At 74.2% G+C, this 40,791-nt stretch carries 30 protein-coding genes and 1 pseudogene; 20 read left to right on the forward strand and 11 right to left on the reverse strand.

Annotation, left to right across the window (positions count from 1 at the left end; all coding sequences use genetic code 11):
• Nucleotides 1-837, reverse strand: an 837-nt coding sequence (locus tag CCN39_RS05790) for an ATP-binding cassette domain-containing protein (RefSeq protein ID WP_086839087.1), incomplete at its 3' end; no start/stop codon positions are given.
• 140 nt (nucleotides 838-977) lie between these two features.
• Here CCN39_RS05790 and CCN39_RS05795 point away from each other — a divergent pair.
• From CCN39_RS05795 to CCN39_RS05835, 9 genes and pseudogenes are all read left to right on the forward strand, one after another.
• A complete protein-coding gene (locus CCN39_RS05795) occupies nucleotides 978-2,225 on the forward strand; it encodes a condensation domain-containing protein (RefSeq protein ID WP_086839089.1) in 1,248 nt (415 codons plus the stop codon).
• A 26-nt stretch (nucleotides 2,226-2,251) separates the two neighbouring features.
• Nucleotides 2,252-12,169: pseudogene (locus CCN39_RS05800) on the forward strand (non-ribosomal peptide synthetase); the annotation flags it as partial.
• Nucleotides 12,166-12,375, forward strand: a complete 210-nt coding sequence (locus CCN39_RS05805) for an MbtH family protein (RefSeq protein WP_086839093.1) — start codon at nucleotides 12,166-12,168, stop codon at nucleotides 12,373-12,375. The pseudogene CCN39_RS05800 and the gene CCN39_RS05805, both read left to right, overlap by 4 nt.
• 10 nt (nucleotides 12,376-12,385) lie before the next feature.
• Entirely contained in the window at nucleotides 12,386-12,637 is a 252-nt protein-coding gene (locus tag CCN39_RS05810) for an acyl carrier protein (RefSeq protein WP_086839095.1), read from the forward strand.
• A complete protein-coding gene (locus CCN39_RS05815) occupies nucleotides 12,637-13,860 on the forward strand; it encodes a beta-ketoacyl-[acyl-carrier-protein] synthase family protein (protein ID WP_086839097.1) in 1,224 nt (407 codons plus the stop codon). The genes CCN39_RS05810 and CCN39_RS05815 overlap by 1 nt, the downstream gene beginning before the upstream one ends.
• The gene (locus CCN39_RS05820) at nucleotides 13,857-14,816 is read left to right on the forward strand and encodes a beta-ketoacyl synthase N-terminal-like domain-containing protein (RefSeq protein ID WP_086839099.1); all 960 of its coding nucleotides are present in this window, start codon (nucleotides 13,857-13,859) and stop codon (nucleotides 14,814-14,816) included. The genes CCN39_RS05815 and CCN39_RS05820 overlap by 4 nt, the downstream gene beginning before the upstream one ends.
• On the forward strand, nucleotides 14,813-15,547 hold the full coding sequence (gene fabG, locus CCN39_RS05825; RefSeq protein WP_086839101.1) for a 3-oxoacyl-[acyl-carrier-protein] reductase: 735 nt from the start codon (nucleotides 14,813-14,815) through the stop codon (nucleotides 15,545-15,547). The genes CCN39_RS05820 and fabG overlap by 4 nt, the downstream gene beginning before the upstream one ends.
• Before the next feature lie 146 nt (nucleotides 15,548-15,693).
• Nucleotides 15,694-16,290: a PAS domain-containing protein gene (locus CCN39_RS51020; RefSeq protein ID WP_208630154.1), complete on the forward strand. Its 597-nt coding sequence runs from the start codon at nucleotides 15,694-15,696 to the stop codon at nucleotides 16,288-16,290.
• 101 nt (nucleotides 16,291-16,391) lie between these two features.
• Entirely contained in the window at nucleotides 16,392-16,991 is a 600-nt protein-coding gene (locus CCN39_RS05835) for a LuxR C-terminal-related transcriptional regulator (protein WP_086839105.1), read from the forward strand.
• Nucleotides 16,992-17,049: 58 nt separating this feature from the next.
• Here CCN39_RS05835 and CCN39_RS05840 read toward each other — a convergent pair whose 3' ends face one another.
• Both CCN39_RS05840 and CCN39_RS05845 read right to left on the reverse strand, forming a co-directional pair.
• Entirely contained in the window at nucleotides 17,050-18,693 is a 1,644-nt protein-coding gene (locus CCN39_RS05840) for a glycoside hydrolase family 13 protein (RefSeq protein ID WP_086839108.1), read from the reverse strand.
• Nucleotides 18,694-18,843: 150 nt separating this feature from the next.
• Nucleotides 18,844-19,131: a hypothetical protein gene (locus CCN39_RS05845; protein WP_086839110.1), complete on the reverse strand. Its 288-nt coding sequence runs from the start codon at nucleotides 19,129-19,131 to the stop codon at nucleotides 18,844-18,846.
• Nucleotides 19,132-19,407: 276 nt separating this feature from the next.
• Between CCN39_RS05845 and CCN39_RS05850 the strand changes: the two genes are divergently transcribed.
• Nucleotides 19,408-19,683 carry a hypothetical protein gene (locus CCN39_RS05850; protein WP_086839112.1) on the forward strand — a complete coding sequence of 92 codons (276 nt, stop codon included), beginning with the start codon at nucleotides 19,408-19,410 and terminating at the stop codon, nucleotides 19,681-19,683.
• 37 nt (nucleotides 19,684-19,720) lie between these two features.
• Nucleotides 19,721-19,996 (forward strand): hypothetical protein, encoded by a 276-nt coding sequence (locus CCN39_RS05855; RefSeq protein ID WP_086839114.1) that lies wholly within the window; start codon nucleotides 19,721-19,723, stop codon nucleotides 19,994-19,996.
• A gap of 70 nt (nucleotides 19,997-20,066) precedes the next feature.
• Here CCN39_RS05855 and CCN39_RS05860 read toward each other — a convergent pair whose 3' ends face one another.
• From CCN39_RS05860 to CCN39_RS05870, 3 genes are all read right to left on the reverse strand, one after another.
• Nucleotides 20,067-20,345 carry a hypothetical protein gene (locus CCN39_RS05860; RefSeq protein WP_244210633.1) on the reverse strand — a complete coding sequence of 93 codons (279 nt, stop codon included), beginning with the start codon at nucleotides 20,343-20,345 and terminating at the stop codon, nucleotides 20,067-20,069.
• A gap of 190 nt (nucleotides 20,346-20,535) precedes the next feature.
• Nucleotides 20,536-20,883, reverse strand: a complete 348-nt coding sequence (locus CCN39_RS05865) for a hypothetical protein (protein ID WP_143263959.1) — start codon at nucleotides 20,881-20,883, stop codon at nucleotides 20,536-20,538.
• A 134-nt stretch (nucleotides 20,884-21,017) separates the two neighbouring features.
• Nucleotides 21,018-21,296, reverse strand: a complete 279-nt coding sequence (locus CCN39_RS05870; protein ID WP_158104484.1) for a winged helix-turn-helix domain-containing protein — start codon at nucleotides 21,294-21,296, stop codon at nucleotides 21,018-21,020.
• A gap of 465 nt (nucleotides 21,297-21,761) precedes the next feature.
• On the opposite strand from CCN39_RS05870, the gene CCN39_RS05875 reads away from it, so the two are divergent.
• Nucleotides 21,762-22,841 carry a PucR family transcriptional regulator gene (locus CCN39_RS05875; RefSeq protein WP_143263960.1) on the forward strand — a complete coding sequence of 360 codons (1,080 nt, stop codon included), beginning with the start codon at nucleotides 21,762-21,764 and terminating at the stop codon, nucleotides 22,839-22,841.
• Nucleotides 22,842-22,848: 7 nt separating this feature from the next.
• On the opposite strand, the gene sbnB is transcribed toward CCN39_RS05875, so the two are convergent.
• Both sbnB and CCN39_RS05885 read right to left on the reverse strand, forming a co-directional pair.
• A complete protein-coding gene (gene sbnB / locus CCN39_RS05880; RefSeq protein WP_086839121.1) occupies nucleotides 22,849-23,883 on the reverse strand; it encodes a 2,3-diaminopropionate biosynthesis protein SbnB in 1,035 nt (344 codons plus the stop codon).
• Between the two features lie 25 nt (nucleotides 23,884-23,908).
• A complete protein-coding gene (locus tag CCN39_RS05885) occupies nucleotides 23,909-24,958 on the reverse strand; it encodes a helix-turn-helix domain-containing protein (protein WP_086839123.1) in 1,050 nt (349 codons plus the stop codon).
• 216 nt (nucleotides 24,959-25,174) lie between these two features.
• Here CCN39_RS05885 and CCN39_RS05890 point away from each other — a divergent pair, with 216 nt between their 5' ends.
• Nucleotides 25,175-26,056 (forward strand): aldo/keto reductase, encoded by an 882-nt coding sequence (locus CCN39_RS05890; RefSeq protein ID WP_208630155.1) that lies wholly within the window; start codon nucleotides 25,175-25,177, stop codon nucleotides 26,054-26,056.
• Between the two features lie 17 nt (nucleotides 26,057-26,073).
• A complete protein-coding gene (locus CCN39_RS05895) occupies nucleotides 26,074-27,555 on the forward strand; it encodes a gluconokinase (RefSeq protein ID WP_143263961.1) in 1,482 nt (493 codons plus the stop codon).
• 28 nt (nucleotides 27,556-27,583) lie between these two features.
• Here the strand turns inward: CCN39_RS05895 and CCN39_RS05900 are convergent, their stop codons facing one another.
• Entirely contained in the window at nucleotides 27,584-29,053 is a 1,470-nt protein-coding gene (locus CCN39_RS05900) for a sensor histidine kinase (RefSeq protein ID WP_086839127.1), read from the reverse strand.
• A 283-nt stretch (nucleotides 29,054-29,336) separates the two neighbouring features.
• Between CCN39_RS05900 and CCN39_RS05905 the strand changes: the two genes are divergently transcribed.
• Nucleotides 29,337-29,603, forward strand: a complete 267-nt coding sequence (locus tag CCN39_RS05905) for a hypothetical protein (protein WP_086839129.1) — start codon at nucleotides 29,337-29,339, stop codon at nucleotides 29,601-29,603.
• A gap of 67 nt (nucleotides 29,604-29,670) precedes the next feature.
• Nucleotides 29,671-29,937, forward strand: a complete 267-nt coding sequence (locus CCN39_RS05910) for a hypothetical protein (protein ID WP_086839131.1) — start codon at nucleotides 29,671-29,673, stop codon at nucleotides 29,935-29,937.
• Nucleotides 29,938-30,000: 63 nt separating this feature from the next.
• On the opposite strand, the gene CCN39_RS05915 is transcribed toward CCN39_RS05910, so the two are convergent.
• Together CCN39_RS05915 and CCN39_RS05920 are read right to left on the reverse strand one after the other, a co-directional pair.
• Entirely contained in the window at nucleotides 30,001-30,708 is a 708-nt protein-coding gene (locus tag CCN39_RS05915; protein WP_244210634.1) for a response regulator transcription factor, read from the reverse strand.
• Nucleotides 30,709-30,781: 73 nt separating this feature from the next.
• Entirely contained in the window at nucleotides 30,782-31,936 is a 1,155-nt protein-coding gene (locus CCN39_RS05920) for a PucR family transcriptional regulator (RefSeq protein ID WP_086839134.1), read from the reverse strand.
• A 461-nt stretch (nucleotides 31,937-32,397) separates the two neighbouring features.
• Between CCN39_RS05920 and CCN39_RS05925 the strand changes: the two genes are divergently transcribed.
• From CCN39_RS05925 to CCN39_RS05940, 4 genes are all read left to right on the forward strand, one after another.
• On the forward strand, nucleotides 32,398-33,528 hold the full coding sequence (locus CCN39_RS05925) for a PucR family transcriptional regulator (protein ID WP_086839136.1): 1,131 nt from the start codon (nucleotides 32,398-32,400) through the stop codon (nucleotides 33,526-33,528).
• 10 nt (nucleotides 33,529-33,538) lie between these two features.
• On the forward strand, nucleotides 33,539-34,957 hold the full coding sequence (locus tag CCN39_RS05930) for a HAMP domain-containing sensor histidine kinase (RefSeq protein ID WP_086839138.1): 1,419 nt from the start codon (nucleotides 33,539-33,541) through the stop codon (nucleotides 34,955-34,957).
• Nucleotides 34,958-34,988: 31 nt separating this feature from the next.
• Nucleotides 34,989-36,095, forward strand: coding sequence for a class I SAM-dependent methyltransferase (locus CCN39_RS05935; RefSeq protein WP_086839140.1), 1,107 nt, complete (start codon nucleotides 34,989-34,991; stop codon nucleotides 36,093-36,095).
• Between the two features lie 31 nt (nucleotides 36,096-36,126).
• Nucleotides 36,127-40,791: type I polyketide synthase (locus CCN39_RS05940; RefSeq protein WP_086839142.1), on the forward strand; the 4,665-nt coding region annotated here is incomplete at its 3' end.

A 40,791-nucleotide genomic window follows, 5' to 3' on the forward strand; every position in this document is an offset into this window, starting at 1 on the left:
GGCGGCCGCCGCGGCGGCGACGGTCGCCATGCCGTCGTCCACCGGCAGGGAGAGCCGGCCCGCCGCGCGGTCGACGTCCGACACGGCCGGGCCGAGCGCGGCCGCCGCGGCCGGGACGTCGGCCGGGTCCGCCAGCACGACGCCCAGCCATTCGCCGCCCACCTTCCGCTTCAGCTCCTCCGGACTGCCTTCCGCGACGACCGAACCGGCGCCGAGCACCACGATCCGGTCGGCGAGCTGGTCGGCTTCTTCGAGGTACTGCGTGGTGAGCACCACGGTGATGCCGCCGCGGACCTGCTCGCGGATCTCGGCCCACAGCAGCCGGCGGCTGGCCGGGTCCAGCCCGGCGCTCGGCTCGTCGAGGAACAGCACCGCGGGCCGGGTGACCAGGCAGCAGGCCAGGTCGAGCCGGCGGCGCATCCCGCCCGAGTAGGTGCCCGCCTGCCGGTCCGCGGCGGCGGTGAGGTCGAACCGCTCCAGCAGCTCGCCCGCCCGCGCGCGGGCGCCCCGGCTGCCCAGCCGCAGCAATCGGCCCAGCAGCACCAGGTTTTCCCGGCCGGTGAGCTGGGCGTCGACGGCCGCGTACTGGCCGGCGAGCGCGATCCGGCGCCGGACTTCCCGGGGCTCGCGGGCGACGTCGAACCCGGCGACGCGGGCGGACCCGCCACCGGGCGCGAGCAGCGTCGCGAGGATGCGGATGGTGGTGGTCTTGCCGGCCCCGTTGTGGCCGAGCAGGCCCAGCACGGTCCCGGACGGCACCTGCAGATCGACGCCGCGCAGCGCTTCGTGGCCGGGATAACGCTTGCGCAGCCGGTAGGTCTCGACGACCGCGTCCACTTCGGACCCCTTTCCTGGCGGTTGCCCGCCGATCCTGGCCCCGGCCGAACTGGCATGGCGCCAACTCGCGCTTTTGCGGTTTGCCAGTCCCGGGCTGCTGATACTGGCGGCCCCGCCATCCCCCGGAGAGGAGCGCCCCGATGCCCGAAACCGCGCTACCGTTGACCGCGGCCCAGTCGGAGCTGTGGCAGCGCTGCGTCCGCGAGCCGGGCAACGCCGTGTACAACCTCGGCGGCGTCTACGACATCCACGGCCCGCTCGACGCCGGCCGGTGGGCGGACGCGGTGCGGGCCGCCGTCCGCGAAGCCGAGACCCTGCGCGTGCAGTTCGTGGCCGAAGACGGTGAGGTGCGGCAGGCCGTCGTGGCCGGGGAACCCGAGATCGCGCTGCTCGAGCTGAGCTGTGACGCGGCCGAAGCGTGGATGCGGGCGGACGTCCGCAAGCCCTTCGACCTGACCGCGCCGATGGTGCCCCGGTTCGCGCTGATCCGCGTCGCCCCCGAGCACCACCTCGGCTACGTGGCCGTCCACCACGTCGTGTCCGACGGTTTCAGCCAGCTCCTGTTGTTCCGGCGCATCCTCGAGATCTACGACGCCGGACCGGCGGCGGGGGAGGGCGCGCCGCCGCCCCTGCGGCTCCTGGTCGAAGACGACGTGGCGTACCACGCCGATCCCGCCCGGCACGGGAGCGACCGGGCGATGTGGGCGAGCAGGTTCTCCGGGAAGCCCGAGCCCACGACGCTGTCGAGCCGTCCGTTCGTGCCCGCGGCCGACTTCGTCCGCGAGGCCGCGCTGGTGCCCGGCGAAGTCGCGCGGGAACTCAGGGCGGCCGCGTGGGACGTCCGGGCGGCCCTGCCCAGCCTGCTGATCGCCGCGACGGCGGCGTACGTGCAGCGGATGACCGGCACGACTGACGTCCTGCTGAACCTGCTGACCACCGCCCGCACGGACCCGCGGCTGCGGTCGGTGCCCGGCATGGTGGCGAACGCGGTGCCGGTGCCGGTGCCGATCCGGCCGGGGATGACCCGCGGCGAGCTCGTCGCGGAGGCGGCCGTGGAGATCAAGCGGACGGTGCGGCACCAGCGCTACCGCGGGCGGAAGGTGCGCGGCCACATGGGACTGCCCGGTGATCCGCGCCCGTTCGGCCCCACCGTGAACATCCTGCGCGTCGGCCAGGAACGGTTCTTCGGCGACTGCCGCGCGACCGTGCACGACGTGTCCACCGGCCAGGTCGACGACATCGAGTTCGTCATCGGCGAAACCCCCGAGGGCGGCCTTCCCCTCACCGTCATCGCCAACCCCGCGCTGTACCGCCCGGACGAGGTGGCCGCGCACGCCGCGCGGTTCGTGGCGTTCCTCGCGGACTTCGCCCGGGAGGGAGTGCTGTGACGACCCAGGGACTGCAGGACGTCCTGCCGCCGACGCCGTTGCAGGAAGGGCTGCTCTACCACGCCGCACTGGGCGGGACCGACGTCTACAGCGTCCAGCTCGTCGTCGACCTCGAAGGCGACCTCGACGCCGAAGCGCTGCGGGCGGCCGGGCAGGCGCTGCTGGACCGGCACCCGGCCCTGCGTGCCTGCTTCCGGCGCCGCCGCTCCGGCGAACCGGTGCAGGTCGTCCCGGCCCGGGCCCGCCTGCCGTGGCACGAGGTCGACCTCCGCGGCCGCCCGGACGGCGAAGCGGACGCGCTCGTCGACGCCGAGCGCGTCCGCCCGTTCGACGTCGAAAACCCGCCACTGCTGCGGTTCCTGCTGATCCGGCTGGACGGGAAGCGGTACCGGTTCGTCTCGACCAACCACCACGTCCTCACCGACGGCTGGTCGATGCCGCTGATCCTGCGCGACCTCTTCGCGCTCTACGCCGGCCGGCCGGTCCCGCCGGTGCCGGATTACCGCGACTACCTGAAGTGGCTGCGCGGCCAGGACCGCGCCGCGGCCGAACAGGCCTGGCGCGACGCTCTCGACGGTCTCGCCGAGCCGACGCTGATCGCCGCGCCCGGGCAGCTGCGCGAGCCGAAATTGCCCGAGGCGCTGGTCGTGGCCGTGCCCGACCGGCTGACCGCGGACGTCACCGCGTGGGCGCGGGCCGGCGGGATGACGCTCAACACCGTCCTGCAGGGCTGCTGGGCGATCGTGCTCGGCGGGCTCACCGGCCGCTCCGACGTCGTGTTCGGTGCGGTCACCGCGGGCCGGCCGCCGGAGGTCGCGGGCATCGAGGACATGGTCGGGCTGTTCATCAACACCTTGCCCGTCCGGGTCCGGCTCGACCCGGCCGCCACGCTCGCCGGCACGCTGGAACGCCTGCAGCGCGACCAGTTCGGCCTGCTGCCGCACCAGCACCTCGCGCTCTGGGAGGTCCAGCAGCAGGCCGGGCTCGGCGAGCTGTTCGACGCGGCGTTCGTCTTCGAGAGCTACCCGCTCGCGTCCGAAGGGTTCGACGGCGAGCTCGCCGGGCTGCGCGCGAGCGCCGCCGAAGCCCGGGACGCCACCCACTACGCGCTGAGCCTGACCGCGGCGCCGGGCCGGCAGCTGAGCCTGCGCCTGGAGTACCGCGACGACGTCCTCGACGCCGTGACCGCCCGCCGCACCCTCGACCGGGTCCTGGACCTCCTGCGGACCGTGGTCGCCGAGCCGGACCGGCCCCTGGGCCGGGTTCCCCTGCTCGCCGAGGCCGAGCTGGCCGGCGTGCTGGCCGTCGGCCGCGGGCCGCGGCACGAGCCGGGCCCGCCGGTCGCGGACCTGGTCGAGGCGCAGGCGGCGCGCACCCCGGACGCCGTCGCCGTCGAACACGACGGCGCCGGACTGACCTACCGGGAGCTGAACGCGCGGGCCAACCGGCTGGCGCACCGGCTGATCGCCGCGGGCGCCGGGCCGGAGCAGGTGGTGGCCGTCGTGCTGCCGCGCTCGGCGGACCTGGTCGTCGCGGCCCTCGCGGTCGCCAAGTCCGGCGCGGCCTACTTCCCGGTCGACCCCGGGTACCCGGCCGAGCGGATCGCCGGGCTGATCGCCGACACCGCACCGGTCGTCGTGCTGCGCGACGCCGGGTTCGAGCAAACCGCTGCCGGCGACCGGCCGGACACCGACCCGCCGCGCGACGTGCGGCCGGACCACCCCGCGTACGTGATCAGCACGTCCGGTTCGACCGGCCGCCCCAAGGGGGTCGTGGTGCCGGTGCGGGCGCTGGCCAACGCGATCGCCGACGTCGTCCGCACCTGCGGGCACGCGCCGGGGGACCGGGTGCTGGCCGTCGCCGCGCCGACGTTCGACATCTCCCTCGAAGAGCTGTTCGCGCCGCTGACCGCCGGGGCCACCCTCGTCGTCGCCGGCCGTGACACCGTCCGCGACCCGGTCGCGCTGACCCGCCTGATCCGCGAAGCCCGGATCACGCTGATGGACGCCGGGCCCGCGCTGTGGCACTACGTCCTGGAAGAGGACGCCGCCGCGCTCGCCGGGCTGCGGGCGATCGTCGGCGGCGAGGCGGTCGGGGCCGAGCTGGCGAACCGGCTGCGCGCGGCGACCCGCGGGGTCGTCCACTTCTACGGCCCCACCGAAACCACGATCAACGCCACCGGCCGCACGCTCCCGGAGCACGTCGGCGACGCGCCGCCGATCGGGCGGCCGATCGCCAACACCGACGCCTACGTGCTCGACTCCGCGCTGCGGCCGGTGCCGCCCGGCGTCACCGGCGAGCTGTACCTCGCGGGCACCCAGGTCGCACGCGGCTACCTGCGCCGCCCCGGCCTCACCGCCGAGCGGTTCGTCGCCGATCCCTTCGGCCCGGCGGGCACGCGGATGTACCGCACCGGCGACCGCGCCCGCTGGCACCGGGGCGAGCTGGAGTTCCGCGGCCGCGCCGACGAGCAGGTCAAGATCCGCGGCTTCCGCATCGAGCCCGGCGAGGTCGAAGCCGTGCTCGCCGACGGCGACGACGTCACCGGCGTGCTCGTGCTGGCCCGGGACGACGACGGCGACCGCCGCCTGGTCGCCTACGTGACCGGCCCGGCCGAACCGGACGAGCTGCGCGCGCGGGCGGCGGCCCGGCTGCCCGAGCACTGCGTGCCCTCGGCGTTCGTGGTCCTCGGCAGTTTCCCGCTGACCTCCCACGGCAAGGTGGACCGCCGCGCCCTGCCCGCACCGGACTTCTCCGGCGGGCGGGACCGCCGCGCCCGGACCTCCCTGGAGCAGATCCTCTGCATGCTGTTCGCCGAGGTGCTCAAGGTGCCGTCGGTCGGTGCCGGGGACGACTTCTTCCACCTCGGCGGGCACTCGGTCCTCGCCACCCGGCTGGCCGGGCGGATCCGCACGGTCCTGGGCGCCGACCTGGGCGTCCGGACGATCTTCGAGGCACCGACCGTCGCCGAGCTGGCGGGCCGGCTCGCCGGTGCCGCCGCGGTCCGCCCCGCGCTGACCGCCCGGCCGCGGCCGGGTGCGGACCTGCCGCTGTCGTCGGTCCAGGAACGCTTCTGGTTCATCGACGAGCTCGCCGGACCGGCCGGCTCGCTGGAGATGCCGCCGCTGGCGATCCGGCTGCACGGCGAGCTGGACGTCGAGGCGTTCGCCGCCGCGCTGGGCGACGTCGTCGAGCGGCACGAGTCCCTGCGCACGCTGTACCCGGTTGTCGACGGCGAACCGCGGCAGCGCATCCTGAGCGTCGCGGAGGCGCGCGAACTCGCCCGCCTCGACGTCCGCGGGCCCGGCCCGATCGCCTCGGTGCACCGGCGCTTCGACACCACCGCCGAACTGCCGGTGCGGGCGGTGCTCTTCCGCGAGGCCGCCGACGAGCACCTGTTCGTCCTGATCCTGCACCAGATCGCCGTCGACGGCTGGTCGCTGGTCCCGCTCGCCCGCGACTTCGCCGACGCCTACAACGCCCGCGCCGCCGGCCACGCTCCGGAGTGGCCCCCGCTGAAGGTGCAGTACGCGGACTACACGCTGTGGCAGCACGAGATCCTCGGCGAGGAGTCCGATCCGGACAGTGGCTTCGCGCGCCAGCTGGCCCACTGGAAGTCCGCTTTGGACGGTCTGCCGGAGGAACTGCCGCTGCCCGTGGACCGGCCGCGGCCGGCGCTGCCGTCCTACCGGGGCCTCGGTTTCGACTTCGAGATCGACGCGGCGACCCACCGCACGCTCACCGCCGTCTGCCGCCAGACCGGCACCACCGCGTTCATGGTCGTGCAGGCCGCGCTCGCGGTGCTGCTGGGCAAGCTCGGCGCGGGCACGGACATCCCGCTCGGCACCGCCGTGGCCGGGCGCACCGACGAGGCACTGGACGACCTCATCGGCAACTTCGTCAACGTCCTGGTGCTGCGGACCGATCTCGGCGGCGACCCGACGTTCCGCGAGCTGCTGAACCGGGTCCGGCGCACCGACCTGGCCGCGTTCAGCCACCAGGACGTGCCGTTCCAGCGGGTGGTCGACGCGCTCAACCCGGTGCGCTCGCCCGCGCGGCACCCGCTGTTCCAGGTGATGCTCGAGTTCGAGAACCTCGACGAAGCACGCTTCGAGTTCGACGGCCTGGAAGCGGGGTTCGAGCACCAGGCCCTCGAAGCCATGGACTACGACCTCATGTTCATCATGCGGGAGCGCCACGACGAGGACGGCGCGCCCGCGGGCATCCGGGCGTTCCTGGAGGCCGCCGCCGACCTGTTCGATCCGGAGACCGGCCAGGCGATCGCCCGGCGGCTCGTCCGGCTGCTCGGCGAGCTGGCCGCGGCCCCGGACCGGCCGATCAGCGCGTTCACCGTGCTCGACCCGGCCGAGCGCGAACTGGTGCTGACCACGTGGAACGAGACCACGCGCGAGGAGGAGTTCGTCGACGTGCCCACGAGGGTGCGGGAACGCGCGCGGACGACGCCCGACGCGGAGGCGATCGCCGACGACGACGGCGCGTGGACCTACCGCGAGCTGTGGGCGTTCGCCTCGGGCGTGGCCGCGACGCTGCCCGGCCGGGGCGCGGTGGTGGGCATCCTCGGGGAGCCCGGCCGCGAGTTCGCCGGTTCGGTGCTCGGGGTCTGGGCCGCGGGCGGGGCGTACGTGCCGGTGGATCCGGCCGCGCCGGTCGAGCGGATCGCCGGGATGCTCACCGACGCGGGCGCGTCCGTGCTGCTGGACGGCCCGCGAGCGGAGGAGATCGCCGCGGCCGTGCCGGGCCTGCGGATCGTCGGCGGTCGAGGGTCCACTGTGGACTTCGCGCCCGTGTCGCGGCACCCCGGCGATGCGGCGTACGTACTCTTCACCTCCGGCTCGACCGGACGGCCCAAGGGCGTCGTCGTCTGCGACGGCGGCATGGTGAACCACCTGCTCGCCAAGCTCGAGGACCTGGGCCTGACCGCGGCCGACACCGTGCTGCAGAACGCCCCGCTGACGTTCGACATCTCGGTGTGGCAGCTGTTCGCCGCGCTGCTGGCCGGCGGCGCCGTCCGGGTCGTGGGCGCCGACCTGCGGTCCGACCCGCGCCGGCTGTTCGACGTCGTGGACGCGGACGGCGTCACCGTGGTCGAGGTGGTGCCGTCACTGCTGCGCACCGCCCTCGACGACTGGGACCCGCGGGTGGACCTGGCCGCCGTGCGCCGGCTGGTGGTCACCGGCGAGGCGTTCCCGCCGGACCTGCGCGACCGCTGGCTCGCCCGGTTCCCGGACATCGGCCTGGTCAACGCCTACGGCCCCACCGAGTGCTCGGACGACGTCACGCACGCCTCGCTCGGCTCCGGCGGCGTCGTCCCGATCGGACGGCCGGTGCGCAACACGCAGCTCTACGTGCTGGGCCCGGAGCTGCGGCTCGTCCCGCCGGGGGTGGTCGGCGAGCTGTACGTCGGCGGCGTGGGGGTGGCCCGCGGTTACGCCGGCCGCGCCGCCGGCACCGCCGAGCGCTTCCTCGCGAACCCGTTCGGCCCGCCCGGCGCGCGGATGTACCGCACCGGTGACCGCGTCCGCTGGAACCGCGACGGCGAGCTGGAGTACTTCGGCCGCGCCGACGACCAGGTCAAGGTCCGGGGCGTGCGCATCGAGCCGGGCGAGGTCGAAGCGGCGCTGCACGCGCTGGACGGCGTCCGCGCCGCCGCGGCCGCGGTCCGGCCCGACCCTGCGGGACAGCCGTCCCTCGTCGGCTATGTGGTGCCCGCCGGCGACTTCGACGTCACGGCGGCGCGCGCGGCCTTGGCCGGGAAGCTGCCGGCGGCGCTCGTGCCCGCGGTGCTCGTCCCGGTGGACGCCCTGCCGGTCGACGGGAACGGCAAGATCGCCCGGCGGGCGCTGCCCGAGCCCGCGTGGCCGGTGGCCACCCGGGCGGGTGGTGAGCCGAAGACGCCGCGCGAAGAGATCCTCCGCGGACTGTTCGCGGACATCCTCGGGCAGTTCGCGATCGGGACCGGCGACAGCTTCTTCGCCCTCGGCGGGCATTGGCTGCTGGCCACCCGCCTGGTCGGCCGCGTCCGCGCGGTCTTCGGCGTCGAACTGCCGGTCTCGGCCGTGTTCGAGGCGCCGACCGTCGCCGGGCTGGCCCGGGCGATCGACGCCGCGACCGCCCCGGCCCGGCCGGCGCTGCGGGCGGGGGAGCGGCCCGGTCGGATCCCGCTGTCGTTCGCCCAGCAGCGGCTGTGGTTCCTCGACCAGCTCGGCGACGGCGGTCCGGCCTACCACATCCCGACGGTGGTGCGGCTGACCGGCGAGGTCGACGGGGACGCCGTCCGGGCGGCGCTCGCGGACGTCGTCGTCCGCCACGAGAGCCTGCGCACGGTCTTCCCGGAGCACGAGGGGTCCCCGTACCAGCACGTGCTCGACCCGGACGAAGCCGTGGCCCGCCTGCGCTTCGACGTCGCCACGGAAGTCGCGGTGGAGCGGTTCGTCGACGAGGCGTTCGACCTCGCCGCCGACCTGCCGCTGCGGGTCCGCCTGTTCGCCCCGGGCGGCGGCGAGTACGTCCTCGCCCTGGTGCTGCACCACATCGCCGGGGACGCCTGGTCGTTCGGCCCGCTCACCGCCGACTTCGCCGCGGCCTACCGCGCGCGGACGGCGGGGTCGGCCCCGGAGTGGGCGGAGCTGCCCGTGCAGTACGCCGACTTCGCCCTGTGGCAACGGGAAAGCCTCGGCGACGAGTCCGATCCGGACAGTGCGGTCAGCACCCAGCTCGGCTACTGGCGGCAGGCGCTCGAGGGCACGCCGGACGAGCTGGCGCTGCCGTTCGACCGCCCGCGCCCGGCCGCGCTGTCGCTGCGCGGCGACCGGGTTCCCCTGGCCGTGGACGCCGAGACCCACCGCGGCCTGGCCGAGCTGGCCCGGCGCACCGGGACGACGGTGTTCATGGCCGTGCAGGCCGCGCTGGCGGTGACCCTGGCGAAGATCGGCGCGGGCACGGACATCCCGATCGGCACCGCGGTCGCCGGCCGCACCGACCGGGCCCTGGAAGACCTCGTCGGCTTCTTCGTCAACACGCTGGTGCTGCGCACCGACGTCGCGGGCGACCTGTCGTTCGAGGAGCTGCTCGCCCGCGTCCGCGAGACCGACCTGGCCGCGTTCGCGCACCAGGACGTGCCGTTCGAGCTGGTCGTCGACGCGCTCGACCCCGCCCGGTCCCTGGCGCGCAACCCGCTGTTCCAGGTCATGCTGGTGGCCCGGAACGTGCCGGACGCGGCCGACGAGCCCGCGGGGCTGGCCGCGGTGGTCGAGACTCCGGAGACCGGCACCGCGAAGTTCGACCTGCTCTTCGACTACGCCGAACAGCACGACGGCGGCGCGCCGGCCGGGCTGGCGGGTTCGCTGGAGTACAGCACCGACCTGTTCGATCGCGGTACCGCGGAGCGGCTCACCGGCTGGCTCATCCGTGTCCTGCGGGCCGCCGTCGCCGATCCGGCCCGCTCGATCGGAGCGCTGGAGCTGACCGGCGGCGCGGAACGCGACCGGGTGGTGACCGGGTGGAACGCCACCGCGCACCCCACACCGGCGGTCACCGTGCCCGAGCTGGTCCGCGCCCAGACCGTGGCGACGCCCGAGGCGCTCGCCGCCCTCGACGAGCACGAGCAGCTCACCTATCGCGAGCTGAACACCCGCGTCGACCGGCTCGCGCGCGCACTGGCCGGCCGCGGCGCCGGCCCGGAAACCGTGGTGGCGATCGCGCTGCCGCGGTCGGTGGACCTGGTGGTGGCGCTGCTCGCGGTCCTGCGCACCGGCGCGGCGTTCCTGCCGATCGACCCGGACTACCCGGCCGAGCGCGTCGCCCACCTCCTCGGGGACGCCCGGCCCGTGTTCGTCCTCGACGACGTCCGGCTGGACGGCGACGTCGACCACGCCGGCCTCCCCGGCCCGGTCTCGGGAGACAGCGCGGCGTACGTGATCTACACGTCGGGGTCGACCGGCAAGCCCAAGGGCGTCGTCGTCCCGCACGCGGCGCTGGCCAACCGGCTGCTGTGGATGCGGGAGACGTTCGGGCGGCCGGGCCGGGTGCTGCAGAAGACCTCGTGCGGGTTCGACGTGGCGCTGTGGGAGTTCTTCTGGCCGCTGATCTCCGGCGGGACGCTCGTCCTCGCCCGGCCCGGCGGCCACCGCGACCCGCGCTACCTCGCCGACGTCATCCGGCGCCTCGGCGTCACCGACGTCCACTTCGTCCCGTCGATGCTGCGGGAGTTCCTGCCCGAAGCCGCCGGGCTGCCCGGGCTGCGCCGCGTGTTCTGCAGCGGCGAAGCCCTCACCCCGGCCTTGCGCGACCGGCTCCACGCGACCCTGGACGTCGAGCTGCACAACCTCTACGGCCCGACCGAGACGACGATCGAGGTCACCGCGTGGACGTCGCCGCCGGGCCCGGTGGCGACCGTCCCCATCGGACGTCCACTGTGGAACACCCAGCTGTACGTGCTGGACCGGTGGCTGCGGCCGGTGCCGCCCGGCGTGGCCGGCGAGCTGTACCTCGCGGGCACGCAGCTGGCCCGCGGGTACCAGGGGCAGCCGGGGCTGTCCGCCGGACGGTTCGTCGCGAACCCGTTCGGGGCCCCCGGCTCCCGGATGTACCGCAGCGGCGACCGGGCGCGCTGGAACCACGACGGCGAGGTCGAATACCTCGGCCGAGTCGACCACCAGGTCAAGGTGCGCGGCGTCCGCGTGGAACCGGCGGAGATCGAAACCGTGCTGCGGGGCCACGACGGCGTCTCGGACGTGGTCGTGCTGCCGCGCCCGCTCGCCGCGGGCGACCACCAGCTCGTCGCCTACGTCATCGGGACCGCCGGCGCCGACGCGTTGCGGGCGCACGCGGCCGAGCGCCTGCCGCAGTACATGGTGCCCGCGGCCTTCGTCGCGCTCGCCGCGTTCCCGGTGACGGCCAGCGGGAAGCTGGACCGGGCCGCCCTGCCCGCGCCGGAGCTGTCCGGCAGCGGCCGTGCGCCCCGCACCGAGCGGGAACGCGCGCTGTGCGCCGTGTTCGCCGAGGTGCTGGAGGTGCCGTCGGTCGGTGCCGGGGACGACTTCTTCCGCCTCGGCGGGCACTCGCTCACCGCGACCCGGCTGGTCAGCCGGATCCGCGCCACGCTGGGTGCCGAACTGAGCGTCCGTACCCTGTTCGAACGGCCGACGGTCGCCGGGCTGGCCGAACGGCTGGGCCACGCCGAGGTCCGCGAGAACGCGTTCGACCCGGTGCTCCCGCTGCGGACCGGCGGGGACCTGCCGCCGCTGTTCTGCGTGCACCCGATCGGCGCGCTGAGCTGGTCCTACGCCGGGCTGCTGCCGCACCTCGACCCCCGGCGGCCGGTCTACGGCCTGCAGGCCCGCGGACTGGCCCGGGACGAGCCGCTGCCGGCGTCGCTGGAGGAGATGGCGGCGGACTACCTCGGCCGGATCCGGGCGATCCGGCCGTCCGGGCCGTATCACCTGCTGGGCTGGTCGTTCGGCGGGCTCGTCGCCCACCACATCGCGGTGTTGCTGCAGGAGCAGGGCGAAGAAACGGCTCTCCTGGCCAGCCTGGACAGCCACCCCGGGGTGCGCGGCGGCGAACCGGTGAGCGAGCAGGAGATCCACGCGACCATCGTGGACGCGACCGCCGGCTCCGGCCGCTCGCCGGACTTCGGCGAGGGCCGGCTGCGGCGGCTGGTGGCGGTGTGGCGCAACAACGACGAGCTGATGCGGAAGTTCGTGCCCGGCCACTACGCCGGGCGGTTGCTGCACTTCGCCGCCACGGACGCCCAGGACGACCCGGCCGGGTCCTGGGGCCCGCACGTCGATGCCGTCGACGTGCACGCCGTCGACGCCGTGCACGCCGACCTGGGCCAGCCCGGACCGCTGGCGCGGATTGGCGAAATCCTCGACACCGCACTGGTCGAATGTAGGCACGATTCCGGAGAGGAACAGCGATGAGCAACCCGTTCGACGACCCCGACGGCACGTTCCACGTGCTGGTCAACGACGAGAACCAGCACTCACTGTGGCCGGCCTTCGCCGAAGTGCCCGCGGGCTGGACCGTGGTCCTGCGCGACGCGACCCGCGAAGCCGCGCTGGCCCACGTCGAAGAGCACTGGACCGACATGCGGCCGGCGAGCCTCGTCCGCGCCATGGGTGAATAGGAGTCCCGCCATGACCGAAGTGCAGACCGAGCTCTACGACGAGCTCCGCGACCTGGTGGCCGACGTGCTCGAACTCGAACCCGGCGAGGTCACCGGCACGAGCTCGTTCGTCGAGGACCACGGCGTCGACTCGCTCTCGCTCATCGAGCTGGTGTCCCAGTGCGAGAAGCGCTACCGCATCCAGATCGCCGAATCGCAGCTGAAGACCATGCTCACGCTCGACGGCGTCTACCGCGTCGTCACCGAGGCGGAAGCGATCTGATGAGCCGCCGGGTGGTCGTCACCGGGCTCGGAGTCGTGTCGAGCATCGGCATCGGCCGGGCCGAGTTCGCGGCCGCGCTGCGGGCCGGCCGCAGCGGCGCCCGGCCGATCAGCGTCTTCGACACCGCGGGGTTCGAGCACACGCTGGGCTGCGAGGTCGCGGGCTTCGACCCGCGGCCCTGGATCCGCCGGATCGACCCGGACGAGCTCGGCCGGGCGAGCCGGTTCGCCGTCGCGGCGTCCCGGATGGCCGTGGAGGACGCCGGGATCACCGAGGAGGAGCTGCGGGCCCGGCGGGGCATGGTCTGCGTCGGCACCACCGACGGCGAGGCCCACGACCTCGACCGGCTGGCGGAGCTGGAGCTCGCCGACGGCCCGGCGGCGATGGACCCGGTCCTGGCCCGGCGCTCGCCGGCCACCCGGCTGTCCGCCGCCGTCGCGCGGGACCTCGCCCTGTCCGATGTGGAAGCGGTCACGGTGGCCACCGCCTGTTCGGCCGGCAACTACGCGATCGGCACCGGGTTCGACGCCGTCCGCACGGGCGAAGCCGACTTCGCCCTGTGCGGCGGTGCGGACGCCATGTGCCGCAAGACGTTCGCCGGCTTCTACCGGCTCGGAACGGTGGCGCCGGACTGCTGCCGCCCGTTCGACAAGGACCGGAAGGGCATTCTCACCGGCGAAGGCGCCGGGATGATCGTGCTGGAAACCGCGGAGTCCGCGCTGCGCCGCGGCGCCCCGATCTACGCCGAGGTGCTCGGGTACGCGCTCAACTGCGATGCCCTGCACCCCGTCGCGCCCGACCGGGCGAGCATCAAGGAGTGCATCGAGCTGGCACTGGCCGACGCCGGGGCCGAGCCGGGCGAGGTGGACCTGATTTCGGCGCACGGCACCGGCACCCCCGCGAACGACGTCACCGAAACGGGCGCGATCCGGGACGTGTACGGGGAGAAGCCGCCGCCGACCGTGTCGTTCAAGGCGATGCTCGGCCACGCGATGGGCGCCGCGAGCGCGCTGGCCGCGATCGCGTGCGGGCTGGGCATCACCCACCGGTTCATCCCGCCGACCATCAACCACCGCGAGACCGACCCGGAGTGCGCCATCGACTGCGTGCCCAACCAGGCGGTCGAGGCCGACCTGCGGATCGTGCAGAACAACGGCCTGGCCTTCGGCGGCAACAACGCCGTCGTCGTCCTCGGCCGGTTCGACGAGGAGGTGCCCCGGTGAACCCGGTCATCACGGCGTGGACGGCGGTTTCGCCGTACGGCATCGATCGCGAGTCCTTCGTGGACGGTCTGCGGGCCGGCCGCGCGGCCGCCGTGTCCGACGGCGCGGCCCACCCGGCGGCGCTGGTCCCCGGCTTCGACGTCCGCGAGCTGCTGGGCCGCAAGGGCACCCGGTCGATGGACCGGCTCATCGGGCTGGCGGTGTGGGCGGTCGGCGGCCTGACCGCCGGACGGCCCGCCGAACGCGGCGACCGCTCGGGGCTCGTGATCGGCACCATGGGCAGCCTGCAGAGCACGATGGATTTCACCCGTTCCTCGCTGACGGAGGCCAAGCCGTACTTCGTCGATCCGGGCCGGATGCCGAACTCGATCATGAACTCCGCCGCGGGGCAGTGCGCGATCCGGCACAGCCTGACCGGGCCGAACGTGACACTGGCCGGCGGGCGGGTGGCCGGTCTGTCGGCGCTGGCCTGCGCGCTGCGCCTGCTGCGGGCGGGCCGGGCGTCGAACGTGCTGGTCGGCGCCGTCGAGGAGTACTCCGACACGCGGTCCTGGATCGAAGCCCACAGCGGCGTCGGCGGCGTGCTCGGCGAGGGCTGCGTGATGCTGCGCGTCGAGCCCGCGGGGGAGCACCCGGCGCTGGCCGAGGTGCTCGCCGTGCGGTCGCGGGTCGCGCCGCCGGGTGACGTCGAGGGCGTGCTGTCGTCCTGTGTGGACGATGCACTGGCCGCGGCGGGCGTGTCCGCGGGTGAGGTCGCGATCGAGTTCTGGTCCGGCGTGCCGGGCCGCCCCGACCCGGTGGCGGAGCTGATCGGCGACACCGGCGCGGCGACGGCGATGTTCCAGGTCGCCGCGGTGCTGGCGACCGGCGAGCCGGGCGAGGTCGCCCTGGTCGGCTCGGCCGACCGCGACGGTGCGGTGGTGGCCGCGGTCCTGCGCCTCGGCGGCCCGCGATGAGCGGGGTGGCCCTGGTCAGCGGTGGCTCGCGGGGCATCGGGCGGGCGGTCGCGATGCGCTTGGCCGGCGACGGCTTCGACGTCAGCTTCTGCTACCGCGCCGACGAAGACGCCGCCCGCGAGGTCGAGAAGGAGCTGGCCGGGCGGGGCGTGCGGGTGCTGGCCGAGCGGGCCGACGTCGCCGACGCCGCTGCCGTCCGGGCGTGGGTCGCGCGCACCGAGCGCGAACTCGGCCCGGTCGCGGTCGCGGTGACGTCGGCGGGGATCACCCGCGACCAGCCGCTGGTCCGGATGCCGGACGAGGACTGGAAAGCCGTCCTGGAGACCAATCTGGACGGCGTGTACCACGTGAGCCGCTCGGTCGTGTTCGGGATGATGAAGCGCAAGGCGGGCACGGTGATCGCGATCAGCTCGATCGCCGGCGTGCACGGCGCGGCCGGGCAGACCAACTACAGCGCCTCGAAGGCGGGCACGATCGGGTTCTGCAAGGCCCTGGCCAAGGAGGTCGGGCGCTACGGCGTGCGCGTCAACGTGGTGGCACCGGGGTTCATCGACACCGACATGGTCGCGGTGCTCGACGAGCGGACCCGCGAGCGCGCGCTGGCCGACATCCCGCTGCGGCGGTTCGGCACCCCCGGCGAGGTCGCGGACCTGGCCGGCTTCCTGGCCTCCGACCAGGCCCGGTACATCACCGGCTCGGTGCTGCACGTCGACGGCGGGCTCATCCGGTGACCCGCGAGCCGGAGCCGTTCCGCGTTCGGCGGACCCCGGCTCCGCGCGGAACCGAACTGTCTTCGCCTCCGCCTCCTCCCGTACCTAACGTGAGCGAGGCGGCTCCGCACATCGGTGGAGCCGCGGGCGACGGGACGGTGATCAGCATGAGCGAGGCGGCCCTGCGCCGGGGAAGGCGGCTCCCGGAGGACCCGGAGCCGGCGGCCGGGATGGTCGAACTGGACGGTGACCTGGTCGCCCGGCGGGTGAACGGCGCCTGCGCGCGGCTCTTCGGCACGACCCCGGACGACCTCATCGGCACCCGGTTCCCCGGCTGGTTCCCGCCCGCGGTCCAGGAGACCGTGCGGCGCGGGCTGGCGGAGCTGGTGGCGGGCCGGACGGACGCCTTCGACGAGCGGCTCGCCGGCCCGGTCTCCGCGGACGTGGCCGCGCGCGCCATCACCGGCGCGGACGGCGAGGTGGGCCTGGTGCTGCTGCTCCGCCCGGTCGAGCCGGCTGACCCGGTCCGGCTGTCCGGCCTCGACGTCCGGATCCTCGAAGGGCTGGCGGCGGGCGAGCCGACGGTCCGGATCGCGATGCGGCTGTACCTGAGCCGCCAGGCCGTGGACTACCGCATCGGCGCGATGCTGCGCCGGCTCGAGGCCCCGAGCCGGGCGGCCCTCGTGTCGAAGGCCTACGCGGCGGGATTGCTGTGCGCGGCGCACTGGCCGCCGCGCGTGGCCCCGCACGCCCGGGACGACTGAGTCTCCGCGCCGCGGGGTTCCGGCTCCCGTGGATCGCGGGTACCGGCCCGGCCGTCCGGATTGTTGAATTGCCGTCATTCGAGCGCTACGGGGTGAATGACATGGGCGAACCGGCAACCTGGCACGTCGCGTGCGTCGACGGGCAATTCCGTGTGGTGACCGCCGAAGACGGGTTCTTCGCGGTTTTCGGCGTTTCCGCGTTCGAGCTGCGGCACCGCGCTCTGCTCGACTACCTGCACCCCGATTTCGCCGAAGAACCGCGGCGCGCGCTGACGGACCTCGCGACCGGGGCCCGGTTCGAAGCGGCCGCCCGGGTGGTGCTCGCCGGTCCCGGCGGGACGGCGGTGCCCGCGGAGCTGACCGCGCTGGCGCTGGCGGGTTCGCGGCGGATCGTGGTGGCCGTCCGGCCGGACGCGGACCGGCCGCCACGGGCCCGCCGTCCGCTCCTGACGCCACTGGAGGCCCTGGTCCTGGAGGGGCTGGCGGCCGGGGTGCCGACGGCGGAGCTGGCCCGGCGGGCCCACCTGAGCCGCCAGGGCGTGGAGTACCACGTCGGTGCGCTGATCCGCCGGTTCGGTGTCCCCAACCGGACGTCCCTGGTGGCCAGGGCCCACGCGGAGGGGCTGTACACGACCCCGGCCTGGCCGCCCCGCGTCGACCCGCGGCTGCTGGACGGAACCCGCAAGGCCGCCGGTTCCTGACCCGGGCGCCGTGCCTCGAATGGCTCGTTCCCGGCGTGGGACGCCGGGAACGAGTCGTTCACGACGTCGCGGGTGGCGCGAACCAGGCCGCGGAGTCGCCCGCCACGACATCGCCTTCCCCGCTGGCCAGCACGACCTCGCCCCACTCCGCGGGCGGGGTGAACGCGCCGGCGCCGGTGTTGACCACGCACACCAGATCGCCGCGGCGGAACGCGAAGACCGCGTCAGCGCCCGTCTCGAGCCACTCCACCGGCCCGGGTGCGCCGAGCCCGAGCTCCCGCCGCGTCCGGATCGCCCGGCGGTACAGGTGCACCGTCGATGTGCTGTCCTTCTCCTGGACGTCGGCGGCGTACCGGGCGAACCACGCCGGTTGCGGCAACCAGGGCGTCCCGGTGCTGAAGCCGAACGCCGGCGCGTCAGCGGACCACGGCAGCGGGACGCGGCAGCCGTCGCGGCCCTTCTCGCGGCCGGCCGAGCGGTGGAACACCGGGTCCTGGCGGGCGTCGTCCGGCAGGTCGAGGACCTCGGGCAGGCCGAGCTCCTCGCCCTGGTACAGGAAGACCGAACCGGGCAGGGCCAGCAGCAGGAGCAGCGCCGCCCGGGCGCGGCGCTCGCCCAGGGCCGCGTCGACCTCACCGCGGGGCCGCATGAGCGCCGCGAACGCGTCGTTGCTCGGGGGCGCCGGCTCGGGGCGGACGATGCCGTAGCGGGTGACCGCCCGGTGCACGTCGTGGTTGGCCAGCGTCCACGCCGCCGGCGCGCCGTGCGCGGCGGTCCGGGCCGCGGCGCGCTCGACGGCGCCGCGCAGTGCCCGCGCCTCCCACGGCTGGACGAGCAGGTCGAACGAGAACGCCTGGTGCAGCTCGTCCGGGCGCAGGTACTGGTCGAGGTCGGCCGGGTCCGGGACCCAGACCTCGCCGACCAGCAGCAGGTCGCGGCCCGGGCCGTAGCCCGCGGCGAGCGCGCGCCAGCGGCGGAAGATCTCGTGCACCTCCGGCTGGTTCCAGCTGTGGGCGTTGTAGCCGTCGCCGTCCCAGTCGCGCAGGGCCGCGTCCTTGATCAGCCCGTGGCAGACGTCGATGCGGAAGCCGTCCACACCCCGGTCGAACCAGAACCGCAGGACGTCGTCGAACTCGGCGACGACCTCGGGGTGGCGCCAGTCGAAGTCCGGCTGCCCGGGAGCGAACAGGTGCAGGTACCACTGCCCGGGCGTGCCGTCGGGCTCGGTGACGCGCGTCCAGGCGGGACCGCCGAAGACGGACCGCCAGTTGTTGGGCGGCTCGTCGCCCCGGCCGTCGCGGAAGAGGAACCGGGCGCGCTCGGGGGAGCCGGGGCCGGCGGCGAGCGCCGCGGTGAACCACGGGTGCCGGTCCGAGCAGTGGTTCGGGACGAGGTCCATCAGGATCCGCAGCCCGCGCGCGTGCGCCTCGGCGACCAGGCGGTCGAACGTTCCGAGGGTGCCGTACTCCGGGTTGATCCCGCGGTAGTCGGCGATGTCGTAGCCGTGGTCCGCTTGCGGCGAGGGGTAGCACGGGTTGAGCCAGATCGCGTCGGCGCCGAGCCCGGCGAGGTGATCGAGCCGCCCGATCACCCCGGCGAGGTCACCCACGCCGTCACCGTCGCCGTCGGCGAAGGACCGGACATAGAGCTGGTACACGACCGCGTCGTCCCAGAACGACCGGGCGCGGGAAGGGAGGGCCACGGCCCGATTCTCGCACGCGGGCCCGTGAGCGCCCGGTTGAGCTTTTTCCGCGGATCGCGCGTGGAGCGTGAAGCCGGCCACGGGCGACGATGTCGGGCCGCGGCCGGTCCGGATGGGTCCTGCGGCCGGTGATCGCAGGACCCACCGTGGTCACAGCGTGCCGAGCACCGCGCTGCGCGCGTTCAGCAGTTCGACGGCCGACATGCGGTCCGGTGCGGCCGGGCCGCCCGCCACCGGCAGACCGTTGTCGTCGAACCCGCCCCGGAAGGCGTGCGCGGCCGCCTTGTAGATGTAGGTGAACCCGATGACGCCCACGTAGACGGTGTCGAACTCCGCGGCGCAGGCCAGCGGCAGCACGGCTTCCGGGACTTCGAGGGGCTTCAGCGCACCGCTCTCGCGGGAGAAGTGTGCGGAAGCGGCGGCTTCGACAGCGGTCATGACTGTGTCCTTTCAGGATTTTCCGGTGGGGTGTTCCCGGCCTTTTCGGAACGGGGTAACGCCATGATGGCGTGGATCGCCGCGGCGGCAACGGAACCAGCGGATCGCGGGCGGAAGTCCCCGGTTTGCCGGAGTTCCGGGCGGCGTCAACCCCGCCGACCGGTCGAAGCCGCGAATTCTCCGTCAATCGGTGGATGACCGCCCCGGAACGGGCTGCTTATCGTGACTGCGGCCACGAGAGGGAATCGTCGTGGTCCCAGGAGCAGAGGAGCACAGATGGAACTGATCGAGTCCATGCGGGACCCGGCGGTCCGGGGGCTGGAGCCGCTTTCGTTCGGCGCGGGCGCGGTGGATCCCACCGCCTGCACCTGGGCGATCGCCGCGGCCACCGCGTTCGGGGCCGCGGTGGGCGCCGGCGTCGGCTGGGTCAACTGCCACTACCACGGCTGCGTCCGGGAAGCGGACGAGCTCGAGGTTCCGAGCTCGCCGTCCGGCGTCCCCGTCGGCGAACTGCTGGGCCTGCGGCACGACGCCGCGTCCCGGCGGCGCTGAACCCGTTCCCGGAATCCGAACCCACCAGGAGGATGTCATGAACACCGTTGCGCAGTACGGCTTCTCCGAATCGCTCGAGCCGCTGGAATTCGGCGGCCGGGAAGCGACCGTGGCGTGCACGCCCGCCGCCGTCGACCTCGCCGCGGTCGGGCTGGGTGCCGCCGGTATCGGGTACTTCGCCGCCAAGGCGTTCTACCACCGAGGGCACTTCGGGGAGACGGAAGGCCCGCTCGACGCCCGCGCCGCAGGTCAGGACCCGCTGTCGGCTTCGGACCTGCTGTCGGTACGGGCGGAGGAACTTTCCCGCCGCTGATCCGGTGCCACCGGGGCGGGCGCACGCAACCGGCGTGCGCCCGCCCTGTGCCGTCCGGCCCGGGGGACGGTCAGCCCGCGATCCGGGCCTCCGCGGTGGCCAGCACCCGGCGGCCCGCTCCGGTCACCACGGCCGGGACNNGTCCCGGCCGGGCCGGCGAGATGAGGCCCAGCCGGGCGAGCGCCCGCGCCGTCGCCTGGTCGCAGCAGGGGATTCCGTCGACGTAGAGGTCGGGTTCGCAGCTCAGCGCCAGCTGGGCACGGCCGTCCCGGACCGCCTTGAGCATGTTCACGGCCCGGCGGGTGAGCGCGGTGATCTCCGTGCTCGCCGGGCGGGATTCGTGGTCCATGGGCGATCCCGGTCTCTTCGGCGGAATGATCAGGAAAAGGTAGAACGCCGCGGTGCGCGGTCACCATGCGCGGACGGAGAACGGGAATCCGCGTCCGGGGGAAGGCGATCCCCGGCACCGGCCGGTCTCCTTCCGGCACCGAAGAAAGGGCCCGCGGAGGATCTCCGCGGGCCCTTTTTCCGTGGTCCGATCAGCCGAGGACGGTGATCGCGTCCGCCTTGATCAGGCCGAGCAGCTCGTTCAGCGCCGAGGTGACGACCTTGACCTTCGCGTCCTTCTTGAGGTTGCCGACGACCTTGGTCAGCTCGTCCCAGGTGACGACGATCTTGCGGTTCGTGCGGTCGAGCACGATGGTGACGTACTTGCCGTCGACGGAGACGATCTTGCCGGTCAGGGTCACGCTGCCGACCCCGGGCAGGGTGACCCCGGCCGGCGCGGTCTGCGTGGCGGCGCCCGCGGCACCGGCGGCACCCAGCAGCCCGGCGCAGACGAGCGCGGTCGCGGCGACACCGGTCGTGATCTTCGTCAGAGTGCGCATCTTCATTTCCCACGCGGCCTTTCGGTCGTTCGGTTGGCGAGCGGTTTCGCTCGTGCTGCGAAGATTAGGGAGTTCGTCCGGCCGGGTGTATCCGCGAACTCCCGAAGAGTTCTTTGCCGGCAAGGGAAAGCGGCTCACGCCGATGGCGCCGTCCGCCCGGTGAGCCGGTAGCCCGCACCGTGCGCCGTCCGGATCAGGACCCGGTGGCGGTCCCCGAGTTTCCGGCGCAGCCGGGCCACGTGGAACCCGACCTGCCTGCCGTTGCGGTCCGGGCCGCCGAGGGCGCGCTCGAGCAGCCAGCCGGGGCTGACGCGGTTCGGGTTGAGCATGAGCGTCCGCAGCAGCCGGAACTCCGTCGGGGTCAGGTGGACGCGCTCCCCCCGATGGCGCACCTGGCCCGTCCGCAGGTTCATTTCGAGCCCCTGAACGCGCAAGACCGGCTCCCGGGACGGAGTGTGCTCGATCACTTCGGACATGATTCCTCGAATGGGTGAGCGGGATTCTTTCGGGCAGAAGTGTCGCCGACGGCGGAAGGAGCGACAAGGGATTCCGCGTGCGCATTCCACTGAATTCTCCTGCCGAGGATCCGGAGGCCGGTCGCGCCCGGAACCCGAAGGAGATTCACTTCGGCGGCCTGGCCGACGGGCGGCCGGGCCCCGCAAAGAGGGCTCTGACCTGCTTGTTAACCGATCTGTCCGGTTTGTCCGTGGTTGTTGAGGGATTCCCCTGCAAGCGTTGCTGTGCGTCGATCACCACCGATACGCTCACCCTGTGTAGCGGCATCGGAACGGACTTCGCCGAACGCGGAATGGACAGGCGGTCTCGCGCAGGCAATTCGGCCGAGACCGTCGAAAATGTCGAGACGGGTGGGAACGCGGATGACTGTGCTGGACGAGCGGCCGAATCGCCGGGCGCGACCGGGCGACGATTTCCTGACGGGTTCCGCGGACGACCTGCTCGCCGCCGTCACGCCGGAGGGAGCCCGGCCCGCGGCGTCGGCGCTGCTGGACGAGGCCGCCGACGCCTACCGCCGGATCCTCGGCGGCGGCGCCGGGCCGACGGCCGCCCGCCGCGCCCGGGTCCGGATCGCCGGGCAGGCCTTCGCCGAGGCGGGCGGGACCCCCGACCTGGCCGCCGACCTGCTCGGCCGGTTCGCCGCGCTGGTGGTCGACGCCGTCGCGCCGCACCAGGTCGTCTCGGTCGTCCAAGTGGCGCACCTGCTGGTCCGCGACCTGCTCGCCGGCGCCTGCGGCCCGGTGGCGACCGCCCCGTCGCGGGCCGCCCGGTGCGCCATCGTCCAGCGGCTCGTCCGCGGGGAACAGCTTGCCCCGGAAGACATCGCCGGCCTCGAAGCCGAGTACGTCGTGCTGGCGGCCCGGTTCCCGCAGCCGGTCCCGCACGACCGGCTGGCCGCGCTGCTCGACGAGCACCACGACGACGGCATGCTCGGCGCGGCGATCGGCGATGGTGTCTTCGTGCTCGTCCCGCGCCGCCTCGAGCGGCGGATCACCCCGCTGCTCGGCGTCCTCGCCGGCCGGTTCGGCCAGGCGCCCTGGACGACGACCGTGCCCGGCCCCCGCGCCGGGCTCGTCGCCGCCTGCCGGGAAGCGGCGGACGTCCTGAAGCTCGTCGCGGCGGCGGGCCGGCCGCCCGGGCCGTACCGCCTCGACGACGTGGTGCTGGAGCACGCGGTGGTGCGCGACCCGGTGTCCTCGGCGAGGCTGCTGGCCTTGATCAACCCTCTGGCCGGCAACGAAGTCCTCCACGGCACGCTCGCGACACTGGTCCGCACCGACTTCAACCGGACGCTCGCCGCCCGCGCGCTGTTCATCCACCGCTCCACATTGGACTACCGGATCCGGCGCATCGAGGAGATCACCGGCCAGAACCCGCTCACCAGCCGAGGCGCCCACGTACTGGCGGCGGCGATGGTCGTCCACGCGGTCGCCGGTTCCTGAGCCGGGGTCAGCCGTAGCGGGTCACGTCGGCGAAGAAGCCGGGGATCGGGGTCAGCCCGCCGTCCGCGGCGAGGCGGTCGTGGACGTGGCGGCCGACCGCCAGGTCGAGGACGCCCAAGCCGAACGGCGAGAACACCAGCGGCCGGTCCGCGGGCAGGGCCACGGTGCCCGTCATGACGTCGAACAGCGTGCCGTGCACGAAATCGCGGTGGCCGGTCTGCTGTTCGGCCAGGTGGACCGAGGTGTCCGCCTTCAGGCAGTGCTCGACGTCGTCGACGACGTTGGTCGAGGCGAGCACGATTTCCGGCGAAAGGTCGCGCAGGGAAACGTGCAGCACCACGGGATTGTGCGCGAACCACGCCGGGTCCGTCACGTGCGGCGTGCCCGCCACGGTGGCGAACACGACCAGGTCCGCGGACCTGATCAGCGTCTCGGCGCGGTCGTGCCGGACGACCTCGGCGCGGGTGCCCGTGCGGGCGAGGTAGCCGGAAAAGCCGTCGACGGACGTCGCCGAGAGGTCGTGGAGCCCGATTTCGGCGAATTCCCAGCCGTTCGCGGCCAGGTAGGTGTGGATGTACCGCGCGATCAAACCGGTGCCGAAGAACCCGACGCGCGGCGGCCGCCCGCGGTCGCGGGTCAGCCAGCCGGCGGCCAGAGCGGCCGAGGCCGCGGTGCGGGACGCGCTGATGATCGAAGCCTCCATGGCCGCGTACGGGTAGCCGGTGCGCGGGTCGTTGAGGATCAGCACGGCGGACGCGCGCGGGATGCCGTCCCGGACGTTCTCCGGGAAGCTGCCGATCCACTTGAGACCGTCCACCCCGGACTCACCGCCGAGGGATGCGGGCAGCGCGATGATGCGGGACGCGGGCCGGTCCGGGAACCGCAGGAAGTAGGACGGCGGGTTCACCGTGTCGCCGGCGCCGTGGGTGCGGTAGGCCCGCTCGACGACGGCGGTGACGGCCTGCTCGTCGCCGGTCAGCACCCGCTGCACGTCGGTGCCGGTGATGACGGAGAACGGCGGGATCGGGCTCGGTCCGGACAAGGTCGGTCCTTTCGGGACACCGGGATCAGGCAGCGGAACCGCGCAGCTCGGCCAGCCGGTGCATGGCCGACGCGGTGGCCAACAGGCGGAGCCCGCGGACCGTGCACGGCGAGTGCCCGGTGAGCTGGCCGATGCGCTGGAGCCGGTAGTCGACCGTGCTGCGGTGGACGATCAGCCGCTCGGCGGCCTTGCCGCGGTTGCCGTCCTCGGCCAGCAGGACCTGCAGCGTCTCCCACAGCACCGGCTGGGCCAGCAGCGGCTGGATCACCTTCAGCAGCGCGTTGGACACGACCGGCTCGTGCGCGGCGGCGAACTCGAGCAGCACGTCGTCGAGGACGTGCACCGCGGGGGCGAGCTCCAGCGACGTCGCTTCGGCGAGGATGTCGTCGGCCACCGAACGGCACGCCGACAGGCTGCGGCTCCCGGGCCAGACCAGCGCGGCCCGGGCGGCTCCGCCGAGCACGTCGAGCACCTTGCCGGTGCGCCGGGTGGCGTCCGCTTTGTCGAGCGCGGGCAGCAGGACGTGCCCGCCGCCGTCGGCCAGCAGGGTCAGGGTCGCCTCGCCGGCGTGGGTGCGGAACGCCTCGTCCACCACGGCCGGGTCCAAATCGGACGTGGCCAGCGCGACGACCGCGTACGTCTCCTCCGGCGCCGGGACGGCCGCGCCGGACAGCAGCAGCTCGGCCCGCTTGCGCCGGGTCGGCTCCTCGTGGTCCGGGGCCGGCCCGCCGGCTTCCGCGAAGCCCCGGGTCAGCTCGACCAGGATCCGGTTGCCGAGCTCGCTGATCCGCTGGGCCGCGAGGCACCGGGTGCCGGCGTCGCGCAGGTCCGGCCGGTTCAGCGCCTTGTCCACGAGGTCGGCGGTGAGCTTCTGCACGGCTTCCAGCAACCGCTCGAGGCCGCGCCCGGACTCCGCCCAGGCGTGGCCGACACCGCGCGCCGCCAGCACGTCGAGCACGAAGCCGTCCGACAGCACGTCGGAAAACAGCGGCAGCACGTGCCGCACCACGGTCTTGCGCGGTGTCTGCACGTCGGCCCCCGCGGCCGGCGGGGACATCGTCTTGCTGGTGTTCATCGGCCTCACCCCTTGTCCTCTCACCCGGTCATCGACTTACCCGATCCGGTGACATCTTCACCGGATAGGGCAGGGCCGTAGCTCAAAGTTTCCTCAGATTCGGGTTTTCCCTCGTCAACCCCGCGCGGAACCGAATTCCGCATGATGCGGATGCCGCGGCCGGATTTCCCCTGCCAGACTCGGGCGAGGTGCGGAACGCTCGAAGGGAACGGTGCCGTGATCTGCCTGGGAACCATGAACTTCGGCACGACGCTCGACCGCGCCGACGCGTTCCGCGTCCTGGACGTCTTCACCGAGCGGGGCGGCGAGGTCGTCGACACGGCGAACTGCTACGCGAGCTGGACCGGCACCGGGGACGAAAGCGAGCTCGCCATCGGCGCCTGGCACCGGGCCCGGGGCGCCCGGGACCGGATCCGCCTGGCCACCAAGGTCGGCGGCCGCCCGGTGCCCGGCGGCAGCCTGCTGGACTGGGAGGGGCTGGCACCGCACGTCGTCCGGTCCGCGGTCGAGGACAGCCTGCGCCGGCTGGACACCGACCACGTGGACGTCTGCTTCGCCCACCTGATGGACCCCGCCGTCCCGCTGGAGGAGACCCTCGGCGCGTTCGAGGACCTGGTCGCCGCGGGGAAGGTCCGCGAAATCGGGCTGAGCAACCAGGACCTCGATTCACTGCGGCGTGCGGGCACCCGGGTCACCTGGCTCCAGCAGCGGCACAGTTACCTGCAGCCGGTGCCGGGCGCGTCCTTCGCCGTCCAGCAGGTGCTGACCCCGGAAATGGCCGCCTACGTCCGGGAAACGCCCGGGCTGACCGTGCAGGGCTACTCGCCGCTGCTGTCGGGCGCCTACACGCGGCCCGACCGCGAGTTCTGGCCGCACTACCACCACCCGGGCGCCGAGGCGAGACTCGTCGCCCTGCGCAAGGTGGCGGGTGACCTCGGGGTGTCGGAGAACCAGGTCGTGCTGGCCTGGATGCTCGCTTCCACACCGCCGGTCCGGCCCGTGATCGGGGTGAGCTCCGAAGCCCAGCTCACCGACTGCCTCGCCGCGGCCGAGCTCGTGCTGGGCGAGGAGCACCTGCGCTGTCTCGAAGCCGCTTGACCGGCGGCGGGGGCACGATGACGCGCGCGGGACACGAGGACGTGGTGCTGGGGGTCGACGTCGGCGCGGCGGTGATCACCGTCGCCGTCACCGGGGACGACCTGAGCCCCCGGGAGGTCGTCGAGTGGCCGCTGCCGCGGACCACCCCGCACGCGGTCGACCCGGTGCAGGACCCGTGGCTGGTGCTCGACACGCTGGCGTCGGCGGTCCGCGAGGCGGCCGGGATCTGCGAGGTCTTCGGCAACGCCGTGCGCGGGCTTTCGCTCACGTCCGGGATGCCGACCCTGCTGGCCCTGGACGCCGAGGGAGCTCCGCTCACCCCGGTGCTCAACGCCACCGACGCGCGGTCGGCCGGCACCACCCGCCGCATCGTCGCCGAACAGGGGTCCGCCCTGCACCGCCTGACCGGGGTGCCGCTGACCCCGGCGTCGCCGGTGGCCAAGCTGGCCTGGCTCGCCGGACACGACCCCGGCCTCTTCGGGCACGCGGCCCGCTGGACCGGGCTGAAGGGGTTCCTGCTGTTCCAGCTCACCGGGAAGCTGGTGACCGACGTGTCGACGTCCTCGGCCGCCGGGTGGGTGGAATCGGCCACTTTGGACTGGGCGAAGCCCGCCCTCGACGTCGCCGGCGTGCACGCCGGACAGCTGCCGGAGCTGGTCGACCCCGTTTCCGCGCTGCGGTTGACGGCAGCGGGGAGCGAGCTGCTCGGCCTGCCGGCCGGAACCCCGGTGGTCATCGGGGCGTCGGGGGCGGCCACGGCGCAGATCGGGGTCGGCGCGATGTCCCCCGGGTGCGCGGCGCTTTCGATGGGTGCGGCGGCGGCCTTGTGCGTGCTCGAGGACCGGCCGGTGGCGCCGCGCTCGGAGCTGGTGTCGTGCCACGCCTTCGCCGACGGGCTGTGGATCTCGCGCGGGACGTTCAGCAACGGCGACGCGGTCGCCCGCTGGGCGGCGGAGTCGTTCGGCGGCGTCGACATCGAGGTCCTGCTGGCCGAGGCGGAGCTGGTGCCGATCGGCGCGGAAGGGCTGATCGGCATCCCCCAGCCGGCGGCCGACGCGACGGCGTGGGGCAACCCGGACTTCCAGGCGGCCCTGGTCGGCCTGCGCGTCGAACACGGCAGGGCGGCGATGACCCGCGCGATGGCCGAAGGGGTCGCGCGGGAGCTGGCGACGGTCCGCGACGCGCTGGGGACCGAGCCGATCACGCTGGTGCGCGCGAGCGGCCCGGCGCTGCGTTCGCCGCTGTGGAGCTCGTTGCTGGCGGCCGCGCTCGACGTGCCCCTGGAGGTGGTCGGCGCCGGCGAAGCCCCGGCACTGGGGGCGGCGCTCATGGCGTGGCGCGGGCTCGGCCTGCTGGGCTGCCTGTGCGAGCGGCCCGAAATCCGGCTTCCCGGCCGGCGCGTGCTCCCGGACCCGCTGGCGACGGCGCACTTCGCGGCCACGCGGCGGCTGGGGGAGCAGCTCACCGAACTGCTGACCCAGCTCCGCAGCGCCTCGTGAGTGAGACGGGTTCCGGCCCGCCTCACACTCACGACGATGCGGCCGGAGACTCGCCGGCCGCGGCCGGCGTGCTTCGGTCCGCGGGGTCCGGAGCTTCCGCGGTTTCGTCCGGCGGCACCTTCAGCGCCGGCAACCGGACCCGGATCCAGCAGCCGCGGTCGGTCGGCATCACCTCGATCGTGCCCCCGTGCCGCTCGATCAGCTCGGCCACGATGCTCAGGCCCAGCCCGCTGCCCTTCGAACGGTCCGGATCCGCTTGGAAGAACCGCTCGAAGACCCGCTCGCGCAGCTCGGGGGCGATGCCCGGGCCGTCGTCGAGGATGTCGAGCTGGTGTTCGGTGCCGGTCGTGGACAGCCAGACCTCCGCCTTGGTGCCCGCCGGCGTGTGGGCGCGGATGTTGGCGAGCAGGTTGGTCACCGTCTGGCGCAGCCGGAACGCGTCGCCGGTCACCAGGTACGACCGGTGCGGGTCGATGTCGTGGCGCAGCTGCCATTCCGGGGCCGCCGCCTGCGCGTCGTGCACCGCGTCGATGCACAGCGGCCCGAGGTCGACCGGGTCGGCGGTGCACGGCCGCCCGCGGTCCAGCTCGGCGAGCAGCAGCAGCTCGTCGATGAGCGCGGCCATCCGTTTCGTCTCGCCGCCCACCCGGCGCATGGCGGCCTGGAACTCGTCCCGCTCGTCGAGCGCGCCGAGCTGGGCCAGCTGCGCGTAGCCGGAGATCGCCGACAGCGGCGTGCGCAGCTCGTGCCCCGCCGACGCGACGAACCGGCGCAACCGGTCTTCGGCCCGCTGCCGCCGGGTGAACGAATCCTGCAGCCGGGACACCATGGTGTTGAACGACTGCGTGAGGCTGTACACCTCGTACGTGGAACCGGCGACCGCGACGCGCTGGGACAGGTCGCCGTCGGCGATGGACCGGGCGGTCCCGACCACCGATTCCAGCGGCCGCAGCCACCGCTTGCACAGCTGGAGCAGGACGAGCGCGAGCACGGCCAGCACGAGCACGACGATCACCGACACGGCGACCACGATCCGGTGCGCGATCTGGTCGTAGTCCTCAGTGGACACCGCAGCCACCACGTAGTCGCCGTCGGGCAGCGTGGTGGCCGCGCCGAGGAAGCAGGACCCCGGCAGCCGGACGACCGACTGGTCCGCGTCCAGGGTCCGCAGCAGCTCCAGCGGCGGCGTCGGCACCTTCGCCGGCCGCACCCCCCAGTAGTGCTTCAGCTCGCCGGACGGGGTGACGACCAGCGCCACCCACTCGCCGCGGGCGACCAGGGGCGGTGGCCTCCGGCCGGGGCCGGCGTGGACCGCCAGTTCGTCGGCCAGCAGCCGCAGGTAATTCGTGGTCTGGTTGGTCAGCCGCGAGTACATGAACGAATTGACGCCGATGATGGTGACCGCCAGCGCCGCGACCAGGCCGATGGAAACCGCGGTCAGCACGGCCACCACGAGTTTGGTGCGCAGTGACCTCCGCGGCTGCTCGGGAATCGTCACGGCAGGCCTTTCCGTCCCGGAACTCGTGTGTCCAGTGTAGACGTTCACCCGTTGGAGTGAGGTTCTTCCGCAGGCCGAGGACACCTTTCCGCGAACCACCGAAAACGGCAGCCGCTTCCTCGTTCCGCGAAACCCGCCCGCCCGTTGTTCGGACTTCTGCGGGAATAGGCATTCCGGTGGATGCCGTCCGCTGTCGCGCGAAGGTACTTTCCTGCTGTCGAGCTGGCGACAGTCTCGGCGACTTCCCGGAACGAACCCTTTTCACGGATCAAAGGTGGATCGAATGAACCAGATCGAGTCCTTCGCCAACTCCGGTGGTTCCCCCGAGCCACTGGAGCTGGCGTCCCTCGGCGGCCCGGTGGTCCTCTGCACACCGGCCTTCGCCGGCGCCTTCGTCGGCCTCACCACCAACTACGCCCTGAACAAGGCGGTCGACTGGTACGTCGCGCACCACGGCGGCGGGCACTTCGCGGCCGAGTGCGAGGGCGTCGGCCGGCCAGGCGAGGTCTCGAGCGACGAACTGCTCGACGTGCTCGTCGCGCGGTTCTGATCGATTCCCGTTCCGGGAAGCCGGCTCAGGTCCGGTCGTATCCATTGCCGAAAACACGGAGAGTGAAATGAACTCGGTCGAATCCTTCGCCAACACCGGCGCCTCCCTCCAGCCGCTGGAGATGGTCACCCAGGCCGCGCCGGTGTCCTGCTTCTGGGCCGCCTTCAACGGTGCCGGTGCCGCCTTCGTCGCCAACTGGGCGGTCGAAAAGGCGGTCGACTACTACAAGGCCCACCACCAGGGCGGTCACTTCGACGGCGCCGAGGTGCCGGGGCTCGCGGGTGACGCGGCGGACCTGTCGGGCGACGCCCTGGTGGCGCTGCGCGCGCTCTGAGCGCGTCCGAGGACGGGCCCGGTCGAGTGCCGGGCCCGTCCTCGTTCCGGCGGTTGCGCGTGTTCAGGCCGCGATCAGGTAGCCGAAGTTGCGCACCGTGCGGATCAGGTCGGACCCCAGCTTCCGCCGCAGGTAGTAGACGTAGGTTTCGACCACCCCGAAGTCGCCGTGGAAGTCGTGGCCCCACACCGCGGCCAGGATCTCCGCCTTCGACACCGCCTTGCCGGGGTGGGTCATCAGGTGGCACAGCAGGTCGAACTCCGTGGCCGAGAGCCGGACCGGGGCGCCGTCCTTCCACACCTCGCGGGACGCGCGGTCGAGCTCGAGCCGGCCGACCTGCACCCGCGCGCCGGACGCGGCGGGCTGCGTGCGCCGGCGCAGCAGGACCTCCACCCGGGCGACGAGTTCCTTGATGTCGAACGGCTTGGCGACGTAGTCGTCGCCGCCCAGGGTCAGCCCGCGTACCTTGTCGTCGGTGGACTGGCGCGCGCTGAGGAACAGGACCGGCGCCGTGACGTCCGCCGCGCGCAGCCGCCGGTAGACCTCGAACCCGTCGAAGTCGGGCAGCATCACGTCGAGCAGCACGAGGTCCGGCGCGGCGATGGCCGCCACCCGCAGTGCTTCGCGGCCGGTGCTCGCCGTGACGACGTCGTAGCCGAGGAACTGGAACGTGGTGAACAGGATCGCGGCGATGCTCACCTCGTCGTCGGCGACCAGCAGGCGGCCGCGCTGCGGTTCGGGTGGCACCGGTTCAGCAGGCAGGCCCGGCACGGGCGCCCTCCTTCGGTGCTGGCCGCGGTGGCGGAACTCGCGGACCACAGTGGTGGGGAAGTGCGGTGCGGGGCTATCCCTCGAGCGGGTGCACGGCCCGGCGCGGCCGGTTCGCCTGCTCCGCCACGGCGTGGGCGGTCAGCGCCGTGCTGAGCACGTTGATCCCGCGGACGCTGCCGGGGTGCAGGCCGGTCAGCTGCTCGATGCGCTGGATGCGGTAGTCGAGCGTGCTGCGGTGGATGATCAGCCGTTCCGCGGCCTGGCTGCGGTTGCCGTCGGTCGCGACGAGCACCTTGAGCGTCTCGAACAGCGCGGGGTGCTGCAGCAGCGGCTCGATGATCCGGACGAGGTTGTCGCTCACCGTCGGTTCGCGCGCGACGGCGAACTCGACGAGCAGGTCGTCGAGCAGGTAGACGCCGGGCCGGTGGTCGGCGGCCAGCGCCAGGGACAGCACCTTGCCCGCCTCCTGCCGGCCCCAGGCGATTTCGCTGCGCGGGCGCCACGACGCGGACATCCACACCGCCCGGCCGGGCAGCGCGGCGTGTGCCTGCCGGGCCAGCTGGGCGGCGCGGGCCTCGTCCCCGGCCGGCAGCAGCGCGAAGCCGCCCGCCGGGCCGAGCGCGGTCAGCGCGCCGTCGCCCGCCACCTGTTCGAACGTGCCGACCAGGGTGGCCGTGGTGAGCGGCTCGGCGCAGTGCACCGCCACCACCGCGTAGGCGGGGGCGAGGTCGTAGTCGTCGCCCGCGTCGGCGCGGACGCCCCGGAGCAGCTCCTGGGCGCGCTGGGAGCGGCCCTTGGCGAGCGGGCCGCGGTGCTTCCGGGTGGTGGTGTGGTGCGCGCCGGCGAGGAGCTCGGCGACGAGCCTGCTGCCGACCGCCGACACCGCCCGCGGCGAGACGGCCGGGTGCCCGCTGCCCCCGGCCATCACCACCTGCAGCGCCCGGGTCGTCAGCTCGCTGACCACGCCCACGATCGGGGTGACGTCTTCGGTGACCCCGGCGATCTCCGCGACGTTCGCGCGGACCCGGGTGGCCGTCTCGTCGGACCAGGGATCCTCGCCGCGGGCGGCCGCCACCACGAGGGGGATGACGCCCCGCAGCAGCGAGTGCAGGGCCGTGTCGAGCGGTTCCGGCACGTCGCGCAGGATCGGTGCGATGTCCGCCCAGAGACGCGCGGCGAGCTCGTTCGCGGCGACGAGGCCCGGCTCGGAACGCAGCGTTGTGGTCATGGCATGACCCCCGTGAATTCGCGGATTGGTGTGCCGAATCTAGCGAGGGCGACCGGCGCGGGTAATCAGAGCCATCGGGAAAGGTTTCAGCGATTCGCGCAAGAACCGGCATTGCGGGAAAAGGCGCGGGTGCTTTCGGGCAGGAAGTGTGCCCGAAGTCACCCGCGGACGCGTGTCTCGATTGAATCATCCTCGCGTTGGCCCGGTCCAGGATTCGGGCGACAGTTGTCCACCCGTTGTCCGGTCCGGTCGTGGCTCAAGCTTACGCTGGTGAACCGGTCGTGCCGGGATGATCCGGACATCGAGGCCGGAGATCCGCGAGGTGGGCACGGCTTTCCGGCGAATTCCGGTCCTCGATTTCGTCGAAGAATGTTCCGGTGTCCGCGCAATGAACAGCGGGTGTCGGACCGATAACGTGGTGAGGATTTCGGGCAGCGGGTCCGCGGAGAAAGGCAGCAGCGATGACCATCCCCTCGATCCGCGCCGAGGCGGCCTTCGGGTGCGAAGGGACTTCCTGGGCGCGGACGGCCTTCCCGGCGGTGGCCGGGCTCCCGGCCGACCTGCGGGCGGAGGTCGCCGCGGCGATCGAGGGGCAGCCCCGGGAGGCGCGAGCCGTCGTGCGGCGGCTTCTCGGCGTCACGGTGGCCGCGCTCACCTCCGGGGACCACCGGGCGTGGACGTCGGCGCGCGAAGCCGAGGAGACCGCCCGCGTCGGCAGCGCGCTGGCCGCCACGGGTGTGTCACTGGACCCGCTGCTGGTCCTTATCGGCAGGCTCACGGCCTGGGCCGTCGAACGCGCGGCGGGCGCGCGGCCGGGCGCCACGGGCGTGCTGAAGGACGTCGTCCGCGTCGGCCACGCGGTGACGCGCAGCCTGGCCGGCGGGTTCCACCGGCACGCCCGGTCGCGGACGGCCGTGCCGCTCGACGGCCGGCACCTCGCGGCGGCGCTGCTGGCCGGCCGGCGTGCGCCCGGAGCGGCGGCCTCCTACCAGGTGCTCGCCGTGTGGTGCGGCGACCGCGCGCTCGACCGGCTGCCCGCCCTGGGCGGGGTGGCGGTGGCGCGGGGGAGCGCGGGCTACGTGCTCGTGCCGGAGGCCGGGCCCGGGCGCGGCCCGGAGCTGGCGGTGAAACTGCGGGCCGCGGTCCCGGCGGCCTGGGTCGTGCCGCACTGGGCGCGGACGGCCGACGTCCCGGCCGCCGCGGCGACCGCCGGCGACGTCGTGGCGCTGGCGGCGGGCTCGGGCGCGCCCGCCGGCGTGCACCGGCTGGAGGACTTCCCGGTCGAGTTCGCGGTCCTCCGGCGTCCCTCGATCGAGGCGGAACTGCGGCGGCTGATCGAGCCGGTGTTCGGCGGTCCCTGGCTCGCCGAGACGCTGCGGGCGTTCGTCCGGGCCGACGGCAACCGCACGCGGGCCGCCACGGAGCTGACCGTGCACCGCAGCACCCTCGACTACCGGCTGAAGCGGATCGCGCAGCTGACCGGGCACGACCCGGTGAAGCCGGCGGGCCTGCAGGTGCTGGCCGTCGCGATGGCGGCCGCGCGGGCGACGGCGGTCCGGGCGCAGTTCGCGGCCGTGGCGGGCACGCGGTGACCGGTCCGGCATGACCCGGGCCCGCTCCCGCCCGCGGTCGCTGCGCCACCGCCTGGTGCTCACCGGCGGGCTGGTCGCGCTCGTCACGGTGCTCGCGATGAACGTCCTCGCCGTCGGCGGGTTCGCGGTGTACCAGCAGATCCGCAACCGCCGGCTGATCGACGCGAACCGCATGTACCAGGTCGCGCGGATCGCCTACGCCGGCGCCGAGCCGGTCACCTCCCCGGGGAACTCCGACGAGGACGGGGTGGTGCTGGTGCTGCGCCCCGATGGCGCGGTGGCCGAACGGGCCGGGGTCCGCTCCGGCGGGTTCGAGGTGCCCGGCGCCGCCGAGCTGCGGGCGGCCGCGGCCGACGGGCGGTACCGGTTCTTCGGGTTGTTCTACGGCGTCGTCGACCGGGTGGACGGCGGCCGGTTCGTGATCACGGCCCGCGCGCTGGGCGAACAGCTCGCCGTCGCGGCGCGGATGGCGGGGGCGATGGCCGTCCTGGACGTGGTGGTCTGCGCGCTCGCGATGGTGGTCGCGGCCTCGCTGTTCCGGCGGACGCTGCGCCCGCTGGAGTCGTTCGCCGCGACCGCGGCCCGGATCACCGCGGGCGCACCGGGCGGCCGGGTCGACCTGACCGGGGTGCCGGCCGAGGTGTGCCAGCTGGGGACCGCGATGAACCGGATGCTCGCCCGGCTGGAAGTCTCCTTCGCCCGGCTGTCCGAAACGGACGATCGGCTGCGGCGGTTCGTCTCCGACGCCGGCCACGAGCTGCGGACCCCGCTGACGGTGATCATCGGGTACGCCCAGCTGTTGCGGCTCGGCGTCCTCGCCGACCACGAAACCCGCGAACAGGCGATGGTGGAGGTCGAACGCGAAGCCCGGCGGCTGACCGCGCTGGCCGACCACCTGCTGCTGCTCGCGCGGATCGACGAAGGCCCTTCGGAGCGGTCCGGGCCGATCGACCTCGACGCGCTGTGCCGCGAGGTGGTCGAAGCGAACCGGGCGGCCCACCCGGAGCACCCGGCGGGCTACCGCTGCGAAGGCGAGCCGCCGGTGGTGTCCGGCGACGAGCCGTGGCTGCGGCAGGCGGTGTCGTGCCTGCTGGCCAACGTCGGCATGCACACGCCGGCCGGGACCCGCGCGGAGGTGGTGCTGCGGACCGAAGGCGCGGATGCGGTGCTCGACGTCGTCGACGAGGGGCCGGGCATCGGCGAGGCGGACCGCGAGCGGGTCTTCGAGCGGTTCTTCCGCTGTGACGAGGCGCGGAAGCAGGTCGAGGACCGGCGCAGTGCCGGGCTGGGGCTCAGCATCGTGCATTCGGTCGTCACGGCCTGCGCCGGCACCGTCGAGGTCCGGCCGGCCGAGCGCGGCACCTGGATCCGCGTCCGGCTGCCGGTTTCCCGGCGAAACGACGGACGTCTTCCGCAGTCCGCACATTGAAATGAAAATCATTATCATCTAAGCTCGCCAGGTGATCTCGGGAAGTGGGCACGCGGCGGGCGAGCACGCCGTCGGCGGTGCCGATCTGGCCGGCCTGGCGGCCCTGGTGGACCGGCTCGACGCGGTGGCGTTGCAGGCGATCCTGTTCACGCTGGGGCGCCACGGCCTCACCGGCGTCCACCGCCTCGACGAGATCTACGCGGCCACGAGGGTCGCCCCGCGGCACCGCCGGATCGTCCGGCGCTGGCTGCGGGCGCTGATCGCGGAGGAGTTCGCGGTGGCCGAGAACGGCCGGTACCGGTTGTCCCGGCCGGCCGGGGCCGCCGAGGTCGAGGCCGCGCGCGCCGAGCTCGACGCCGCCGCGCGGGGCCTGGAGCACGGGTCCGGCCTCGCCCGGTTCTTCCAGCTCTCCGTCTCGCACCTGCCGGAGCTGCTGCGCGACGAAGTCTCCCTGCAGGCGCTGCTGTTCGCCGACGGCGACCTCGACGTCGCCGACGACGTCTACCAGCGCAACGTGGCCAGCCGGTACGCCAACGCCGCGGCCGCCGCGGTGGTCGCGGAGCTGGCGCGCCCGGGGGTGCGGGTGCTGGAGATCGGCGCGGGCGTCGGGGGCACGAGCGCGGTGGTGCTGCCCGCGCTCGCCGGGCACCGGCCGGACTACCACTTCACCGACGTCTCGCGGTTCTTCCTGTCCTCGGCGAAGGAACGCTTCGCCGCCCACGACTGGATCCGCTACGGCCTCTTCGACGTCAACGGCGATTTCGCCGCCCAGGGCCACCCGCCGGAGTCGTTCGACGTGGTGCTCGCGGCGAACGTGCTCCACAACGCGCGGCACGTGGGCGAAGTCCTCGCCGGACTGCGGAAGCTGATCGCGCCCGGGGGCGCGCTGGTCTTCGTCGACACCACCGTCGAGCACCACCAGCTCCTGACTTCGATGCAGTTCCTCATGTCACCCCCGGCCACCGACCCGGACGCGGACTTCGCCGACTTCCGCCGGGGCACCGACCGGATCTTCCCGAGCCGCGAGGAATGGCTGGCTGCCCTGCGTGCGGCCGGCTTCGCCACCACCGCCTGCCTCCCGCCGCCCGGCCATCCGCTCGGCCGGATCGGCCAGTACCTGTTCGTCGGCCGCGTCTGACGTCCTCTCCCACTGCCCCAAGGAATGGTTGATGAGTGAACCCCTCGCCGTCGTCGGTTTCGCCTGCCGGTACCCCGGTGCGCCCGACGCGGACGGCTTCTGGCGCCTGCTCGCCGAGGGCCGCGCAGCACTGACCCGGTTCGGCGACGCGGACCTCGCGGCGCGCGGAGTCCCGGAATCGTTGCGGCGCAACCCGTCCTACGTCCCGGTCGGCGGCCTGATCGACGACCAGGACCGGTTCGACCCCGCGCCGTTCGGCCTGTCCGGTGCCGAGGCGGAGCTGCTCGACCCGCAGCAGCGCGTCTTCCTCGAAACGGCGTGGCACGCGCTGGAGCACGCGGGGCACGCCGGCGGGCGCGACGCGGGCGTGGTCGGCACCTTCGCCGGGGCCGCGCTCTCGGCGTACCTGGCGACGAACCTCGCGCACCGGTTCGACCCGCTCGGCGGCGCCGACCCGGCGGGCAGCCTCCAGCTGCACACCGGCAACGTCGCCGACTACCTGCCGCTGCGCACCGCGCACCGGTTCGGCTTCACCGGCCCGGCGATCGCGGTCGGCGCCACCTGCGCGACCTCGCTGGTCGCGGTGCACGTCGCCGCGCAGTCGCTGCTGGCGGGGGAGTGCGACACCGCGCTGGCCGGCGGCGTTTCGCTGCGGGTGCCCCAGGGCCGCGGCTACCTGCACGTGCCGGACGGGCCGTTCTCGGCCGACGGCGTGACGCGGCCCTACTCCGCGGCCGCCCGGGGCACCGTGTTCACCCAGGGCGCGGGCGTGGTCGTGCTGCGGCGGCTCGCGGACGCCCTGGCGACCGGCGACCACGTCCACGCCGTCCTGCTGGGCTCGGCGGTGGCCAACGACGGGGCCCGCCGGGCCGGGTTCACCGCGCCCTCGGCCGACGGCCAGGCCCGCACGATCGCCGAAGCCCTGGCGGTGGCGGGCGTCGACCCCGCCGACGTGTCCTATGTGGAGGGACACGGCACGGGCACCGTGCTCGGCGACCCGATCGAGGTCCAGGCGCTGCGCCGGGTGTTCGGCCCGGCCGGCGCGCCGTGGTGCGGGCTCGGCTCGGTCAAGGGCAACATCGGGCACGCCGATTCCGCGGCCGGCATCGCCGGGTTCCTCAAGACTGTGCTCGCCCTGGCGCACCGCACGATCCCGGCGTCGCTGCACAGCGGCCCGGTGAACCCGGAGCTGGGCCTGGCCGGCTCGCCGTTCCGGATCGTCGCCGAGACCGAGCCGTGGACCGCGGACGGCCCGCGCCGCGCCGGGGTCAGCTCGTTCGGCATCGGCGGGACGAACTGCCACGTCGTGCTGGAACAGGCCCCGGTACCGGCGTCGTCCACCACGGACGACCGGGCGCAGCTGATCGTCGTGTCGGCCGCGACCGCCGAGGCCTGCCGTGCGACGGCCCGCCGGCTGGCCGAGGAACTTCCGGGCGACCTCGCCGACGCCGCGCACACGCTCGCCGTGGGGCGCAAGGAGTTCCCGGTCCGGGCCGCCGTCGCCGTCGCGCCGGGCGAGGACGCCGCGGCGGCTGTGCTCGCGGCACCGGTCGCCTCGGTCGCCACCCGCGCGCCCCGCATCGTGTTCGGCTTCCCCGGCGGCGGCGCGCAGTACGCGGGGATGGCCGCCGGTCTCCACCGCGACGAACCGGTGTTCGCCGACGCCGTCGACGAGCTGGCCGCGTTCTTCCCGGCCGAGGTCCGGGCCGTGCTGCTCGACCCGGCGCACGGGGCGGCGCGTGACCCGGGCCTCGGGCTGCCCGCGCTGTTCACCGCGTCCGTCGCGACGGCCCGGCTCCTGGAGAGCTGGGGCGTGCGGCCGGACGCCGTGCTCGGCCACAGCGTCGGCGAGTACGCTGCGGCGGTCGTCGCGGGCGTGCTGTCCCCTGCGGACGCCGCCCGGCTGGTCGCCGAACGCTCGCGGCTGATGAGCGGGCTCGCCGGCGGCGCCATGCTGGCGGTTCCGCTGGGCGAGGCCGAGGTGGGCCGTCTCCTCGCCCGGCACCCGGGGCTGGACCTCGCCGCGGTCAACGCCGAGGACGCCTGCGCGGTGTCCGGCGCCCGCGCCGACGTCGAGCGGCTGCGCGACGAACTCGTGGCCGACGGCGTCCGCGCGCGGTGGGTCGGGGTGGACGTCGCCGCGCACTCCCGGCTCGTCGAGCCCGCGATGCCCGCGTTGCGCGCGGTGGCGGCCCGGCTTTCCCCGCGACCGGCGGAGATTCCGCTGGTCACGACGCTGATCGGGAGCGACCCGGCCGACCCGGAGCACTGGGTCCGGCACCTGCGCGGCACCGTGCGTTTCGCCGAGGCCCTGGACACCGCGCTGGACGGCGGCGCCGTCCTCGTCCAGATCGGGCCGGGCGGGATGCTCGCCTCCCTGGCCGCGCGCCGCGGGCCGTCGGTCACGACGTTCCCGCGCCCCGACGAGGGCGGCGACGCCCGGGCTGCGGCGCTCGACACGCTCGGCCGCCTGTGGTCCCTCGGCGCCGACGTCTCGCCCGAAGCTCCGCACCAGCCGGGACGACGACGGGTTCCGTTGCCCGGCTATGCGTTCCAGCGCGAGCGGTACTGGGTCGAGCCGGCGCCGCGCGTCATCGACGACGCGAGCCCGGGCGAGCCCCTGCAACTGCCGGTGTGGCGGCAGCTTCCGCCGCTGCCCGCCGCGACGCCGGCTGTGCGGGTCGTGGGGGAGGGCCCGTGGGCGGACGCCCTGCGGCTCGCTTCGGGTGACGGCGACCCGGTCGCCGTGGTCGTGTGCCCGCCGGGCGGCTCCGGCGACGAGATGCGGCGGCTGGCCGACGTCGTGCTGGCCTACCGGGACCTCGGCGATCTGCCGGTGCTGCAGCTGACCGTGCACGGCGAGGCGGTCGTCGGGACCGAGGACGTCGACCCGGTCGCGGCCGGGGTCCGCGGCCTGCCGCGGGTGCTCGGGCAGGAAGCGGACGTCCGCTGGCGCACCCTGGACGTCACCGGGGAGCCCGGCGCACGGGCCGTCCTCGCCGAGGTCGCCGACCTCCTGACCGGCGAGAACGCCCAGGAGCTGGCGTTGCGCGGTGGGAGGCGGTGGCTGCGGCAGTGGGAGTCGTGGCGGCCCGGGCCGCTGGGGTCGCTGCCCGCCGAACCGGTCGTCGTCGTGACGGGTGGGCTCGGCAACGTCGGCCGTGCCCTCGCCGCGCGGCTGCTGTCCGACGGGCCCGCGCACGTCGTGCTCGCGTCGCGCAACCCGCGCCCGGTGCCCGGCGTGCAGGTCGAAGCCTTGGACGTCACCGACGCGGCCGCGCTGGCGGCGCTGCTCGGCCGGGTGGTCGAGGAGCACGGCCGGATCGACCTGGTCGTGCACGCGCCGGTCGTCGTCGAGCTGGCCACGCTGTCCGAAGTGGACTCCGAGACGGTGCTGCGGTCGCTGGCGCCCAAGGTGGCCGGGGTGGTGGCGCTGCGGACGGCCGTCGAGGGACTGCCGGTGCGGACGGTGCTGCTGATGTCGTCGGCCGCGGGCACGATCGGGGGGTTCGGGCTGGGGGCGTATGTGGCGGCGAGCCGGTTCGTGGACGGTTTCGCCCACGCGATGCGGGACGCGCAGGCGACCTGGCTCGCGGTGGACTGGGACCGCTGGCGCTTCGGCACGGCGGCCGAGCGCGAATCGGCGGCCGAGCTGACCATGCGCCACGCCCTCGACGCGCCCGACGCGCTCGCGGCCCTGCTGCGGCTGGCGGCGGCGGACGCCCCTCCGGCCCAGGTCGCGGTATCGCCCGCGGAACTCGGCAGCCGGTCGCGGGCCCTGCCGACCCGGACGATCCGGGCGGCAGCGGGCGGCCCGTCGCCGGAGAACGCGGCCGAGCGGCTGGTGGCGGACTTGTGGAGCGAGACGCTCGGGCGCGAGGTGACGAGCCGCGAAGACGACTTCTTCGCCCTGGGCGGGCATTCGCTGCTCGCAACGCGGGTGCTGGCCCGGCTGCGCGACGAGCACGGCATCACGCTGCGGCTACGCGACCTGCTCGCCCGGCCGACGGTGGCGGGACTGGCGGAGCTGGTGGCCCCGGCGGCCGAGGGGGCCGGTGGTGGCCGCGGCGCTGCCGAGGTGCGCGTCCCGGGGCGGCTGCGGGCTGCCGGAGAGGGCGGCCGCGGTGCCGAAACGCGCGTCCCCGGCGCCCCCTTCCCGCTCACCCGCGTCCAGCACGCCTACCGGGTCGGCCGCACCGCGGGCTACGGCCTCGGCGAGGTCGCCTGCCACTTCTACCTCGAACACCAGGCCGCCGGCCTCGACCTCGACCGCTACGAGCGCGCCTGGAACCGCGTCATCGCGCGCCACGAAATGCTCCGCTCGGTCGTCACCCCCGATGGCGAAAACCTCGTCCTGCCCGAGGTCCCCACCTACCGGATCCCCGTCCACGACGTCACCGAGCAGGGCCTCGGCGAACTCCGCGAACGCCTCTCCCGGCGGGTCGCCGCCCCGGACCGGTGGCCGCTGATCGAGGCCCACGTCGCCCGGCTCCCGAACGGCGAACACCGCGTGCTGCTCTCGGTCGACGTCCTCGTCTGCGACTCCGCCAGCTACCTGGTCGTCGACCGCGAGCTGCGGGCCTTCTACGAGGACCCCGACGCCGAGCTTCCCCCGCCGGCCACGACGTTCGCGGACTGCGTGGCCGCGCTGGAGCACCGGCGGACCGGTCCCGAGTACCGCCGCGCCGCCGGGTAC

Source organism: Amycolatopsis kentuckyensis, assembly GCF_002155975.1.
Taxonomy (GTDB): domain Bacteria; phylum Actinomycetota; class Actinomycetes; order Mycobacteriales; family Pseudonocardiaceae; genus Amycolatopsis; species Amycolatopsis kentuckyensis.

Bases quoted from the DNA above. Each gene is read 5' to 3' on its own strand.
- CCN39_RS05795 (WP_086839089.1), top strand. From the start codon at position 978: ATGCCCGAAACCGCGCTACCGTTGACCGCGGCCCAGTCGGAGCTGTGG.
- CCN39_RS05805 (WP_086839093.1), top strand. From the start codon at position 12,166: ATGAGCAACCCGTTCGACGACCCCGACGGCACGTTCCACGTGCTGGTC.
- CCN39_RS05810 (WP_086839095.1), top strand. From the start codon at position 12,386: ATGACCGAAGTGCAGACCGAGCTCTACGACGAGCTCCGCGACCTGGTG.
- CCN39_RS05815 (WP_086839097.1), top strand. From the start codon at position 12,637: ATGAGCCGCCGGGTGGTCGTCACCGGGCTCGGAGTCGTGTCGAGCATC.
- fabG (WP_086839101.1), top strand. From the start codon at position 14,813: ATGAGCGGGGTGGCCCTGGTCAGCGGTGGCTCGCGGGGCATCGGGCGG.
- CCN39_RS51020 (WP_208630154.1), top strand. From the start codon at position 15,694: ATGAGCGAGGCGGCCCTGCGCCGGGGAAGGCGGCTCCCGGAGGACCCG.
- CCN39_RS05835 (WP_086839105.1), top strand. From the start codon at position 16,392: ATGGGCGAACCGGCAACCTGGCACGTCGCGTGCGTCGACGGGCAATTC.
- CCN39_RS05845 (WP_086839110.1), bottom strand. From the start codon at position 19,131: ATGACCGCTGTCGAAGCCGCCGCTTCCGCACACTTCTCCCGCGAGAGC.
- CCN39_RS05850 (WP_086839112.1), top strand. From the start codon at position 19,408: ATGGAACTGATCGAGTCCATGCGGGACCCGGCGGTCCGGGGGCTGGAG.
- CCN39_RS05855 (WP_086839114.1), top strand. From the start codon at position 19,721: ATGAACACCGTTGCGCAGTACGGCTTCTCCGAATCGCTCGAGCCGCTG.
- CCN39_RS05865 (WP_143263959.1), bottom strand. From the start codon at position 20,883: ATGCGCACTCTGACGAAGATCACGACCGGTGTCGCCGCGACCGCGCTC.
- CCN39_RS05870 (WP_158104484.1), bottom strand. From the start codon at position 21,296: ATGAACCTGCGGACGGGCCAGGTGCGCCATCGGGGGGAGCGCGTCCAC.
- CCN39_RS05875 (WP_143263960.1), top strand. From the start codon at position 21,762: ATGACTGTGCTGGACGAGCGGCCGAATCGCCGGGCGCGACCGGGCGAC.
- CCN39_RS05885 (WP_086839123.1), bottom strand. From the start codon at position 24,958: ATGAACACCAGCAAGACGATGTCCCCGCCGGCCGCGGGGGCCGACGTG.
- CCN39_RS05895 (WP_143263961.1), top strand. From the start codon at position 26,074: ATGACGCGCGCGGGACACGAGGACGTGGTGCTGGGGGTCGACGTCGGC.
- CCN39_RS05905 (WP_086839129.1), top strand. From the start codon at position 29,337: ATGAACCAGATCGAGTCCTTCGCCAACTCCGGTGGTTCCCCCGAGCCA.
- CCN39_RS05910 (WP_086839131.1), top strand. From the start codon at position 29,671: ATGAACTCGGTCGAATCCTTCGCCAACACCGGCGCCTCCCTCCAGCCG.
- CCN39_RS05920 (WP_086839134.1), bottom strand. From the start codon at position 31,936: ATGACCACAACGCTGCGTTCCGAGCCGGGCCTCGTCGCCGCGAACGAG.
- CCN39_RS05925 (WP_086839136.1), top strand. From the start codon at position 32,398: ATGACCATCCCCTCGATCCGCGCCGAGGCGGCCTTCGGGTGCGAAGGG.
- CCN39_RS05930 (WP_086839138.1), top strand. From the start codon at position 33,539: ATGACCCGGGCCCGCTCCCGCCCGCGGTCGCTGCGCCACCGCCTGGTG.